At 55.6% G+C, this 57671-nt stretch carries 43 protein-coding genes (1 of these 43 running past the window's edge); 28 read left to right on the forward strand and 15 right to left on the reverse strand.

All coding sequences use genetic code 11. The annotated features are described in order from the left end of the window. The 4 genes from ACMTNU_RS12700 to ACMTNU_RS12715 all read right to left on the reverse strand — a co-directional run. The coding region (locus ACMTNU_RS12700; protein ID WP_413935626.1) for a PAS domain-containing protein at window positions 1–1355 on the reverse strand (1355 nt) is incomplete at its 3' end. Between the two features lie 270 nt (window positions 1356–1625). Further along, the gene (locus ACMTNU_RS12705; protein WP_413935628.1) at window positions 1626–2372 is read right to left on the reverse strand and encodes an alpha/beta hydrolase; all 747 of its coding nucleotides are present in this window, start codon (window positions 2370–2372) and stop codon (window positions 1626–1628) included. A gap of 4 nt (window positions 2373–2376) precedes the next feature. Then, window positions 2377–3090, reverse strand: coding sequence for an alpha/beta hydrolase (locus ACMTNU_RS12710; RefSeq protein ID WP_413935629.1), 714 nt, complete (start codon window positions 3088–3090; stop codon window positions 2377–2379). A 9-nt stretch (window positions 3091–3099) separates the two neighbouring features. Continuing rightward, the gene (locus tag ACMTNU_RS12715; protein WP_413935630.1) at window positions 3100–6321 is read right to left on the reverse strand and encodes a hypothetical protein; all 3222 of its coding nucleotides are present in this window, start codon (window positions 6319–6321) and stop codon (window positions 3100–3102) included. Between the two features lie 890 nt (window positions 6322–7211). Here ACMTNU_RS12715 and ACMTNU_RS12720 point away from each other — a divergent pair. Next, window positions 7212–8309: a hypothetical protein gene (locus ACMTNU_RS12720; protein WP_413935631.1), complete on the forward strand. Its 1098-nt coding sequence runs from the start codon at window positions 7212–7214 to the stop codon at window positions 8307–8309. Window positions 8310–8412: 103 nt separating this feature from the next. Then, a complete protein-coding gene (locus ACMTNU_RS12725) occupies window positions 8413–8685 on the forward strand; it encodes a hypothetical protein (RefSeq protein WP_413935632.1) in 273 nt (90 codons plus the stop codon). Between the two features lie 200 nt (window positions 8686–8885). Here ACMTNU_RS12725 and ACMTNU_RS12730 read toward each other — a convergent pair whose 3' ends face one another. Next, on the reverse strand, window positions 8886–10361 hold the full coding sequence (locus ACMTNU_RS12730) for a protein adenylyltransferase SelO (RefSeq protein ID WP_413935633.1): 1476 nt from the start codon (window positions 10359–10361) through the stop codon (window positions 8886–8888). A gap of 189 nt (window positions 10362–10550) precedes the next feature. Here ACMTNU_RS12730 and ACMTNU_RS12735 point away from each other — a divergent pair, with 189 nt between their 5' ends. From ACMTNU_RS12735 to ACMTNU_RS12785, 11 genes are all read left to right on the forward strand, one after another. After that, complete coding sequence (locus tag ACMTNU_RS12735; RefSeq protein ID WP_413935634.1) at window positions 10551–12539, forward strand: PAS domain S-box protein; 1989 nt, start codon at window positions 10551–10553, stop codon at window positions 12537–12539. Window position 12540: 1 nt separating this feature from the next. Further along, window positions 12541–13947, forward strand: coding sequence for a sigma-54-dependent transcriptional regulator (locus tag ACMTNU_RS12740; protein WP_413935635.1), 1407 nt, complete (start codon window positions 12541–12543; stop codon window positions 13945–13947). Window positions 13948–14198: 251 nt separating this feature from the next. Beyond that, complete coding sequence (locus tag ACMTNU_RS12745) at window positions 14199–16574, forward strand: hypothetical protein (RefSeq protein WP_413935636.1); 2376 nt, start codon at window positions 14199–14201, stop codon at window positions 16572–16574. A 655-nt stretch (window positions 16575–17229) separates the two neighbouring features. Continuing rightward, window positions 17230–17469, forward strand: coding sequence for a hypothetical protein (locus ACMTNU_RS12750; protein ID WP_413935637.1), 240 nt, complete (start codon window positions 17230–17232; stop codon window positions 17467–17469). A gap of 185 nt (window positions 17470–17654) precedes the next feature. Then, window positions 17655–18452, forward strand: a complete 798-nt coding sequence (cysD, locus tag ACMTNU_RS12755) for a sulfate adenylyltransferase subunit CysD (RefSeq protein ID WP_413935638.1) — start codon at window positions 17655–17657, stop codon at window positions 18450–18452. 574 nt (window positions 18453–19026) lie between these two features. Further along, a complete protein-coding gene (locus ACMTNU_RS12760) occupies window positions 19027–20397 on the forward strand; it encodes a SulP family inorganic anion transporter (protein WP_413935639.1) in 1371 nt (456 codons plus the stop codon). Between the two features lie 63 nt (window positions 20398–20460). Next, window positions 20461–20862, forward strand: coding sequence for a universal stress protein (locus ACMTNU_RS12765; RefSeq protein WP_413935640.1), 402 nt, complete (start codon window positions 20461–20463; stop codon window positions 20860–20862). Between the two features lie 319 nt (window positions 20863–21181). Further along, the gene (locus ACMTNU_RS12770; protein WP_413935641.1) at window positions 21182–22198 is read left to right on the forward strand and encodes an isocitrate/isopropylmalate dehydrogenase family protein; all 1017 of its coding nucleotides are present in this window, start codon (window positions 21182–21184) and stop codon (window positions 22196–22198) included. Between the two features lie 34 nt (window positions 22199–22232). After that, window positions 22233–22583, forward strand: coding sequence for an isocitrate dehydrogenase (locus ACMTNU_RS12775; protein ID WP_413935642.1), 351 nt, complete (start codon window positions 22233–22235; stop codon window positions 22581–22583). Between the two features lie 82 nt (window positions 22584–22665). After that, window positions 22666–22881: a hypothetical protein gene (locus ACMTNU_RS12780; RefSeq protein WP_413935643.1), complete on the forward strand. Its 216-nt coding sequence runs from the start codon at window positions 22666–22668 to the stop codon at window positions 22879–22881. Window positions 22882–22884: 3 nt separating this feature from the next. Beyond that, window positions 22885–23265 (forward strand): Na-translocating system protein MpsC family protein, encoded by a 381-nt coding sequence (locus ACMTNU_RS12785; RefSeq protein WP_413935644.1) that lies wholly within the window; start codon window positions 22885–22887, stop codon window positions 23263–23265. A 378-nt stretch (window positions 23266–23643) separates the two neighbouring features. Here the strand turns inward: ACMTNU_RS12785 and ACMTNU_RS12790 are convergent, their stop codons facing one another. The 5 genes from ACMTNU_RS12790 to ACMTNU_RS12810 all read right to left on the reverse strand — a co-directional run bounded on the left by ACMTNU_RS12790 (window position 23644) and on the right by ACMTNU_RS12810 (window position 32532). Continuing rightward, the gene (locus ACMTNU_RS12790) at window positions 23644–23973 is read right to left on the reverse strand and encodes a P-II family nitrogen regulator (RefSeq protein WP_413935645.1); all 330 of its coding nucleotides are present in this window, start codon (window positions 23971–23973) and stop codon (window positions 23644–23646) included. Further along, window positions 23897–27187 carry a DUF2309 domain-containing protein gene (locus tag ACMTNU_RS12795; protein WP_413935677.1) on the reverse strand — a complete coding sequence of 1097 codons (3291 nt, stop codon included), beginning with the start codon at window positions 27185–27187 and terminating at the stop codon, window positions 23897–23899. Before ACMTNU_RS12795 ends, ACMTNU_RS12790 begins: the two co-directional genes overlap by 77 nt. 22 nt (window positions 27188–27209) lie before the next feature. Beyond that, window positions 27210–28898 (reverse strand): NADH-quinone oxidoreductase subunit L, encoded by a 1689-nt coding sequence (locus ACMTNU_RS12800; RefSeq protein ID WP_413935647.1) that lies wholly within the window; start codon window positions 28896–28898, stop codon window positions 27210–27212. Between the two features lie 548 nt (window positions 28899–29446). After that, on the reverse strand, window positions 29447–31432 hold the full coding sequence (locus tag ACMTNU_RS12805) for a hypothetical protein (protein WP_413935648.1): 1986 nt from the start codon (window positions 31430–31432) through the stop codon (window positions 29447–29449). A gap of 215 nt (window positions 31433–31647) precedes the next feature. Continuing rightward, on the reverse strand, window positions 31648–32532 hold the full coding sequence (locus tag ACMTNU_RS12810; protein ID WP_413935649.1) for a DUF72 domain-containing protein: 885 nt from the start codon (window positions 32530–32532) through the stop codon (window positions 31648–31650). Window positions 32533–32922: 390 nt separating this feature from the next. Between ACMTNU_RS12810 and ACMTNU_RS12815 the strand changes: the two genes are divergently transcribed. The 11 genes from ACMTNU_RS12815 to ACMTNU_RS12865 all read left to right on the forward strand — a co-directional run bounded on the left by ACMTNU_RS12815 (window position 32923) and on the right by ACMTNU_RS12865 (window position 44134). Beyond that, window positions 32923–34278, forward strand: a complete 1356-nt coding sequence (locus tag ACMTNU_RS12815; RefSeq protein WP_413935678.1) for a Na(+)-translocating NADH-quinone reductase subunit A — start codon at window positions 32923–32925, stop codon at window positions 34276–34278. Next, the gene (locus ACMTNU_RS12820; protein ID WP_413935650.1) at window positions 34278–35492 is read left to right on the forward strand and encodes an NADH:ubiquinone reductase (Na(+)-transporting) subunit B; all 1215 of its coding nucleotides are present in this window, start codon (window positions 34278–34280) and stop codon (window positions 35490–35492) included. The genes ACMTNU_RS12815 and ACMTNU_RS12820 overlap by 1 nt, the downstream gene beginning before the upstream one ends. After that, window positions 35479–36288: a Na(+)-translocating NADH-quinone reductase subunit C gene (locus ACMTNU_RS12825; RefSeq protein ID WP_413935651.1), complete on the forward strand. Its 810-nt coding sequence runs from the start codon at window positions 35479–35481 to the stop codon at window positions 36286–36288. Before ACMTNU_RS12820 ends, ACMTNU_RS12825 begins: the two co-directional genes overlap by 14 nt. A 5-nt stretch (window positions 36289–36293) precedes the next feature. Next, window positions 36294–36959: an NADH:ubiquinone reductase (Na(+)-transporting) subunit D gene (locus ACMTNU_RS12830; protein WP_413935653.1), complete on the forward strand. Its 666-nt coding sequence runs from the start codon at window positions 36294–36296 to the stop codon at window positions 36957–36959. Beyond that, a complete protein-coding gene (gene nqrE, locus ACMTNU_RS12835; protein ID WP_413935654.1) occupies window positions 36959–37564 on the forward strand; it encodes an NADH:ubiquinone reductase (Na(+)-transporting) subunit E in 606 nt (201 codons plus the stop codon). Before ACMTNU_RS12830 ends, nqrE begins: the two co-directional genes overlap by 1 nt. Window positions 37565–37586: 22 nt before the next feature. Then, window positions 37587–38807 carry an NADH:ubiquinone reductase (Na(+)-transporting) subunit F gene (nqrF, locus tag ACMTNU_RS12840; RefSeq protein WP_413935655.1) on the forward strand — a complete coding sequence of 407 codons (1221 nt, stop codon included), beginning with the start codon at window positions 37587–37589 and terminating at the stop codon, window positions 38805–38807. A 6-nt stretch (window positions 38808–38813) separates the two neighbouring features. Continuing rightward, window positions 38814–39869 carry an FAD:protein FMN transferase gene (locus ACMTNU_RS12845; protein WP_413935657.1) on the forward strand — a complete coding sequence of 352 codons (1056 nt, stop codon included), beginning with the start codon at window positions 38814–38816 and terminating at the stop codon, window positions 39867–39869. Next, window positions 39866–40066 carry a (Na+)-NQR maturation NqrM gene (gene nqrM / locus ACMTNU_RS12850; RefSeq protein WP_413935658.1) on the forward strand — a complete coding sequence of 67 codons (201 nt, stop codon included), beginning with the start codon at window positions 39866–39868 and terminating at the stop codon, window positions 40064–40066. The genes ACMTNU_RS12845 and nqrM overlap by 4 nt, the downstream gene beginning before the upstream one ends. A 193-nt stretch (window positions 40067–40259) precedes the next feature. After that, complete coding sequence (locus ACMTNU_RS12855; RefSeq protein ID WP_413935659.1) at window positions 40260–40691, forward strand: universal stress protein; 432 nt, start codon at window positions 40260–40262, stop codon at window positions 40689–40691. A gap of 500 nt (window positions 40692–41191) precedes the next feature. Further along, a complete protein-coding gene (locus tag ACMTNU_RS12860; protein ID WP_413935660.1) occupies window positions 41192–42580 on the forward strand; it encodes a citrate transporter in 1389 nt (462 codons plus the stop codon). Between the two features lie 324 nt (window positions 42581–42904). Next, a complete protein-coding gene (locus tag ACMTNU_RS12865; protein WP_413935661.1) occupies window positions 42905–44134 on the forward strand; it encodes an ATP-binding protein in 1230 nt (409 codons plus the stop codon). Window positions 44135–44606: 472 nt separating this feature from the next. On the opposite strand, the gene ACMTNU_RS12870 is transcribed toward ACMTNU_RS12865, so the two are convergent. Further along, window positions 44607–44951 (reverse strand): DUF2294 domain-containing protein, encoded by a 345-nt coding sequence (locus tag ACMTNU_RS12870; protein WP_413935662.1) that lies wholly within the window; start codon window positions 44949–44951, stop codon window positions 44607–44609. A 378-nt stretch (window positions 44952–45329) separates the two neighbouring features. Here ACMTNU_RS12870 and ACMTNU_RS12875 point away from each other — a divergent pair, with 378 nt between their 5' ends. The 4 genes from ACMTNU_RS12875 to ACMTNU_RS12890 are packed head-to-tail and all read left to right on the forward strand — an operon-like array spanning window position 45330 to window position 51928. Next, entirely contained in the window at window positions 45330–47036 is a 1707-nt protein-coding gene (locus tag ACMTNU_RS12875) for an NADH-quinone oxidoreductase subunit L (protein ID WP_413935663.1), read from the forward strand. Continuing rightward, on the forward strand, window positions 47033–48325 hold the full coding sequence (locus ACMTNU_RS12880) for a proton-conducting transporter membrane subunit (RefSeq protein ID WP_413935664.1): 1293 nt from the start codon (window positions 47033–47035) through the stop codon (window positions 48323–48325). Before ACMTNU_RS12875 ends, ACMTNU_RS12880 begins: the two co-directional genes overlap by 4 nt. Then, window positions 48322–51582, forward strand: a complete 3261-nt coding sequence (locus ACMTNU_RS12885) for a DUF2309 domain-containing protein (protein ID WP_413935665.1) — start codon at window positions 48322–48324, stop codon at window positions 51580–51582. Before ACMTNU_RS12880 ends, ACMTNU_RS12885 begins: the two co-directional genes overlap by 4 nt. 4 nt (window positions 51583–51586) lie before the next feature. Then, window positions 51587–51928, forward strand: coding sequence for a P-II family nitrogen regulator (locus tag ACMTNU_RS12890; RefSeq protein ID WP_413935666.1), 342 nt, complete (start codon window positions 51587–51589; stop codon window positions 51926–51928). A 211-nt stretch (window positions 51929–52139) separates the two neighbouring features. Here the strand turns inward: ACMTNU_RS12890 and ACMTNU_RS12895 are convergent, their stop codons facing one another. The 4 genes from ACMTNU_RS12895 to ACMTNU_RS12910 all read right to left on the reverse strand — a co-directional run. Next, window positions 52140–53522: a sigma-54-dependent transcriptional regulator gene (locus ACMTNU_RS12895; protein WP_413935667.1), complete on the reverse strand. Its 1383-nt coding sequence runs from the start codon at window positions 53520–53522 to the stop codon at window positions 52140–52142. A gap of 3 nt (window positions 53523–53525) precedes the next feature. Further along, a complete protein-coding gene (locus ACMTNU_RS12900) occupies window positions 53526–55451 on the reverse strand; it encodes an ATP-binding protein (protein WP_413935668.1) in 1926 nt (641 codons plus the stop codon). Window positions 55452–55561: 110 nt separating this feature from the next. Continuing rightward, entirely contained in the window at window positions 55562–56731 is a 1170-nt protein-coding gene (locus ACMTNU_RS12905) for a sigma-54-dependent transcriptional regulator (protein ID WP_413935669.1), read from the reverse strand. A 237-nt stretch (window positions 56732–56968) separates the two neighbouring features. Continuing rightward, on the reverse strand, window positions 56969–57671 hold the 3' portion of the coding sequence (locus ACMTNU_RS12910; protein ID WP_413935670.1) for a SulP family inorganic anion transporter. It continues 1058 nt past the right edge of the window; 703 of the gene's 1761 nt are visible here — the last part of the coding sequence; its start codon lies off the right edge, out of view — the gene reads right to left on this strand; it ends in the stop codon at window positions 56969–56971.

Consider the following 57671-nt stretch of genomic DNA (forward strand, 5'->3'; position numbering starts at 1 on the left):
TGCAAGTGATCCATAAAAGAAGCGAACCGGCGCTCGCTGATTTTCAGCGCCTCCTCGGCCTGTTTGCGTTTCGTAATGTCGATCATCGCGCCGAGTGTCCTAGCCGGACGACGATCCGGACCGTCCAGATCGAACAAGGTCCAGGCTCGAAAGCTGATCCACCGCATCTGGCCGTTCGGCAGCACCAGACGGTGTTCGATCGAATAGAGATCATCGCCCACGGGATCGGAAGCCCGCGCAATCGTCGCAACCACTCTGGCGCGGTCTTCCGGATGGATCAGCCGAATGAACCCATCAACCGAAGCAGGGACATGGGGTCCGACACCGTAGATTTCCCGCATGACCGGAGACCAATAGACATTCCCCGTGCGATGGTCCTGATCAATGATCCCAAAGTTGGCTAATCGAACGACCTGATCGGACCGTTCCTCCCGTTCATGGAGCGCTTTCTTGGCTTTGACCCGCGCCGTCACATCTTCCGTGGCAATGATAATCCCACCCACTTGATCACCGCGATACCACGGGCGAACATCCCACGTGATCCATTGGCTGGAGCCATCGCTCCGAGAGAACTGGTCTTCATCGGCACTGAGCACCTCCCCTGTCAACCCTCGCTGATGGACATCCCTCCACCGCGAAGGACAGTGCGGGAAGACATCATAGTGCGATCGACCGAGAATCTTGTCCGTCAAGCGGTAGTCTTCAATCCATCGTCGGCTGGCCGCCAGATACCGCATGTCTCGATCAAACATTGCGATGGCGGCCGGCGCATGCTCGACGAACAAACGAAACCGCTCATCACTCTCTCGCATCGCCGCATTGGTTCGCTTGAGATCCGCCGTTCGTTCCCGAACACGTTGTTCCAACTCCTCAGAAGTCCGATGCAAGGCCTCCTCGGCCTTCTTCCGATCGGTAATGTCATTGCCGATCGTCAACAGGCAGAGCTTCCCTCTGAGCGTCATTAAGTTTGCAGAGATCAGAAACTGTCGCAGTGCGCCATGCCTGGTCCGCATCGACACTTCGAGATTGGTGACGGCCCCTTGCGATCGAAGACGATCGACGAGTCTGGCCCGATCTTGCGCATCCGGCCAAATCCCCAACGTCAAAGTCGTCTGCCCGATGACTTCCTCACGACGAAACCCGAATGTATTGAGGCAGGCGTCGTTGATTTCCAGGCAAATCCCGGTGTCAAGTTCGGTAATACCGATCGGATGGGGACTGAGGCGGAAGGCTTCGGCAAAAAAATCGTCTCGTGCTGGGTCGACCGCATTTCCTTGTCGATCGCCTGGTTGGTGGACCGCTGCACGCGGGCGCGCTCTGACCCAACGCTTCTTCTTCGTCGCTTTTGGTGTCATAGCCAGAAATGAATTCTAGTCCACTTACGTACCTCCCGCAAGATCCAATTCCTGAGGTGATCACCGGTTTCAAGTTTGAAGTTTCATGTTTCAGGTTGTCCGGAAACTTGGAGCCTGAGACTTGGACCTTGAAACTATCCCAAGCGATTTCGCCACGAATCGCCATGAATAATGCATGGCAGGAGGCTGCTACATCGATGATGTCGATACGGGATCTGTAGGTTCCTGTGGTATTCAACCACCGGGTTCTCTGGTGGATTCAGATCAACGTCACTCTTGCTTCGTCACCAGTCTCCGGAACAGATCGAGATGGTCTGGGCCGCTGAGCCGATGATCACCAGGAATCAGGCGCAGGTCGAGTGGAAAACCGGGATGTCGTCGTACGAGTTCGTTGGCGAACCGCCGACTCCCGTCCGGAGCAATGACTTGATCGTCCTGACCATGGAGAATCGTGGTCTTCACATGGCGAACGACTTCAAGTGTCTTCGTCCAATACTGTTCGCTTTCTTCGACCCATTTCCAGGACAACGGCCATTCTCGATGCACCGGGTCCTCGTCCCACAGCATCCATCCCGCAGTGTGCCAGTCATGGAGCCGTTCCCTCGAGATGGTTTTGGCGCGCTCGCCCATCATGTTAAACGCCGGTGCGATCAAGATGAGCTCGTCGACAATCTCGAATTCCTGCGCGACGAGCCAGCCGATCCAGCCGCCGAGCGAATTTCCGACGATCGTGACCGGCGGACCAGTCTTGATGGAATCCAAGACAACGCGCGCATCGGCGATCCAATCGGAGAACGTATAGTCGGTAAACTGCCCTTCGGAATCGCCAAAGCCACGCACGTCGTAACAACAGAACCCCCATCCCTTCTCCTGGCACCATTGCGCCAACGATTTGCTTTTGTTGCCCCAACGTTTGGAGAGAAACCCGGTGATAAAGAGCATCTGCCGAACGGCTCCATCGATTCGATCGCCTTTGATCCGTTTGCCGTCCGCGCCAATGAGTTCGAACGACGTCATAGTCTTATCCCAACCGCTTCGTGATAAAGGACCCCAGTTGCCGCAACACTTCTCCTGGAATTTCGTGCCCGCCGCGGAAGCTGTGCCACTCTACGGCAAGACCAGCTCGATGCAGGGCATCTCGCAGACGTTCGGCTCCAACAGTGGGGAGAATGTCGTCTTGCACGCCGTGGCTTTGAAAAACCGGTAGGCCTCGGCGATTCGGCATCAGCGGACTCCAGACGTCCTTGGCCAGCAGATTGCCTGACAGCTGTACCAACCCCGCGAATAGATAGTCCGTGTGGAGCACAGCATCACAGGTGAGCATCGCCCCTTGTGAAAATCCACCGATGACCGTGTTCTTGTAGTCGACGGAAAACTGTCGGGGAAGCTCCTTAAGAAATGTGAGTAGTCGTTCACGCGCGAGCGCCAGTCCCTGTGGAACCTCCACGGACAGATCACGAATACGACCTGCCTCTCGATCAGCTTGGATACGCGCAAAGTCGATGATCCACCAGGCGCGCGAATCACCGAACCCCATAGTGAGCGAGAGGGGAGCTTCCGGAAAGAGCCAGCGGGTCCCACTGGGGGCTTGAATGACATCAGCGAGTGGAACCAGATCGTCTCCCGGTGCCCCAAATCCATGAAGCAAGATGACGACAGGACCATCACCTCCACCCATTCCATCTGAACCACCCGTGAGTCTGACCTTTAATCCACCGAACGAGAGTACTCGCATACCATCCTACTAACTGAGATACAGATATTGCAGTAACGCCACCAGCCCATACAGCGACGATTCGACAACCGGCTGTTGATAGAGCGGTACAAAAGCACCCTGCTCATTGTCTTCCACTTCACTGATCACATACTGAATCTGCTTCACACGAATATCGTGATCCTTCCCGATCCCGAGAGTCTGAACAATTTGCCGATTGAGCCCGGCCAGCATGGCCGCTTTCGCCTGACTCGCTGATTGATACAAGAGAAAAGCTCCCAGCAGCGCAATCAGAACATTGACCGACCAAGACAGCAACAGCAAGAGCGGATAATTCCAGATGTCGAAATATTCATTGCGCGCGGCGATCATGATCAAGAGCGTGATAAACGGATAACGGATCAGCCGGTTGACCACTTCCGTCCGTTGCGCGATGAGGTCGATCACGGCAAGATACTTCAACTTCTCGAACTCGGTCTTCTGCGCTTCTCCCAATCCGTAGTTGCGGAGATACTCTTCCTGTACGTGCAGGGACCATCCTCCCGTTGAGCTCACCACCCACCCGATCCATCGCCGACACAACATCACGGCATCGAAGACCGCCAGGTTCAGCAGTACGACGATGGCGACGCTGGCAAGCGTCATGATTGAGTCGACTTGGCAACTCAGGTATCCGCGGCAGGGATGAATATATTCTTCGTCCAATACGAAATGCCCGATGGCCCACATCGCCCCCATGTACAGGATGAACAAGAGGAGCATCCGGGCCATTCCCTGGCTCAGCTGACTCGCTTCACGATACTGCCTCCACGCCTGGTCGACTTTCATGGAAGCACCCGTGGCGAGGGGGTGATAGGCCCGCCGGAGATTCGTCCAAAAGGTTTTGGGTGAAAGCCGCTGACACCTCGACGTGTCCTCGAACTGAAACTTTTCGTCGATCTGTTCGCTATTCTTCTTGAGGTCGCGAGCACCCTTGATAAACAAGAGCACGGACAGCACGACAACCAGGAATCGCAATAACTCACTCGGCCAGATACTGACACCGGCCGTCCACGAAAACGGCTCTCCTTCGTCGTGCCCGGCCAGCAGCGCGTCGGCGCCTCCGGCCACGATAAAGACTGCAAACAGCGCGACGAGCACGACCGCCGTGATACTCAGCAGACGCGGATGGCGCACAATGGCAGACCAGAGGCGTTGGTTACTCCAGGCCACCACGACGAAGAGCGCAAACCCCACCACGGCTCCCGCCGCCACAGCGGTATTGTCGAATCCGACGCCTTGTCGTAGCTGACCATATTCTTCCGTATAATCCAGATCGGATCGCAACGGATGAATCGTACGGAGTCCTTCTTTGGTGACGAGGCTCAAGTCGACCGCACCGCTCCGCCCCACCTCAAACAATCTGGGATGCAGTCCGGCATCGTACACACGATCTTCCGGCGTCAGTGCGGCATGGTATGTCGTCCCGCAGGGGCCGCTCATCCCATCAGACGGTTCACGGCGACAGCCGACATGACCGACCGCCTGCAATGTCGCGAAATAGGTCGACGTTTGATAACTGCTCCGGAAGGGCGGGACATCGCGCTGCAACCCGCCGTCCAACTGCAACCCAAACGGCGAAGTGATGACCATGTTGCGGGTCCATTTGTACTCGCTCGAATGGAGATGTCGGGCATCGAGACCAACGGTAAAGAAAATGGCATGCGGAAACGCAGGGCGAAGGGCTTTGATGATCAGGAGCGAATCATACGGATCGGTGCCGAAGATCCCGATGGCTCGAGCTCCTTCACCCTCATCCTGGATTCGATTGACCAACGCCCGCACATAGTCCACCTGACTGGTCCCCTCCGGACGCTCACGCGGGCTGTCCTTCGCGCTATCGGTCCGTACGACTTTGGTTTTGTCTTCCCCCGGCACCTCACCATCCAGCCCGCTCAGGTAGCTGTACCGCTGAACGTTCAGGCGCAACGATTCATAGTCGGCTTGCCGCCGAATCTGAAGATCGACGGCATGCGGAATATCGGAGCACCACTCCTTGATCGTCACCGGAACCTCGATCGCCTCCAAGTCCCGCTCGGGAAAGGTTGCGATTTTCTTGCACGCAGCGGCTCGAAACTCGATCGGGAGCGTCCGTCCGTAGAACGAATCCCATTCCCCGATCAGGATCACCGCATCCCACCCGAGGCGAACCTGCCGGCGCTCCAATTCCTCCACCAATGATTCGAACAAACGGTCATCAGAACCGATCTCGTATGCCAACCGAATATTTGCGCCCGTCAGCCGCCGGGCGAACTCTTGCTCGCAAGACGTGTAGGAGTCGCAGGCGACCCCTTTTCCGCCGGTCGACGTGAGTCCGTAGGCGAGGAGCCCTTTCATCGCGCTATTCCACGGGGAATACAGATCGATCCACCCGTCCGCATTCGGCCAAACGCCGATTTCCCCATGCGGCTCGCCGTAGGATTCTCCCGCCTCGGCCAAGAGCGCTCGAAATGCTGAGGAGCTACGAGGGCCGAGAATTTTAAATGTGACCGCCCGCTGGAGCTGTGAATTCAAGCGAACGAGCTTGCGCCGATCGTCGGTGAGGAGACACTCGCTCCTTTTCTCGGCTTCTCGACAGACAAGCGCCTGAGAGAAGGATGTCAGACCGGCAAAAAACCCGCGGCTGAGCGCTTCATCCGGAAACCAGACGACCAGCACACTATGGGAGCGTGGCGATTCCTCGTCACACAGTCTGGTTCGTCTGAGCCGGTACCACTCATACGGCAGTGCCGGCAGAGGGCTCAGGGTATCCCATTCCACAAACGAGAGCTGCCCCTCCTGTTCCGGCACATAACAGGACACTCCAAGGGCTGTTCCGACCGCATACCGATCTCGGATCCGCGACTCAGTGCTTTCCACATATGGACCTCCACTGGTCGTCACCAGAAGGACCGTGACATGCTGGCCCTCCTTGACACGTTCAGTAATAGCCTGCCGAAGGGATCGAAGTCGTTGCGTAAGCGGCGGGACCGGAGTCGCGACGGGTCGGTTCGACTTGATTTCCCGCAGGCCCCGTTGTACGGCTGCGACAGGATCTTCCCACAAACGTGCGCGTACCACTTGCTCTTCAATCGTGGCCTTCATGTCCAGTCCCGTGCCGACCGGACGTGAACTGCGCAGTGGTTCCTTGACCAGCATGGCTCCCGCTAGCGCCAGCACGAGGGTCAGGGCGCCTGCCACGGCGATTTTGGAGTCGCTCTGTTTCTTGGCCATTCGCTTCTTAGGAGGTGCGGAACATCACTCTGACACTCGCATAGCACCCGAGCGTGACACTCTACAACAGACAGTTAACAGAGTGAAACAGCAGCTCTTCACGAGTAAAGAACCCCGCGCTTCCTGGCGGGGCATCCAAATGCGAGTTTTCGTGATGCTTGAGCCGAGACAGGGCTTTCCACTCGACCATTGGCATGGATCGACGGCAGATGTATGGCTTCACCCCGACGTCTGCGGCTGACGACTCCAACAAATAACTAGGCCGCATGAGTCATGACCGTTCGGAACGAAACCGAGAGGATGTCAGGTGCGACAGACACGTGGGGCCTCGCGTGGCCGATGCGTACTTGAAATGTTAACGTGAAGTCGCGACGGGTTCAGCCGTTGAGCCGGTCATGAGAAAGCCGTGGACAGGCTCACCTCAGCAGCGTCTCGGCGGTGACAGTGGAAAGGCTCATGGGGCATGTGAACTGGACACAAAAACCTAGCGAGTCACTGTTTGCTGAATACACAGGCGTCGACCATCGGTCCGATAGACTTAAGATCTCACCAGCTCTCTCACCTCAATGGAGCAACGACTCCTTCTCCAGCAGCGCACGCCTATATTCGCATACACCGCTCAGTGTGATTTCGCACACACAAGACCGTCTCGCTAAAAAACGCTATCCAGTTCTACCTTTCGATTACCAGGTCCTGCATCGCTCTGTATGATATTTCTCCTTTCTGTTTTCGCACACCTCGCTCACCGCTGGATCAGGCAAAACCGTAGAGACTGTAGGGAGGACCTTGATGAGGTATCTATTTTGCTCCCTCGAGTCGGTCAGGAACAGGAAACAAATTGGAGGCAACCTCCAATCTCTCAGTTCTCTCAGCCTCGGAGACGCACCCTGATGAGTAATTCGTCCTTGTCTCAACCAGGTCCGGACAGCATCGCGATTCGCAACCTCCCCATACAGCAACGGATTGACTGGCTGATGGAACATGCCCGTCGGTATGCTCAGGTCTACCAAAGCCCGGAATCCTTTCTCGCGCGTGAACGTTATAGTGCGAAACACGACACTGCGATCATTGCGCTCAAATGCATGGATGGGCGCCTCAATCTTTCCGTGGCCACCAACACCCCGTCCGGGATCATCCAGCCGATCCGTAACATCGGCGGACGCTTTGACATGGGGTGGCCGCATTTCGGTGAGGTGATGACGGAACAGATCCAGCACATGGTTCGACACGGCCGACGTACGCTGGTACTGATCAATTACCACTACTCAAAGGGCGACCAACATCGTGGCTGCGCCGGCTGGGGATATAACACCGATGCCGCCCGGGACCACGCGCTGCGGACCAAACGGCAGGTGGAGGAGGTCTTCGGCTCGGCACACAGCACGGTGTACCCTCTGGTCTGCGGGTTCGAAACCGACGAGGATGCGCTCGTTCTTCACGGAAGTAATCATCGCGATGTTTTGAACCTCTCGACCGTTTCCGCGCAAGACCTTGCCTCCTTACCTGCCTCACTGTCGAGACTGTATCCTGACATGCCCGAAGAGATGCAGGAGGATCTCTTGCCTCTCGTACAGGGCAACCTCGCCCATATCGAGGAAGTCCGGAAAAGCGACCGTACCCTGGAGATCGTCCATCACGAATGGATGATCGGCATCGGGCGCGGGTTCCACTGGCTCCACATGCCGAACCTGGCGTTGATTATCGGCCCCTACAGCCCCGAACTTGCTGACCCTCTCAGTAAGGCCGGTGGCATCATCGCCGCTAACATGCGAGACGACCGCATCCCCGATGACGGTTTTCTTCTATTGTCTGTCGCGCCCTACCAAGAAGTCGGTGTCGATCGTGCACGTGCCACGCTCAAAAGCCGGTTCATGGCCGATTTCGCCGCTCATATCATCCGTTCAGACCATGCGAAAATTGCGGACAAAATCAATATCCGTAAAGCCGTCCTATCCTGGCATACACGGGCGCTGGAGTTGATTGTGTGAGCCCATGGTTTCCTAAGTAGGGAGCGTGACCAATGACGCGGACACTTGGTAGAAGCGAACTGGGCTTAAGACAGATAACAAGTCACCAGCATTGGAGTGATCAATGATTCGCAAAACTTCCTGGTCTTTGACACGCCGGACATTTATGAAATCCTCCCTCGCCGGTGCCATGCTCGCAGGCTACAAGTTGCTATGGCCTTCTGTCGCGCAGGCAGGCGGCCTCCCCACCACAGGCCCACGCTCAGACCTCAAAGTCATTCACAATTTCGAGACGGACCCGTTTGGGGTGGCGGGATTGAGAGAGGGTGGCAGGAGAAAATCACGCCTCGGGTTCGAACTCTGCCCTGGCCGTAGTAATCCCAGCAACGAAGGCTGACCTCGAAAAGTCTACCCCGAGCTCCTTATCGACGCTTGCTCAGCCGCTTCTCTCAAGGGATCCCTTTGAGCGTCCTGTATTGCCACTGAATGCCGTCTCACACATCGGAGTCCGTGCTTGCTTGAGGAATTCAATGAGGGTTTTCCGCATCCTCGGAGGACTTTGCGCCATCCCTCCCCTCGGTTGTTTCTCAAGCTGATTCAGGATGAGCAACTGACGGCCAGATGCTTGCCCCAGTTCGGCGGCGGCAACGCGTAAGACTCCATGCCCGGCTGCTCGGCGAAGGGGGTCTGGAGTGCGGTAAAAAGACGTTCGATTTCTGAGAAGTCCTTGTTCTGAGCTTTTTCAATAGCGATCTGCGCGAGATAATTCCTCAGGACGTACTTGGGATTCACACGATTCATTCGATCACGCCGTTCGTCGTCGCGACCGTCTTCACCCCGCAACCGATCACGATAACGCAGGGCCCAGTCGTCAAACCGCTCGCGGTTGAGAAAGTGCTCCCGCAACTTCTCATTCACCGCGCCATTCTGCGAAGAAAACGCGCCCAACTCTCGAAACACGATCGTGTAGTCCGCATGGCTGCCTTGAAGTAGCCCGAGGAAGTCTCGAATGAGTTGATCGTCCTCTGCTTGCACATCCAGCAACCCGAATTTGGCCCTCATGCGCTTCTGGTATTCCTGATCAAACAGAGATTGGTAGGTCCCAAGGCCCGCTTTGAGCGCTTCCTTCTCGACCAACGGCAACAGCGCCTGAGCCAAGCAACTCAGATTCCAGAGTCCGATGTAGGGCTGTTGATCGAAAGCATAGCGGCCGTTGTGATCGGAGTGGTTGCAGATAAATCCTGCATCGTAGTCATCCATAAACCCATAGGGACCATAATCCATCGTCAGACCGAGAATCGACATATTGTCGGTGTTCATCACTCCATGGGCCCAACCGACCGCTTGCCATTGCGCGATCAACCGTGCAGTGCGCTCAACGACTTCGTTGAAGAACCGCGAGTACTTTCCGTCGACATCGCTGAGATGGGGAAAGTGTTGGTCGACCACATAGTCGGCTAACGTTTTCAGGTGCTCGTACTGCTTTCGGTAGTAGAACACTTCGAACATTCCGAAACGCACGTGAGACGGCGCCATACGGACCAGCATCGCCCCGGTTTCCACCTGCTCACGGTACACCTTGTCGTCGCTCCCGACGAGACAGAGCGCCTGCGTGGTGGGAATTCCGAGTCCTTGCATCGCCGCGCAACAGAGATACTCACGGATCGTCGAACGCAGCACCGCCCGTCCGTCTCCATCCCGGGAGAACGGTGTCATCCCCGCTCCCTTGAGATGAAGATCCCACCGCTGGCCCTGTTCGTTTTTCGCCTCTCCGAGAAGGATTGCGCGTCCATCGCCGAGTTGCGGGACATACACCCCGAATTGATGACCGGAATACAGCATCGCGAGCGGCTCCATACCTGATGCGAGCGCATGCCCACCGAAAACCTCCGCGAACTCCGGCCTGGTGAATTGCGCAGGATCAAGATCGATCAACTCAGCGGCAGACCGATTGGCATGGATCAAACAGGGAGGCGCGCTGAACGGAGTGGGATTCAATCGGGCGTAAAAGGCCTGAGGAAGCCGGGCATAGCTATTGTCGAAGGAAAGCGTTTCAAGAGTTCGCCGGGACATATCTCTGTGTATCACGAGCCTTGAGGCCTTTACCATGGCTTGAGCATGTCGAGCAGAGCACTCTGCCCACTGAACTGGCCATCAAGCAGCACTCCCGCGTTCCCTCTTGGAGCTCTCTCGACGGTGTCTCCGTCACCTCGGTATACTATCCGTTCCCGACGTGACGTATTCACACAACAGAGGCTCTGCGTGAAACGCCGTACGACCCCTGCAGCTCAATCCAAAGATGCCGTCCGTGCCAAACCGGAAGTCGCGGCGGCGGAGGTGTTGGCCTGGGTCAGCGATTGCCTCGAGGGTGGGCTTTGCTTCATCGCCAAGGGAATTCTCATATTTGAAAATTCACAATTTGCGGAACTGGTCGAAACACCGACTTCGAAGCCTACTGACTCTCCCGCTCAGGACCTGACGCTCCGATCGCAACTCTTTGCCGATGCAATGGCCTGGAACAAGGACACTCTGGGAGCGCGAGGCAGCAAAACCTATCGTCTCCTGGATCGCCAAGGCCAGGCACTCGTCTACGAATGCCGATATCACGTGGTCCCCTACCATGGGGAGACCGGCGTGCTGTTGGTTCTGCAGGACGTCACCCAACATACGGAGTTGGTTCAGGAGGCCTCACAGATTGCCCGATTTCAGTCGGTACTCGCCCGTATCGGGACGCTGGCGGTCAGCGATGCACCGGCACAGGAGTTGATGAATGAAGCCGTCACCCATACGGCTGAGGCACTCCAGGTCGAGCTCTGTAAGATTCTCGTTCAACGGGAATCAGACGACCATCTCGCCGTCGTCGCGGGAATCGGTCTTGCCCCTGAGTTGATCGGGAAGTTGACCATTGAAGGCGGCACCCATTCGCAGGCCGGCTACGCCATTCGTGAACGACTCCCCGTCGTCGTCAGAGACTTGCGTCAGGAAACACGATTCACTCCTTCCAAGTTATTAACCGAGCATGGCGGCATTGCAGGCATGTGCGTCCCGATGTTGGTCGAGGACCGCGTCTATGGCGCCATGACCGCCCATTCCAAATCGGTTCGCGACTACACCGTCACGGAACTCGAGTTCCTCTGTACCGTCGCCAACACCGTGGCGACGGTGCTGGAGCGACGGCGGCGAGCCGATACGCAACGGGACCTCTATCATCGGTTATTCACGGCAGCCCAAGACGGGATCATGTTGACCGACACAGACGGCTGCATTTTGGAGTGGAACCCCGCACTCGAACGCATGACCGGCTGGACGAGCCTGGAAGCACTGGGACAACGTCCGTCCATCTTAAAGTCCGGAAAACATGACCAAGCATTTTACGACCGACTCTGGCAGGCACTGCGAGCAGGCCACGCTTTTGTCGATCGGTTTGTGAATCGACGGAAGGATGGTTCGGAATTCCTTGTCTGGGAAAGCGTGAGTCCGGTGAAAGATCGTGACGGCACAACACAGTACTACATGGCCATCCTCACGGACTTGACCGAACGAGAGCAGATGCTGGAAGCCTTACGACATGCGGAGCAAATCAAACTGGTGGGACAATTGACCGGTGGTATTTTGCACGAGGTCCGCAATCCGTTGATTGGGCTCGGTAGCCTCGCCACGCATTTAGCCGATCAGGAACACTTGCCGCAGACGGCCAGAGATCGCTGCCGGCTCATCGCGCGGGAAGCCACTCGCATCGACGAGCTGTTGGAGTCCCACTTAAGCCAACTCCGACCACGTCCGTTCGATCTGCACCCCTGCGATCTTCCCTCGCTCATCGACGACACCATGACCTTGCTCAAACCAAATTTAACCAAACAGAACGTCCATGTGCGGAAGGTGATGACTCCGGATATCCCGTTGGTGGAAGCCTCTCGTGCACACCTTCAACAGGTCTGCCTCAACATCACGATGAATGCGATCGACGCCATGCCGAACGGTGGAGAGCTTACAATCGCGATACGGATGGAACCTCGGCGAGGTCCTGGTGTGCTTCTTGCTTTCTCCGATACGGGAAAAGGGATTGACCCGGACAATCTCAAACGGATTTTTGAACCGTTCTTCACCAGCGGGAAAGCCAAGGGTGTTGGGCTTGGACTCACCATCACGCACGACATTGTCGAACGGCATGGCGGGCAACTGGTGATCACCAGCCCGCCCGGCAACGGAGCCATCGTGGAAGTGTGGCTTCCCCTAAAACCCGAGCGATGACATGACCTGGCAACTACTTCTGGTCGAAGATGAAGCGTCTGTTCGCGAAGCCTTCGCGCTGCGCCTCAGCGATCACGGCTATATGGTTCAGACCGCGAGTTCCGGCGAAGAAGCGCTTGGGCTGCTCCGCACCGCTGAACCGGATATTCTCGTGCTTGATCTGGTCATGCCGAATCTCACGGGCCTGGACGTGCTCGCCCGTGTCAAACAGACCTCGCCAAACTTACTGGTTATCTTGGTCACCGCGAGGGGCACAGTCAAAGATGCCGTCGAGGCGACGAAACTGGGAGCCTTCGACTTCGTCGCCAAATCCATCGACATGGAAGACCTCCTGCACGCGTTGAGCAGAGCGACGCAGCTGCTGACGTTGCAGCGCCAGGTTCATGTGCAGAGCGGGCAAGACGTTGACCGATACGCGCTCGACCGCGTCATCGCCAAGAGCCCTGCCACTCAGACCTTTATGAATCAGGTCCGTGAGCTCGCGAAGAATGACCGCGTCACTGTGCTACTCCAAGGCGAGACCGGCACTGGGAAACAGTACATGGGTCGAGTCATCCACCATAACAGCCCCAGAGCCCGGAAACCTTGCATCGAAGTCGACTGTCCCTCGATCCCGCGGGAATTGTTTGAAAGTGAACTATTTGGGCACGAGAAAGGGTCTTTCACCGGAGCCGTTGGCCGCAAGACCGGATTAATCGAACTGGCAGAGGGAGGAACCCTCATGTTCGACGAAATCGGCGATCTCCCCCTCCCGTTACAAGCCAAGCTTCTGCGAGTCATCGAGGAGCGGACGTTCCGGCGTGTCGGAGGATCGGCCACGATCCCGGTGGATGTGCGTTTCATGGCGGCGACAAATCGCAATCTGAAGGAAGCGGTCACCAAAGGCGAGTTTCGTGAAGATCTCTATTTTCGACTGAATGTGGTGACTCTGGTGATCCCACCCCTGCGCGAACGGCAGGACGATATCATCGTCTTGGCAGAGCAGTTCTTGATGCGTTCAGCTCTTTCACTGAGAAAGCCGGTTCGTCACCTCGGTGAGAGTGCACGAACCGTGCTGTTGCGGTATCATTTCCCCGGCAATGTGCGTGAGTTGAGTAATCTGATAGAACGGGCGGTGCTCTTCTGTCCCGGTGAGACACTTGAAGCGCTGCATTTTCCCTCTGATGTGCGAGAGAGTCCCATGCAGCCGGTCGGTGAGCCGTTTTCTCCTGAGTCAACGATCTCCGATACCACGAATGCCGCTCGGATCCATCTCTCATTCCGCCTTGGTGAATCCTTAACTGACCTTGAGGACCGCATCATCACTGAAGTATTACAGCGGTCTGATGGAAACAAGTCTCTGGCCGCCAAGCATCTTGGTATCACCCGCTGGATGCTGGATCGACGTCGAAAACCCCATGCTGAGTGAGCATAGACGCACATTCGCACGGTTGATTGTGCATTGACACACAGCCTGCCTCAGATTCCACACAAACATCTCTGCCTGTACCCGTCCATTTCCTCCTGTTTCCGATGACATTCGAATAACCGTCCCCCCCGTCTTCTTCTGTAAAACCTGGGACCGACGATTGCATCAAATCATGGCGCCAGCATAATCACAGCGGGAATCACCAGGCCGGTGATCCTTCCTGATCTTCTGACTGTTTCGGAGCACACACCATGTTATTACGCCCTATTAGACTTGCCATTCTCCTCATCGGCGCATTCTTTCTTGCCTGTCCCTCATGGAGCAACGCCAGACCCGCCCAAATGAAGCCTAGCGAGGATGCAAGCCGCTTTGTCCTCCACTACGTCGACGCCTTGTCTCATTCTCAGATCGCGACGTGGGCTTCAGCCGATCTAGGCTGCTTGAGCCGCGCACGGGAAACCACGACGACTACACGATCATCTAAATTGACTCCAGAAATCGCCCGACGTTGCTGGGACGATACATTACACGGCCATATCCAGATGGTGAGTCAACAAGCAGAGTCCGGCGTCTTCAACGCGATCGGACGAGGAGTCGGGCTTGGGCTCATGGCCGACCGACACCGCGCTACGGAGAATTGGAAAGACTATCCTCCGGCGGTGTTCCTCTCTCCACCGATCATGTTGAACGACCACGCTCTGATTCCTCAGACAACGGTCAAGCGAACCGGTCCTGTGCAATCATTTGCTCTGTCGAATATTAAGAAAGATTCGCTCGTCTCCGTATCCGGTCAGGCTGTTGATATTCAGATCGCCTACCCTGATCCATTTACGGCCCCGCTCGCTCTGAGACCGGAAGAAATCTGGTGGGTGAATGGATCTCAGCGCCAATTTGGACCAGTGCGCGAGGTGACCGCTCGGTTTATCGTGGTCACCGGCCTGCGCAAGTTCGGCTTCAGCGCAGATCGAGCCGTGATGAACGAGGTGTTACCTGACACGCCACTCATTGCGACAACCCACTATGGTCTTCGCCCGGATAACGGGCGAAAGTTTGACCGAACGAACCCAACTCGACCGTTTGTGAAGGGAGAACTCGTACCAGGATCGACGCAATGGTGGACACGAGCTGAGGCTGAATCGAGCATACAGGTCGCCTTAGGGCGAGCCTCTCATCTCCCATCAACCGAACGGGTGGAACTATTGACGAGACTCCTCCTGATTGATCCCAACCATATGGAAGCCCACCGTCTGTTTGGTGAAGACGCGTATCAGGCCTTCCTGAGGCAAGGCGTGGAGAAGGGTGGCTTGGCAGCCAATGACAGGGAAGCGTTACAGCGAATCGCGGAACTGTACTGGACCATCCAAGCTCAAACCTGGCGACAGGAGTTAACTGCGGTGGCGGAAGGGTATGAACCGGCGGCAGACGCCCTCTATCGATCCCTCGCCTCCTACGAGGCCTTGGGACAACTTCAGCAGGCCACATCGGAACAGCGCAGACGCCTTGGCGCGTTGACCCGCTGGAACAATGATCCAACCGGTGCCCTTGGTATCCATGAGGCGTTGCTTCGCGATACGGCTCCCGGCACTGCCGAATATGCGAAGATCTTGACGGAGATAGCCTGGGATCGCATTCAGTTTGTATCGTGGAACCGACGCTACGACCATCCTTGGCTGCAACAGGCCCATGTCGAAGCGGAACAGGCTGTTGAGCTGATGACGCAGCCCTACGATACGCTCCATGCGCACTATGCGCTGGTGGCGGTGGAATCACTCTCGGTGCCGCGCAACCTGGATCGGTTTCAGCAGCGGATGCGACAGATCAAGCAGGATCTGGATCAGATTCCCGGAGTGAAGGGTCTACAAGGGCAACTGGTCGCGAACGATCTCGTCAAGTCGCTGACCGCGGATGCCACGACCATTGTACTGCCAAGCCCACCGCGTTCGCGTGAAGTCCTCGATGTGGCCGTCCACGCCAACCCACCCAGGCAGGATATCATCTGGCAATGGAACTTCGATCAAGACCAACTGGGGTACCTTCCTACCGGATTCGTCACTCTGGACCGACAGGGCGAACCATCTGATGGATGGCAAGTACAAGTCGATGAGACCATGCCAAATGGATCACAACGGTTTGTCCGCACCGCCCCCTGCCTGGTACAGGACTGTACCCGGCTCCTTATTGCCACGGACGTCAGAACCACGTACCCAGATGTGACTGTTCAGGTACGCACCCCTAGTTCCACTGATCAAGGCGAACTTGGGCTCGCGATCGCCGTCACAGACCCGTCGAATTATTATGCCATCACGCTTCAGCCTGGAACCGGCCAGGTCACCACCAGACGCGTTGCGAACGGCACAGTGACTATCCTCGGGCAAGTCGCCGCGAAGCTTGCACCAAAGTCCTGGCATACAATACGAGTCCAACGAATCAATTTCCTGCATCTCGATAAGGGGAGGCTTGCGGTCTACATTGATGGCGTCCAAGTCGCCGCTGTCGAGGATGCCGTGCTGCCTCAGGACGGGCAGGTAGGATTCATTGCCCTGGGACCGAGTGAGGCACAGTTCGACGGACTCCACGTATTGGATCTGGTCTCGAACCGCACCTTCTCAAAACCGGCAGCCTATTGAGCTCAGTCACGTATTCACATCGCTCCGATTCGTCGTTGACCAGTATCACCTTCACGATCACCCCGTGTGGGAATGTCAGGAATATCCGTTTTTCACTGAGCACATCTTGACCCGGTCGGCTTGTTCACCGGTATACCCCCTTGCCAGTTGTAAAACTGTGCACAATCGCTTTACTCCGGTACCATTTCCCTCCGAATATGCTTGAATTGAGCCATCCCATAACAAGGCGCGACGCGTCTCATTCGCGGCGATACGCTTGAGACCGTGCAGTTTCTGATCGGCTGGCAAGGCGCTCCACATCGGCTGTTTCTGACGCACAACCTTCTCACCTTTTGTTGAGAGACCATACCTCTTTCTGAAGCTCACCTGAGGCCCGAATCATCAACGATGATACTACGGGGTACAGTCGAAGGCCCCTTGCTCTCCCCAACTCCCATCCATCGTGCTTCCCCGCACAACCTGCACTTCTTCAGTGCACCAGCACACGCGTCGGAGATTCTGTGCCGCCGCTGCAAAGCCTCACCCAACAGAAATGGATACATTTTCTTGCTGGTATTACTGCTTCTCCTCCCCCGGTACCACACATTAGATGGCACGAGACGTGAAAGGGCACCATACCAAGGAAGTTGTTGGCATGATTAGGAGGGAGGACAATATGAAATTGTTAGGCGCAGCGCTCGTCGGAATCATCGCAGCGATTTCTGGATTAGCTCTGAACTTGGACCGGCCATTTCTGACCAATCATGCTCATATCTCCCAAGCAGTGGCTGCTGAGTCCCTTCAGATGAACCCCGCCCCTGGATTCACTCAGAAGGACGTCTCCAAGAAACCCTTCCGATTGCTCTTGAATATGTTCAAGAGCGAACCCTGGCGTCTGTCTCGGCATAGCAAATGAATATTTTTGGCTTGATCGACCAGCCCTGGACGGCCACACATCGATGCATGTGTGGTGCCGATGATTCTGCAGGACCTGAAGGTGACTCAGCGGCATAGTTCCACTCGCTGCACGTGCTCAACTTAGCATTGAACCAACTGAGACCTAAACCATCAACCTACTTGCAATACGCTCTAAGTGAAACAATGAAACATTTACGGGCACTAGAAGATCAAAGTGTGTACATCCTTCGTGAAGCCTATAAGCACTTCGACGATCTGGCGATGTTGTGGTCCATGGGAAAGGACTCGACCGTGCTGCTATGGCTGGCACGCAAGGCTTTCTTTGGCCATGTGCCGTTTCCGCTGGTCCACATCGATACCGGGTATGAGATGCCAGAACTCATCGAGTATCGGGATCGACTCTGCCGCGAATGGCACCTCGATCTCGTCGTAGGCCAGAATACGGAGGCACTGGCCGCAGGGATGAGCCCCCAACAAGGACGTGTGGCTTGCTGTACGGCCATGAAGATCGATGCCTTGAAACAGACCATCGCCAAACACAAGTGGACCGCCGTCATCCTCGGCATTCGCGCCGACGAAGAAGGAACCCGCGCCAAAGAACGGTACTTTTCACTGCGCGACAAGCATGGTGAATGGGATTTCCGGGACCAGCCGCCGGAGTTGTGGGACCAATTCAATACGACGTTCCCTGCGGGATCCCATATCCGTGTCCATCCCCTGTTGGATTGGACCGAGCTGAATATCTGGGAATATTTGGAGCTCGAACGAGTTCCCCTCCCCACACTCTACTTTGATCAAGGTAATGGGTTGCGATATCGAAGCCTGGGGTGCGTGCCTTGTACCGGTACGGTGGCGTCCTGCGCCTCAACCATTCCTCAGATCATTTCCGAGCTCCGCGTGACGACGATCGCGGAGCGGAGCGGGCGAGCGCAGGACGAGGGGCGGGGCATGGAGACGTTGCGCAAGTTGGGACATATGTGAGCCAACCTCTCGAGCAGTAGCCACGCGATTTGCCCGGGATCACTGATTTTCAATCCTGTACCGTCGTAATCTCCACCCCAGTGCACAAGCTCGTCAATTAGTGCGCAAACGCACAGGCCTGTGCGCAGGCACACGATCTCCTGCCTGTTCACCGCTCATGAGCGGTACCTACCTTATGCCATTCGTCATTTCCCCTTTAATTTTGGTGTACTCCCTGACAGAGCCACTTGTAAGATGTGGGTCCTTTTCTTGCTGTATGTAGAGGCAAGCGAAGTGAATCACTAAGAAGGATAGCGCGGGGGACGAGGCATCGAGACCACCGTTAGCCTGCATTATTCATGACAGTTCGTGGCAAAATTGCCTGAGGTAGTTTCACGTTCTAAGTTTCGAGGGCCAAGTTTCCGGACAACCTGAAACATGAAACCTCAAACTTGGAACCGCTCACCCAGATGCGTCACGGACAACGGTTCACGAAGGGCTCATATTGTCGCAACAGCGAATCGTCGATTGCAGCGGAAGCGTCGTGAATACTGAGGGCTAGAACATACCCTTAGACCGAATAGAGAGACTACCGATGACAGCGTATGAAGCAGAGCACGAGATAGAGTCACAAGAGCCGGGACTGAATGCAACGGACAGTGATCAGCCTGCCGTAACAGAGTCGAGTACTCCACCTGGATCAGCCGCATTCCAAGCACAATATGCAGGACGTGATATGGCCGCCGGTCTGATCGCGGGATCGATGGCGATCCCATTGACGGTCGGCATCGCCATGATGTCCGAGTATCCCATCAAGGTGGGGCTTGCTACCGTTGCGTTTGCCTGTTTAATCGGCTGGGTCAATGCCTGGTTCAAGCCCGGCAACTACATTGGCTGTCCTGGAATCGCAGCGGGTTTGGCCCCGGTGTTGGCCGTCGGCGTCGCCACCTTTGGGTTAGAGAATATGGCCTTCGCGATTTTCCTGACCGCAACTATCCAGGCCATCATTTGGCGATTCAACTGGCAGCGCTATATTTTGGTGGCCGTACCCGTGTATTTGGTGGAAGGGCTGTTGGCAGGCGTCGGTCTGAAGATCGCCCTGAAGTTCTTGGCGTTCACCTATGAGCTCCCTCCCGGCATGGAAGCCGCCGATGCGTTCCTGAATTTCGCGCGCCTTCAGATGATTTTCATTTCCATGGTGGGATATGGGCTTTTCGTCTATCTGTTTTTGAAGTTCAAGAATACGCAGCCTGCCGTTCCATATTTTGTCATTATCGCCGCAGGGACCATCCTGGCTCAGTTTGTCTCGGTCCCCATGTTGTCCATGGAAGATACGGAACTCAAGCTCGCCCTACCGATCCCGCACTTTGATAGCCCCCTGATCATTGCCTATATGTTCGGGTTCGCGGTGATGCTGGCCATGATTGACGTCATCGAACAGGTGATGAGCAATGCAGCGATCGAGAAAATTGACCCGCTCAAACGCAAGTGCAATAGTAACAATAGCCTGTTGGCGATCTGGATCGCCAACATGGGATCGAGCTTCTTCGGCGGTATGACCAATCTGGACGGGTTGGCCAAGAGCACGACGAATCGCTTGGCCGGCGCCTATACCAAGTTTTCCGTCCTCATCATCGGCTGTGTGGTGACCTTCTTTACTTTCAACACCTATGCGCTTGAATATCTCCCGAAGTTTGCCTTGGCGATCATCATGATCTTCTCCGGTTGGAAGATGATCGAGGGGCTTGTGCATGTGACCCACCACGGTCCCTATGCCATGATCCTTGCCATCTTATGCGGCGTGCTGGTCTTTAAAGTGGGGATTTTTGAGGGATTATTGATTGCGATGGCCGTGCACGGGATCGTACACTACATGGTGTATGTCAACATAGAAAAAATGCCCGGAAGTGTGATCATCAAACGATACATTGATGACCTCAAAAGGCATGGGAGTGACGTGAGCTAAGAGCTTCACTCCGCTATTTACCTCCTTCACCCAGCCATCACAGACCAAGAGGGGCGTCTCTCGATGTTCACAAAAATCCTGGTAGCAATCGACGGCAAGGATACTTCCATGAAGGCCTTGATGGAAGCGCAGCGCATGGCCCTCTCCAACCACGGGGCACTCCGCATTGTCTATGTTGCCACCGAGGAGACCGACCCCAAAGCCGGTGTAAAGTTGTTGGCACAAGCCAAGTCCGCCGTTGGTGACGGCGTTACCGTAGACACCCGTGTCTTATACACAGAAGCCGTATATGGTGTGACAGGAATCGTCGACGCCCTCGCCAACGGTACCCGAGAGTGGGGCGCTGATCTTGTGGTATTGGGGAGTTCGCATCGCCGAGCGCTGGAACGATGGGTCATCGGTTCGGTCGCGGAACAATTGTTCTCCAAAATTGATGCCTCTGTGCTTGTCGTTCGTTCGCAGTAATAGTCACTCGTCCGCACTTCCTTCACGTCCTATCTCCACGCCACTCTTTCAGAAATCCCTCTCGTCGCATGCCCCTTCGCTGAGCATCGACGCACAGATCACCGTGCAACTCGTGCATCGATGCACGGGCCCTGCGCCTCCTGGAGAATCCTATCTTCTTCGGCAAATCACCGAATCTTCATTTTCCAGGATTTCGTTCACGTTTTGAGCTGCACGCGTGCGGGACCGACGTCAAACGGTCTGGACTCCAATTTGCATTTACCAGTAATCAAAGGGTGCGGATGGTCCGATTGCCCTTGCTGCTTAAGGGAGGTTCTCAATGGGGAAACAGCATATCATCACGATGTTACCGGGAGAAGGCACCGGCCCGGAAATTTGCGAAGCGGTGCGGCTCGTCATCGATGCGAGCGGGGTCGACATCAAGTGGGAATATGAGGACATTGGGCTCGACTGTCTCGAGAAGTATGGCACCCTCCTGCCCGACAAGACTATTCAAAACATCGCGAAGAACAAGGTCGCTCTGAAAGGGCCCACGACCACACCCATCGGAACAGGACACAAAAGCGCCAATGTGACCCTCCGGAAAGTGTTTGATCTTTACGCAAATGTCCGACCGGCCAAACTCATCCCCGTACTCAAGCGACCCTGGGACAAGATCGACATCATCAATTTCCGCGAGAACACTGAAGACTGTTATGCCGCCATCGAGCACATGGTTTCCGATGAGGTGGCACAATGTCTGAAAGTCATTACCTGGCCTGGTTCCTATCGGATCGCCGATTTCGCCTTTAAGTGGGCCAAAGCCAACGGACGTAAGAAGATCTTCTGCGTACACAAGGCCAACATTATGAAGATGACCGACGGCCTCTTCCTCGATGCCTTCCGGGAGGTCGCTAAAAAGTATCCGGACATCGAATCCGGTGACATTATCGTGGACAACTGCTGCATGCAGCTGGTGAGAAATCCGGCTCAGTTTGATTGCTTAGTACTTCCTAATCTCTACGGCGACATTCTGACTGACCTCTGTGCTGGACTAGTCGGAGGCTTGGGATTTGCGCCCGGCGCCAACGTCGGCGACGGCTGCGCGATCTTCGAAGCCGTGCATGGCTCCGCACCAAAGTATGCCGGCATGAAGAAGGTCAATCCTTCGGCCGTGCTGGTCTCCGGTATCATGATGCTTCGTTGGCTCGGTGAAGAAGCTGCTGCTGCTCGAATCGAGAAGGCCATGTTTGCCGTGCTCGACGAGCGAAAGCATGTGACATACGACGTCGGCGGAACCGCCAAAACGGACGAGTATGCGCAAGCCATCGTGGATAAGATGCACGCGAAGGCCTAGGCCTGAGCGCACAGACTCAACAAGGAGATATCCCATGCCAACATTTACTGAAACCGCCAAGGCGACAAAGAAGAAGAGAGACATCAAGCTCGTCGGAATCGATATGTACATCATCACGGATAAAGGCATCCCGAAATTCGAGGACATAGGCCCATTCAAATGTGAATTCATTTCGAACCGAGGGACGAAGGTCTGGCCTGGCTTCGTGAGTCCCGATCTCCTTCAAGTGAACTGGTACCGATGCCGGTTCATGGCCACCAAGGATGTGCAGGATGCGGATGTGAATACGTTTTTGGACGCCCTAACCAAGAAGGGTTGGTGGTGGTCCGCCGCGCAGAAGCTGTGGAACTACGACGGCGAAGCCGGATTCAGCAAAGCCTATTGATGCGTCTCACGAGGCGACGGCGCTCAGCTGAGCGCCGTCGCCTCAGCCAGGGATCGGCGCAGATTTTACCGGAGGGTGAGGCATGAAAGTCTTGACGGCTGAAGATCTTGGAGTCGCAGCGTGGGAGGGCATAAAGGCTCCGCTTCAGGAGTCGGCACCACCATCCTCTCGTCCTCAAAATGGACCATTGTTACTGAACGAACAACAAGAAACCTTTCTTCAGGATCGCTTCAACACAAAACTCGAAGACCCAGAAACTGGACAGTGGATTCGTTCCTGGCGTGCGGATGGGGAATAGAGAATGGCCGGAGTCCTCACCAATAAGGCTGAAATCGAATATGCGGTCATGCTCGCGGTCCTCGATTTTCAAACCGAGTTCGTGAAGTCCAACTATTTGCACGTGCGGGTTAACGTGTTCGATGATCTCATCTATGTGACATCAACAAGAAGTGTGTCTATTCCTGCGGAGAAGGAGCTCGCACGCTCACCGGAGGGTCTGGAGCTGTTGCGTCGATTTTACCGCGCCATGTTTGATTCTTGTCAGCACGTACTTCGAGCACGCATTGAACAGGCCATCGGCGAAAAAGTTCAAAACATTGTGACAGACCTCGATCCGAAAGCTGGTCTGAGCACTGTCGTTATTAAATTGTTCGCACCTATGAATCTATCGTCTCCACACTGATTCGTCTCATCATGGCAGATGGTATCTGAGTCGCAACGATTGAGTACATAGTTGTTCTCTCGTGTTTTGAGCCCCTTCTCAATTCAAAAATATTGCGCGTCAGACGTCACCTCCTGATGGGGAATGTCCTACTCTTGGCCACAGGGACTTCTCAGATTGGCCCGGCCAGTTTAGCTACGTCTGCAGGCGTTTTGGATCGGAGTCCAAGGCCTCTACGAAATCTTCGACCGTCTTTGAGACTTATCCATAATCTGAGTTTGGAAAGAATATCAGGGTCTGGTGGATTCTGCTGAACCTGGAGAAGACCTCGGATTGGCAAGCCCTCCGTTACATGCGGCATGAGAAAACTAATGTGGAATCAGTGGGCCCGATCACTCCCTATTTGGGAATAAAGTGCTCTCGTCGGCTGACTGCCACATCGCTCACAAACATGGCACCGGAATGCCGATGGAAAAGTGGACCCAGCCCGGCCAAGATAGGCTCAACCTTGCTGTCAGGCACAACGGTAAACACTATCACTTGGCTGCTGGTGTCATCAAAGACCAGATGCCCCTCGTGAAAGCCATCATGGCCCTTACCGGATACGTTGTTGATGATGGTATAGCCGGTGGCGCCGGTTCGATCTAAGAGCTCAGTGACAAATTTCAAATGTTCGCCCTGCACCACGATCTTGATTTCCTTCATCGGGTGTAATGTCAGTCCAGTCATGCCTGCTACCTCCTTGCTGCTGATTTTCCTTCGTCCATCCCCTGACACGATCCGACCGATAGCATTGCCGATCGGTCGGATCGAACGCGACCAGGGTAATCCACCCCAAGCTGATTAATTGCTCTAAGAGTGGATGCTTCTTGATCACACGATCAATTCGATCCCGTGGCCCTTCGATCACAGCCAATAACCTCATCGGCTCATGATAGGGAACAGCCCCGTTCAGGACGGTTTGAGCTGGAAGCCCAAGCCTGAGATCGCTCCACACTCCGGTCATGACTCCGATACGACCCACAACATTGTGGTAGATCTTACTACCGCTTCCATAGACCTCGTTATCGACCGACGAGAAGTAGTGCTCCATATTAATCCACTGGGCGACTACCAAAGGAGCGGTCATGATTGATTCAAGGATTTTTCCCGACGCATCTTGTCGATAGTCATACGAATGGAGAAATGAGCGCCCTTCAAGATTCAGCTGTTGCGTCCAGATCCGACGTCCGATCACCATCAAACTATTTTTCGACAGTCCCCACTCAGGTCTCACCTCAGCCCAATCCTCACTCCTCCGTTTGGCTGATTGCCGCGCCGAACGAGGATCATGTGACATATCCGGTGTCAGGGCTTGGGCCCGTTCCAGCGATGCCTGTTCTCCGGTTCGATGGAGATCAAGCACTAATCGGTCAAGATCTTTGCGGTGAGTGGCAGGAACATCTTCCAGATCGACAATGCGTACACTATCCGTCGTCGTGTCGTGCTCCGCGGCGAAAAAGTGTGTATCCGCAGGAATTGTGATGCCGCGATTGTTCAGTAGCTGGCGAACAGTCAGTTTGTTGGCCATCGCCGCGATCGCACGCGCATTCGGCAATCCGTGATTCCCCCCACAGGCACCACAATCTAGCGCTGCTTCATAGGGATTATTTTGGGATGTACTCCCATGCGCACAGAACAACACAACACGCGCGAAACTGGAGGTGAGTCCCATGAGACGTAAGGCGGCCTCAACAAGGTAGGCTTGTTCTCCCACAGAAAATCCAGTGTGTGTGAGACGATCTAAGGAAGCGGAGACTCCCCTTGGACTGATACGATAGCGATTTCGTAATTCCTGGTAGAATGCAGCCTCGGTTTCAGCTGTCAGGTTGAGACCCTCGGCAATCTCCCTATGATTACTTTCAGTATCGCCCATCGCCGCTTGCCTAATCTTCTCAAGTAAGGTCGTCGAAAGCGCAGTGCCGCTTACAGAAAAGTGTTGGCGAACTACCTCCCGGATAATGGCTCGCTGTTCCGTTGCAACCATTTCCTCGGCCTCCTCCCGTTGCAGGGCCTCTACCGTCAGAGTGGTGGCTAGGGATGGCATGACGATTCGTTGCAACCAACGTTTGACCTTGGCATACCAGGTTGGGAAGAGCGTCTTTCCCAGGAGAGGGACAGCAAAAAACCAGCCAATCGCTTCCACCATGACATAGGGTGTCACCACATTTCCCTTGAGATCATGTAGTAATTCCGTGGCAGTGCGGCCCAGCTCTTCAGCGTGCTTGCGCTCCTCCACCCTAAGGCCCTGGTAACTGCGTGGAACCTCACGGACTCGATTTTTCGGCTTAAGCAGGACAGGGCAATGTGTCACCAGTTGGCTGGAGCCAAAGGGCTGATAGTCCAATGGAACACCAAAGAATCCCGCAAGACCAAATGTTTCATATCCACCCAAGTGCTCCAGGTTCCGACGAAAGACTTCCGCCCGCACATCGATGCAAAACACGACCTGGGCCAAGGCTCGCAATGGATGAGCAACAGATTCCGGCTCCTCCTGACCGAGGTTGAGCGTCAACTTGTAGAGAACACGTCTTCTATACCCCCGCTCAAACGCACTCAACCATGTCGAAGCCTGAAAAGCCGACGAGCAGCCTTCCAGCCATTCCCATAAGGTCTGAAGATCTGCGTTCGTAGTCGTGTCGATCGCCGCTGGATCGGAGTCAAGAGCCTTCGCCAGGTGTACGAGTTGTAAGGCTAGACTTTGGGGGCGTTGCTTCCGCTGGAATGTCTGCCGATGGGCCTCATGTTGAAGGCCGAGTTCTTCCCAACTGGAATGCGCATGCCGAGTCTTCGATTGCAACTGCTCACGAACTCGTTGCCGAAATGGGGCACAAACCTGCCCATCAACATAAGCACGACGGAGAGAATAGGCATGTGGGTGTGTTTCGACAAAGCGACGGATCGCCTCATCATGTCCCTCTATCCCCAACACGTCCCGACAGGTCCCCTCCACAAGTTCTCGTTCGTAAAACAACCGGACAGCCAGGTATTTAACAAGATCAGCTGGATAGACCTCCTGATAGGGATGGTCTGTTTGCTGAGATCGCCACTTAAGATAACCGGTCCATCCCGGTAGGGCGGTTAAATGCGACGAAAGATAGGACTCCCACGCATGTTTGGGAATACGCATCTGTGCGAGATGTTCCAGGAGGGCATCCTCAGGACGATCAGGTAACGCAGCGATCTTGACGGCTGCGTCCTGAATGCCGAGTAGACGAAGAGAGAAATCATGGATCGCCAGCGACTTCCACGCCCGGTAAAAGGTCTGTTCCCGCCCCGGCATGCGCCAACTCGCCTCACCCTCATCCAGAAAGGCGCTGCACCACTTCACCATTTCTTGGTTCATGCGCGTCACGAGGTCGGTACCCAGCGTTCCGTCGCACCAAACGCTTAGTGGTTCCCTTGTTTCGGGATCGACATTGTCGGCTAACGCAGGCGTATGACCGAGATCGATGCCCGAGCATACTAAGGATTCGAGCCAGGTGTGCACACGTTCAGAGCTGAATGGATCACTGGATTGATCAACTGACGTACTCGCCTCGGTAAGACCAGAAATCATGATGGCGGTGAGAATATCTTGATGGTTAAATCGCCGGCCGGCAAACGTGATAAATTGGTCGACTACCAACGGCTGTAAGACATCCTGAAGATCATCTCGCGAAATCCTTCCGTTTCGAAAGTGGCGACGGTACTCCTCATGCTTCAGATAACCTCTTCCTCCAAACAAACGTTCCCCACGCTGAACGGCCTGCTCAAATGGTAAGGTCTCAAGTCCATGAAGTGGGTTGTGGTGGATAAACGTCCGCATGGGCCAGTACTGAGCAAGTACGTCGCCCGCCAATTGGACGTACGAGCGAAGCTCCATTCGCTGCGCATCATTGAATCGATCTGTTCCACACTGCATCGTCACAGGATCCGCTCCTCGTTCAGATTCGATAGGACTTCGTGGATCGCGTACGACCCGCAAACGGGTTCAGTGCGCGAAAGAGATCTTCCACATACAGCGCATTGAGGAAGGCCACATACAGTTTCCGATGAAGGTGTTCCAGCCATCTGGGGAACGGCATCTTCATGCCGTGAGCACTGGCGTACAGCACTGCCCAGACAGCCACGATGGCCATTGCGGCAATGACGACGAAGGTCTCGAACAACCCTTGATGCCATGCAGCAGTCTGAAAATACGAGACTGCTTGCCCGGGGACTGGATATAAAAAGTGGGTGAACGATTCTCCAGCCCAGAGATAGGTGAACCCAACAAACACCACCGTCACGACCATCGTGGCGGACACTTTCCATGAAGCCCGGGAACCCAACCGGTACAAGCTGAAAATCGCTTGAGCAGAAGTGACCCATGCGAAGAAAAGGAAAATCATAGTGCCCTGTGTTTCAAAGAGCGGGATATGAATGACACCATGGGCAAGTAACAAAATCACCAGCGGCATCACCAGCGTCAGGAATAACCCGACAACCCACGTTTCACGCGCAAATCCAGCTGTCGTACGTACCGCGTGCAGTGTTGGCATGATGAACTCCGCTCTTGCCTTATGAATATTGGTTCCAGAATTGAGAAACAAAGTTGCCTTGAAGAGCCCATGAGCGCAGAGATGAAAGACGGCTAAGGCAAATGCGCCTAAGCCGCATTCCATGACCATGTACCCCATCTGTCCCATCGTGCTGTAGACTAAGATTCGTTTAATGCTGGACTGTGTCAGCATGGATAAGGCCCCGATCAAAGCCGTGAAGGCACCGATGGCGAAGAGGATATGCAGGGTGGTGGGCGACGACCCATAGAGCGGAGCTAGTCGATTTACGAGAAACCCACCGGCATTGACGATTCCAGCATGCAGCATAGCGGAGACCGGCGTCGGAGCCTCGATTGTGCCTGACAGCCAAATGTGAAACGGAAACTGAGCTGACTTTGTCAGCAGGGAGAGGACAATGATCAGTGTGATAACCGTATTGGCTGAAATCTCCCACCAAGTTCCCACGCCGAGGACTGAGCCAGTCGCACCGCTGTTCCACATCTCATAGAGAATCGTCAAGTCGAGTGAGCCAAATGTCGTGTATATCAATCCAATGCCCACTAGCAATGCCACATCCCCCAACATCTGTACACGTACCGTTGTGTGTCCCGCTTCTTGGGCTGCACGGCTATCTTTGTGAAATGCGAGCAGCGTTTGGAGAAGCCAGGTGACGGCATGCCAAGCGGCGAACAGCCAGAGAAGGTGCCCGCTGGTGACCAGCATCAACAAGACAAAGGTTAAAAGGCTCAAGAGACTGAAGAACCGGACGTAGCCTTGATCGCCCTGCATATATCGACTGGAATAGACGTGGATCACCAGACTGACCCCGGTTACGAGCACCATCATCACACCCGAGAGCCGATCGATGAACAACTGTGGTGCAATAAGATCAGGCAATCCTGTGAGAACGAAATGAAGAGGGGAACCTTGGACTAACGCATAAAGCGAGAATAGTGCCGCTCCTGTTGAAAGACCCATGCTGGCTATTCCGATCCTGGCCACACGCTCCCCAAGGGAAGCCCCCAAAAGCATGATCAGAAAACTTCCCATCAGCGGTGATAAGATCGTGATGAGCGCCGTGGCCAACTGCATAGATCCTCGATTTTTATTTCTAGCAAAATTCTCAGCAAGAACGGTACCCGCAGAAATGTGATGTCCATTGCAATTGAGTCAGGGAAAACTAGAAGCTACTGTGTGTAGGCACACCATACTGTGTATGGATACACATCACGTGCGCAGGCACACTTATAGAGCAACCCGGCAGAAGTACCTTAGTCTGCAGGAGACAGTTATTTTATGAAGAAGCCACGGGAATGCGTGGGCTGTGACATCAAAAAGGCCTGTTGCGTTTCAATTTGGATGAGTTAGGAGACAGAATAGTAGGAGACCAAAGAACTCTATATGAACCCGTGAAATGATGCAGAGTACTCTACTACTCGCCCCCTCTTTGAAAAACCCATCGGCGGTGTAACGATCCGTCACATCATGACAAGCCTTGCCCCAGAAACTGGCCTCAGTACCGTCGTCATTAAATCGCGTACGCCCTTCCCTGAAGCAACGCTCCGCTGAGACGGCATGCCGGAGCCGCCGCCATCTGGATAGACAAAGCTTTCGGGTGTTTGGTGGTGCAACAGTCTAGTTCAGAGCGGTCTTCTCCCAGGATTGGGGGGCACAAACCACCTCGACTCCATACCACCGTAGGACCTATCGACTGAGAAGTGTAGTTTATGCGCCCCTTCAACAACATCCAAAATAATCGTACGTCCGTCTTGCCTCACCCCCTCTTGCGGCAAGAGTATCCAGCCGACCGGGACTTCGAGTGTCATACCGGAGATACGACGGGGTGCATTGATGGATACCGTCCTTCGATCAGCTTTGCCGGCCACGTCTACGTGCAACAAGTTGCGAGCTGACCACCAGTCCCCAAATTCACGCATGGATCCGAACCAGGCCCAGTCTTTGACCGCTTCGTAAAATTGCTTCTCGAACTCCAATTTATGACCGAGTATGTTCGGGTGAATCAGCACCACGACCGTGCCGCCATATCGGGCAATCTGCTTCGCCAACACCAGAGCTTGCGGGATACGTTCTCCCATCGGCGGCAATTCCTCGTCTTCAATGGTGACGGGAAATTCGAAGATCTCGACTTCTGACTCCGACAACCGGTCATAGGTCAGCTGGTACGGCAAGTGCGTCAATGAATTGTTCGCCGTCGCCGCGGAACTATAGCGAAACCCTGTTGCCACCAAAGCTTGCGGCAGGCCGAACGGATTCGAGAGCTCGCCGGGCCGGAATGACACCATCGCACGGCCGCCGCCCAGCCGATCGATGAGAAATTTGCTGACGCGCAGTTCACCAAGAATCGTCGCGCCATAGGCCTTCGAGCGAGTTTTGACGAACGGCCGGTACCCGGGATACTGCTCCTCTCCTGTCCCCATTGGAAAGCTGTTGAACGAGGCGGAGTGTGCAACGGTGTGGCTGGCTAACTCCATACCGAGCTCGGTCAATCTGGCAAGATATCGTACCCCTTGTTCATTGAAAAAGATGTCGTCGTTATAATCCCGAATGTATTTCGCCTGAGTAAAGTAGGTTCCGGTCAGGCCCTTGCTTCGTTCAAACTCCGCATAGCCCACCGCATTCGCCATGGACTGCGTAAAATCGACATCGTGCGTGAACATGACGGAGAGCGACTTCCCGAACGGCACCGTGCCGATCGTTACCGCGTTGGGCTCACCGGCCTGGTACATTCCTTTCAGCAGGCGGAGCCAGACATCCAACGTTGGATCGAATCGATTGTCAAAACTGGTCGTGAACCCATCGGCACGGTTGTTATAGCCTTTCAACAACAAGGCACCGAGATCGATGCCGATGGCATAGGCATGCCCCCTGTCATAGTCCTTTGCTGTCACAGCCACCGACCCGTCAGGATAACTGCCGAGCGCTCCCCTGGCCTGCCTATAGCTGTAGGTCCCGACGGAATTTTCCTGCTTGCCGTTTAGTTGGGTCGCCCATTCAGCTGGGTCGGTCATCCGTTCCATAAGAGGATGCGCACGATTCCAACGGATCTCTTTATTGTGCAATGCCTCCGCCACCTCCGAATAGCCAAAGACTTCCTCGAGTCCCCCACCCAATACCTGAGTGGCAATCAAGGTACCGCCATCACGCGGAACGGCGGCCAACGCGCGAATGGCCTCACGCGAAAATGATGTTCCCGTAATCGTTGGATAGACCAGAATGACCCGATGTTTGAGTGCCTCCTGATAGTCCTGCGTCACAACAAACGGCACTCCGATTGATTTTAGCCCATGCGCCAAGCCCAACCAGTTTGATCGCTCCTCTGTCAGTAACAGGGCTAATCGACTCGGGCCACCGATGACATAGGCCTGAGGGGATGAGAGACTGGAGGGCACGACAACCGTCTTCTCCATCGGTCCCGTGAGCCCTGGGAAGACAAACACGTCTTTTGAATCCAGTGTCGGCGGCTCAACCTCAGTGAACTGGACATGAAACCATCCCACGAGACCCAAGAGGGAGCAGGTAATCGCTCCAAATACCATTGGGCCATAGAGTGGCTTTGTCATTGGTTTGATCAAGAAGAGATGCGGATAGATGATCAACCAAGGCATGTCCTTGGTCGCATTGTCCATCCGGCCATACGAATCACGGACGGATCCTCTGTCTATTTCGGCACGGCCAGGGGAATCTTGAGCCGGAGTTCACCAGGAACGGACAAGCACAGATCACGTAACGTCAGTGCGATGGCAATGAGACGGAGAAACACCACTCATGGAGAAAACAGCGCCAACTGAACAGGCCTCTCACACCCGACTGACCCTGCAACTTACAACATCTCCACGAGCGCTTGAATCGTTTTGGGCGCGTTACCCTCACTCCGATTGTTCACCAACACATAGGTCGGTTTGGCTTGGCTGGTCGATTGCTGAATAAGCGCCACAGTGTCTCTACGCATCTCCGGGAGTTCCGAGACAATTTTGGTATAGGGCGCTGCCCGTTTCTTGGCGTCCGCGTAACTCATTTTGAGCGGCGTGAGCAGGCGGAGAACGGTGAATGGCGCTGTGAACGTCCCCTGCATCCGTTTGTGCTGTTCCGCTAATGCAGGCATGTAGGACCAATGGTTGTACACGTGCGCCACACCGTGCGCTTCCAACACCTTCCGATACTCAGGTCCAAGGAGGCCGGCGTTACGGATTTCGACCGCGTACTTGAACTCGGTCGGAAGCTGGCCAAAGAACGTGTCGAGTCGAGAGGTAAACTCTCCCACGGATAGATCATGACGTTGAAACTCAAATAGAAACGGGCCGGTACCATCCTGGAACTGGGCTTCTCGAAAGGGAGCCAGCACCAGATCTATTAAGAGCTGTGCGTCAAGGAAACGAGGATTCGGCTTGCCGGCCTTCACTCCATACCGTGGATGCTGGGCGAACACCGGCACCGTGATGTCTTCCCAGACCTTGAAACACATCTCCCTGTGCTCAGGCATCTGATCCCGGTAGGCACGAAGCTGCTGGCTCGTCGGTGGCCGGTAGAACGTGGAATCATTGCCGACGGTGCGGAAAAGCGGTGAGCCGTTGCGCAGAAACTGCCAGTACTCGGTCAAACAGTGCTTGGTAAACGTCCCCTTGGGGTAGTCCTTGAGATAGACCTGTCCTTTCCACCCCTCATAGGTCCAAGTCGAGGTACCGAATCTGACGAGTGGGGAAACCATGTCCGGAAGGCAGTGTAGTACTGGGAGGTCAGAGGATCAATGTGAAGTCCTAGCCCTCATCATTCACGACGGTTCGCCACCTAACTGCCGAGGATAGTTTCAAGTTTCAGGTTCCAAGTTTGAGGATCCAAGTTTCTGGACAACCTAAAACATGAACCCTCAAACCCGAAACCGTCGATCCAGACGACCCCAATTGAAGACTTGACAGCACGGTGTCCAAACGGTTGTACTAGGCCCTTTCACTCTGATCATGTACTGCCTCTTTTACGTATGGCCGGGCTCATGATTGACGAAAAGAACAGACTCATCCAGCAGCGAGCACAATACATCAACTCCTAACCATCGCAGTTGATCCATTAGGACAGCGTAACTGTCATCGCATCTGCCATGATGATCAGAATAAAAAAAGGGTTGGATGTGCCGATCAGTGGGAAACCGGAGCAGCTGGTCCAGCTTGCCACACCCGTCCGCCATGTCGGCGTGTTCGGCGTAGATCATGTCGATCTCAAGCCCGCGATGTTGGTCGCTGAGGGGAACAAGGTCAAGCTCGGTCAAGCGCTGTTCGAACACAAGAAGTTACCCGGTGTATGCATCACGGCCCCGGGTGCCGGTACGGTGCGTGCGATCCATCGTGGAGCGCAACGCCTCCTTCAGTCAGTCGTCATCCGGCTTGACGACACCGAAGACGAGGAGACCTTTGCATCCTACCCTGCCGACCAGCTGGCCGGCTTGACCGACACGCAGGTGGTGGAGAATCTCTTGGCATCAGGCCTGTGGGTAGCGTTACGCACGCGTCCCTACAGCAAGATCGCCGACCCGACTACTCGTCCGGCTGCCATCTTCGTGACCGCAATGGACAGCAACCCGCTGGCCGCCAATCCTATTGCCATTATCACCGCAGAGGCTGAAGCATTCGGTCACGGCCTGACAGTGCTGTCGTGCCTTGGCACCATGCCGCTGTGGGTGTGCAAGTCACCTGCGGCTGAACTGCCGGTGCCACAAGGTCTTACCCGCGTACGTCAGGCGAGTTTCGAAGGCCCGCACCCAGCCGGTCTACCGGGGACCCACATCCATTTTCTCGAACCCGTAGACGTCAATAAGGTGGTCTGGCACCTCAACTATCAAGAGGTCATTGCGATCGGCAAGCTGTTTACCAGCGGCCGGTTATGGACCGGTCGTATCGTCGCGCTCGGCGGACCTCAGGTGAAACAGCCACGCCTGTTGCAGACCAGGCTCGGCGTCTGTATCGAAGAGTTGATCGAGGATGAGCTTCATGCCGGTGAGAACCGTGTTATTTCCGGCTCCATCTTGTCGGGGCGTCACGCAGCCGGCTGGTCGTCCTATCTGGGGCGCCATCACCTTCAGATATCCGTGATTCCGGAAGGGGTTGAACGAACGTTCATGGGTTGGTTCACGCCCGGACGGAGAACCTTCTCTCAGAGTAACGTCATGCTGTCGAGCCTCTTTCGTTACCGCAAGGAAGAGTTTGGGATGACCACCGGGCTGAACGGAGGTCATCGCGCCATGGTGCCCTTCGGGAACTTCGAAGATATCATGCCGCTGGACATCCTCCCGACGCAATTACTGCGCTACCTGATGGTGGGCGACACCGACATGGCGCAACAACTGGGCTGCATGGAATTGGACGAAGAAGACCTCGCCCTCTGCTCCTTCGTGTGCGTCGGCAAGAACGACTATGGCCCGGTGCTGCGGAACGTGCTGAACCAGATTGAGAAAGAAGGCTGATGGCAGATATGAAACGCTATCTCGATCATCTCCGGCCTCTGTTTGCCAAGGGCGGCAAGTATGAGAAGTACTATCCCGTGTTCGAGATGGTCGATGGGTTTTTCTATTCCTCTCCCGAAACCACGCACCACGCGCCGCATGTGCGGGACGGCATCGATCTGAAACGATTGATGGTGTACGTGGTGGTGGCGCTGATTCCTTGTATCCTGTGGAGCTGGTTCAACACCGGCTATCAGGCCAATCTGGCACTCGCAAAAATGGGGGTGGCCAAGACCGGCTGGCGGTACGATCTCCTGGCGGCTCTCCATATCGGGTTTGATGCCGGCAGTATTCTGGCCAATATGGTCCATGGCTTCCTGTATTTTCTGCCGATCTATCTGGTGACTTTAATCGTCGGTGGTGTCTGGGAAACGGTCTTCTCCACGGTGCGTCAGAAAGAGATCAATGAAGGCTTTCTGGTCACCTCTATGCTCTTCACGCTGACGCTGCCCCCCGATATGCCGCTCTGGATGGTGGCCATCGGAATTACCTTCGGTGTGGTCCTGGGCAAAGAGATTTTCGGCGGGACCGGTAAGAACTTTCTCAATCCCGCCCTGACCGCGCGGGCCTGTCTGTTTTTCTCCTATCCCGCCGAAATGTCCGGTGACCGCGTGTGGGTAGCCGTCGATGGCTATTCCGGTGCGACCGCGCTCAGCCTTGGGAAAGTGGGCGGCGTCGACGAGATCATCAAGGGAGGCTTGACCTGGTGGGATGCCTTTATCGGTTTGATGCCGGGTTCCATGGGGGAGACGTCCACCCTCGCCTGTCTGCTTGGTGCAGCGTTCCTGATCTATACGGGGGTCGGGTCCTGGCGCATTATTGTCGGGTGCTTTGTCGGAATGGTCGGTGCCTCGCTCCTCTTCAATATGATCGGCAGCGAGACCAATCCGATGGTGGCGATGCCCTGGTACTGGCATCTGGTGCTGGGCGGATTTGCCTTCGGCGCAGTCTTCATGGCCACCGACCCGGTGTCCGCCGCCATGACGAGTGCCGGGCGCTGGGTGTTCGGCATTCTGATCGGGGCCATGAGCGTGCTGATCCGCGTGGCGAATCCCGCGTTTCCGGAAGGTGTGATGCTCACGATTTTGTTCGCCAACGTGTTTGCGCCCCTCATCGATTATGCGGTCGTCCAGCTCAATATCCGACGGAGGCTCCGCCGCCATGTCCGCGCCTGAATCAGATTCCACTGTATCCGCTGCGCCGGTTGAGAGTGCGCGCAGGACGCTACTGGTGACGCTGGTCCTCTGTCTGGTCTGCTCCGTGGTGGTGGCCGGTGCGGCGGTGCTCCTTCGACCGATTCAGGAAACGAATCAGAAGGCCGACCTCATACGGAATGTGATTGCGGTCTCCGGCCTCCTCAAGGAGGGGCTGACGGAAGAACAGGCGCTCAAGCGAATTGACGCCCACATGATTGAGCTGGCGACCGGTGACGAGGTGAAGGGGATCGATCCTGACACCTTTAATATCGTCAAGGCCGGAAAGGATCCCGAGATCTCCACCGAACTCACCCGCCGAGAGGATGTGGCGGGGATCAGGCGGGAACCACGCTATCTGCCGGTCTATCGGATCGTCGACGCCAACGGTGAGTTCAAGAAACTGATTCTGCCGGTCTACGGCTACGGGCTCTGGTCCACGATGTACGGATTTCTCGCATTGGAGGAGGATCTGCGAACGGTGCAGGGCCTCCGCTTCTATCAGCATGCCGAAACCCCGGGGCTCGGAGGAGAGATCGACAATCCCAAGTGGCGCGCCCAATGGACGGGCAAAGTCCTCTTCGACGAGAACTGGAAGGTTCAGATTGAGGTGACGAAGGTCGCGGTTGACAGTTCCTCTCCCGAAGGTCACCATCAGGTTGACGCCCTTGCCGGCGCCACCATCACCTCGCGAGGGGTGGAGAATACGCTGAAGTTCTGGCTGAGCGACAAAGGGTACGGGCCGTATCTGTCCCGTTTGCGACAGGAAAGGAGCTAACGCTCATGTCGTACCAACACAAAAAGATCATTTTCGAACCGATTGTCGATAATAACCCGGTCATCCTCCAGGTCCTCGGGATTTGCTCGGCACTAGCCGTGACATCGAAACTCTCGACGACCATCACGATGTGCATCGCGCTGACCGTCGTCACCGCCTTCTCCAATGCCGCCATCAGTCTGGTCCGCAATCATACCCCGAGCAGCATCCGCATCATCGTTCAAATGACCATTATTTCGTCGCTGGTCATCGTCACCGATCAGTTCATCAAAGCCTATGCGTTCAGCATCAGCAAGGACCTGTCGGTCTTTGTCGGATTGATTATCACCAATTGTATCGTCATGGGGCGCGCGGAAGCCTATGCGATGAAACACCCCCCGTTCCCCAGCTTCCTCGATGGCCTTGGCAACGGCCTCGGCTATAGCGCGCTCTTGATGGTCGTCGGAGTCATACGCGAGCTCTTTGGCTCGGGTTCCTTGTTCGGATATCCGATCCTCCCGCTTGATCGAGACGGCGGATGGTATGTGCCGAACGGCTTGTTGCTCCTGCCTCCGAGTGCGTTCTTTTTGATCGGCATGATCATTTGGGTGGTGCGCTCCTGGAAACCGGCACAAGTGGAGCAACCTGAATACAAGATCTATCACGCGCCTCGACCGGAGGTGGCCTCATAATGGACCTCGTCAATCTGTTCATCAAAGCAGTCTTCGTCGAGAATCTGGCGCTGACGTTTTTCCTCGGCATGTGCACGTTCCTCGCCGTCTCGAAAAAAATCGGCACCGCGCTCGGACTCGGTATCGCGGTGATCGTCGTCCAAAGCCTGACCATCCCGATCAATAATCTGATCTACCAATTTCTGATAAAGGATCGCGCGCTGGCATGGGCGGGGCTCCCTGAGATCAGTCTGGATTTCCTTGGGCTCATCACCTACATCAGCGTCATTGCGGCGGTCGTCCAGGTCCTGGAAATGTTTCTCGATCGATATGTCCCGTCACTGTACAACTCGCTGGGGATCTTTTTGCCGCTGATTACCGTCAACTGTGCCATTCTTGGAGGCTGCCTGTTTATGGTCGAACGGGACTATAACTTCAGCGAGAGCGTCACTTACGGGGTGGCCTCAGGTGTCGGGTGGGCGCTCGCGATCGTCGCGATGGCGGGCGTGCGAGAGAAGCTCAAGTATTCCGACATCCCCGAAGGGTTGCAGGGACTGGGCGTCACGTTCATCACTGCGGGATTGATGGCCCTGGGGTTCATGGCCTTTTCAGGAATCCAACTCTAGAGTCTGAGATAAGAGACTGCATATGATCGAGATCCTCCTAGGAGTCGGTGTCTTCACCGGGTTCGTCCTCCTTCTGGCCGTCTTCATTCTGAGTGCGCGCTCGAAACTCGTGGCCAGCGGCAATGTCACGATCACAATCAACGACAAGAAATCCATCGAGACGCCGATCGGAGGAAAACTGCTCGGTGCGCTGGGCGACGCCAAGATTTTTATCAGTTCGGCCTGCGGTGGCGGCGGGACGTGCGGCGTGTGCCGGGTCAAGGTCTTCGAAGGAGGTGGGGTCATTCTGCCGACCGAAACCTCGCATATCAACAAGCGTGAGGCGCGCGAGGGCTACCGTCTCTCCTGTCAGGTGGCGGTCAAGCAGAACATGAAGATCGAAGTTCCGGATGAGGTCTTCGGGGTCAAGAAATGGGAATGTACCGTGCGCTCCAACCACAATGTGGCCACCTTCATCAAAGAACTGGTCCTGGAGCTTCCACAGGATGAATATGTCGATTTCCGTGCCGGAGGATACATCCAGATTTTTTGCCCTCCCTATGAGCATTCGTTTAAGAATTTTGACATCGAAGAACGGTTTCGCAGCGACTGGGACCGGCTGAATCTCTGGGACCTTGTGTCCAAGGTCAATGAGCCCCTCGAGCGTGCCTACTCCATGGCCAATTACCCGGAAGAACGTGGCATCATTATGCTCAATATCCGCATCGCCACGCCTCCCCCGCGCACACAAAACCTGCCTCCGGGTAAAATGTCGTCCTACCTGTTTGGACTGAAACCGGGTGACAAGGTCACCATCTCCGGGCCGTTCGGCGAGTTCTTCGCGCGTGACACCAACAACGAAATGGTGTTCATCGGCGGTGGCGCAGGAATGGCGCCCATGCGGTCGCACATTTTCGATCAGCTGGGTCGCCTCAAGACCACACGCAAGATGTCCTTTTGGTATGGGGCTCGATCGAAGCGCGAGATGTTCTATGTCGACGATTTCAACAAGCTGGCCGCCGAGCACGACAACTTCACATGGCATGTTGCCCTGTCCGACGCGCTCCCGGAAGACGCCTGGACCGGCTACACCGGATTTATCCATAACGTGCTCCATAATGAATATCTCAAGACTCATCCGGCGCCCGAAGACTGTGAGTACTATCTCTGCGGACCGCCGATGATGAATGCCGCCGTGATCAAGATGCTGTTGGACCTGGGCGTCGAGCGGGACAATATCATGCTCGATGACTTCGGAGGATGACCATCCATGCCTCCCGCCATTGCGCGACCCCGTGCGTTGGTTGCCTTGATCGTTCTGCTGGCGGCCGGTACCGGCTTCAGCCTGCTACGCTCTGAGCCGCCTCCCGCAGAACTGCACATGAGTGGTCACACCATGGGGACCACCTATAACGTCAAATACCGCCCCACCCCGAATACTCCGACAGTGAAGAACCTCCAGATCGAAGTGGACACCTTGCTGGCCGAGATTAATCACACCATGTCTACCTATGACCCGGAGTCGGAACTGTCACGCTTTAACCGTCTGCAGACTACCGAATGGGTTCCTGCATCCGCGTCGCTCCGTGACGTGCTCAAAGCCGCGATCGAGATCGGCGCCCAGAGTGACGGGGCGTTCGACATCACGGTCGGCCCCTTGGTCAATCTCTGGGGCTTCGGCCCGGACGTTCATCCGGACCGCATCCCGCCAGAGAGCGACATTGCCGCCGCCCGTGCGCGCAGCGGACTTGATAAAATTGCACTCAGTGATAGCCAACCAGCGATACGCAAACACCGCTCTGATGTCTTCCTGGATCTTTCCGGAATCGCCAAGGGCTACGGGGTGGACCGGGTGGCTGAACTCATGACCGCGCACGGTATTGAACATTATATGGTAGAGATCGGTGGTGAGATTCGCGTCCGTGGGCTCAAGGAGCAGGATACACCGTGGAGGATCGCGATTGAGAAACCGTTGTCGAGTGAACGCTCTGTGCACACAATGCTGGCGCTCAGCGACATCGCCCTCGCGACCTCAGGCAATTATCGAAACTTTTTTGAAATCGCCGGGCGACGCTATTCCCATACCATCGATCCGAACACCGGCTGGCCGATCGACAATCATCTGGTATCGGTGACGGTGCTGGCAGAGACCAGCATGCGAGCGGATGGCTGGGCCACGGCATTTCAGGTGTTGGGGCCTGAGCGTGGTATGGCCATCGCTGAACAGCTCAACCTTCCCGTCCTGTTTGTGATCGAACGTGATGGACAGTTTGAAGAGCGCGTCTGCTGTGCATTCCAACAGTACCGGAAACAGGAGCTGTCATGACCATTTTCCTGGTCTCGTTCCTTGTCATGGTTGTTGCAATCCTGGCTATGGCAGTGGGTGTCCTGGTCGGGCGTCGTCCGATCGGCGGCAGTTGCGGTGGTCTTGAACGCCTTGGTCTAGAGTGCGACGCCGGCTGCGACAAGCCCTGCCCTGAACGTCTTGCCCGTATGCAGTCTTCCAGTAAGGAAGCGTTGTAAGAACGCCTAGACACGCAAACTTCTTTCATCTTCAGACCCCATTCTTTGCATCCTTGCCTGATTCCCGTTCTGATCTGTCGGGGGTTCATGGAGCCGCGTCATCGGTGAATTTATGCGCTGGCTACTTGAGTCTGCGAGAGATAAGATGCGTTGAGCCTGTAGAAGTAGTCCAACCGGTCTGATAGAGGATGTTATGTCTCACACCATATTGGTTCCAGTCGACGGTTCGGAGAGCGCGATGCGTGCACTCCATCTTGCCGTTGAGCGAGCACGCGAAAAACCACAAGGTCGTGTGCATCTCGTGACGGTGCACTCCCCGCTCCGCGTGTACGGTGAAATCCAGGTCTATGTGGGCGAGAAGAAAGCAGCGGACATGGCCGCGCAGTATAACCGCGAGATTCTCGAACCGGCGGAGCACGTGCTGCGCTCCTCGGGTGTAGCGTTCGCAAGCAGTACGGCGGAAGGCGATGCCGCTGAACAGATTGTGGAGTGCGCCAAGACGGTTGGGGCCGGCGAAATTATCATGGGATCGCGTGGACTCGGACGTATTGCTGGGCTCGTGATGGGATCGGTTACCACCAAGGTCATCCATTTGACCCAGATTCCCGTCACGCTGGTCAAATGACTCCTGGTTTTGACTCAACATCTCAAGCCAACCGCGCTCATTGAATCGCCAGCCTACTTATGGCCATACTCCTTCTTGCATCACCAGTGAAGCGCAGGCATAAACCTCACCGAGTTGCCTTCGACTCATGCTCCGTAGAAAGTTTGCCTTGCTTTTCACTCAGCTCCCTGTGTAGCTTCTGGCTTCGTTCGGGTTTCCGGTGGATCTAGATCTACCTGTTGTCACTCCGAACCATGACCTCTAGTCCATATTATCCAAGACGATTTGTGACGAAACCGTCTTGGATAGTTTCTGGTTCAAAGTTTCAGGTTTCAAGTCTCAAGTTTGAGGCTCCAAGTTTCCGGACAACCTGAAACATGAAACCTCAAACTCGAAACGGTCGATCGAGACGCTTCACAACCGACGAACGACGGATATTGTCCCAGCGGCATATCGTCGGCTGCAGCAGTTGCGTTCATTAAGAGTGTGGGCTCGGATCAACGCGAAGCAGAGGGAGCGTCATGCGGCTTGAGGAGCAGAAGAGTCCATCGTCCCGCAACGACATCGGTCTGTGGCTAAGCATCGCCGTAGCCGCGTTCGCGTTATGGCTCATCCCCTCATTTGCGCTCGCGGCGACTGACCCACCCACCGCATTCGGCATCCCGTTCGACTTCATCTTGTTCGCCCTCACGCTGCTCGGTGTGGCACTGTTCCACCACCACACGCTGCAGGTGGCACTCACCGGACTCGCCACAATTGCCTTCTACAAATTGGCGTTCACCGGGTTCAGGGCCGGCGATGGTCTGCCAGGCTTGGTCGGCCACCTGGCCCATGAGTGGGTGATTCTGTCCAATCTGCTGTGTCTCTTGTTGGGCTTTGCGCTGTTGTCCAAGCATTTCGAGGAGAGCCATGTCCCTGCCGTCCTGCCCAAGTACCTGCCTGGGCAAGCGAAGGGGGCGTTTACGCTGCTCGCGATGGTGTTCGTGCTGTCCTCGTTTCTCGACAACATCGCCGCAGCGCTCATCGGGGGCACCATGGCACACACCGTTTTTCGCGGTAAGGTCCACATCGGATACCTCGCCGCAATCGTTGCCGCCTCCAATGCGGGTGGGTCTGGCAGCGTAGTGGGTGACACCACGACCACGATGATGTGGATCGACGGCGTAAGCCCGGCTGACGTCTTCCACGCCTACGTTGCCGCGGTGGTCGCACTGGTCCTGTTCGGCATTCCGGCCGCGTTGCAGCAGAACAAATATTCGCCGTTGAGGGCCTATGAGCCTGGTGGCGCGCATGTGGACTGGGGCCGTGTCGGTATCGTGGCGTTCATTTTGGTGACGGCGATTTCCACCAACGTGTACATCAATTTGGTCCACGCCGAGATCGCTGATCATTTCCCATTCATCGGGGTTGCTGTTGCACTGTCGATCCTGGTCTCGGCGCCGTTACGCAAACCCGATTGGGGTTTGTTACCCGACGCGACCAAAGGGACGATTTTTCTGCTCGCTCTGGTCACCTGCGCCTCAATGATGCCGGTGGAAAAGTTGCCGCTTGCATCCTGGCAGTCAGCCATGGGACTCGGGTTCATCTCCGCGGTATTCGACAACATTCCGCTCACCGCTCTCGCGCTCAAACAAGGCGGCTATGACTGGGGCATGCTCGCGTACACCGTTGGGTTCGGCGGCTCGATGATCTGGTTCGGCTCGTCCGCCGGCGTGGCACTGTCTAACATGTATCCGGATGCGAAGAACGTCGGTCGCTGGGTGTATCACGGATGGCATGTCGCGGTGGCGTACGTTATCAGCTTCTTGGTGCTGCTCGCGGTCATGGGCTGGCACCCTACTCCCAAACGTGGCGATCCGCCGGTCACCACGCCTTCTGTTTCACAACCAGCCGAGACGCCAGCACACTAGCCCGCTTGATTCATGGTGGTTTAGGGCGAAACCATCTGGACGAGCATCTCGTGAAACGTCGCACGTGAAGCGTATCTCGTTCGGGATTAAGGCGCTTCACACTTCACGAACGACGAGTGACGCATATTGTCTTAACAGCGGATCGGCGATTGCAGCAGAAGCGTAATGGATACTGCGGCTAGCTGTATCATTCAACGGTTTTTGCACCCGATCAGGACCTCCACCACCGGCATCCAACTATAGAATTAGATGCAGATGCCCGCTGAATCCTGTTTTCGCGATGGTTTGCTTGCAAATTCACCACAAAGAGGTGAATATATCTCCATGATCAAGCGAACTATTGAGCATGCGGTCCACTCGGCCATGGCCGACACGCCGGTTGTGCTCCTGAACGGCGCTCGGCAAACAGGGAAAACCACGCTGGCCAGAGTGATGGCTGAGAAAACCGGGGCAGAATACTTCACCCTGGATGATGCGGCCACGCTCGCCTTGGCTGCGAGTGATCCGGTGGGGTTCATCCGCAACCTGCAAGGCCCGGTCGTCCTCGACGAAATCCAGAAGGCCCCGGATCTCTTCCCGGCGATCAAAGTCACCGTGGACAAGAACCGCACACCCGGTCGCTTTCTGCTGACGGGATCGGCTAACGTCTTGACCTTGCCACGGTTATCCGAATCACTGGCCGGACGGATGGAGATCATTCCGCTCTTCCCGTTTTCATCGGGTGAGCTTGCCGGCACACGGGAGCGATTCGTGACCCGTCTGTTTGACGGCACCATCGCCAAAACCAAGTTCACCGCAACAACACAGGATCTTGCAGCCAGATTAACGCGAGGCGGATACCCGGAAGCCGTCGAGCGTACCGACGACGATCGCCGGTCGGCGTGGTTTGCGTCCTACATTTCCACCATTCTCCAACGGGACGTGCGCGATCTGGCCCGGGTGGATGCGCTGCACCAGCTACCCAACCTGCTCAAACTGCTTGCTGCTCGCACAGCCGGGTTGGCGAATCTCGCCGATATCGGCAGGGATGCCGGACTCCCGCACACAACCTTGACCCGCTATCTCACCCTGCTGGAAACAGTGTTTCTCGTGCATCGCCTCCCGGCCTGGTCAACAAACATGGGCAAGCGCCTGGTCAAGGCCCCCAAACTGCATCTGGTCGACACCGGCCTGGCCTGCCATCTGATCGGTGCACAGGCGCGACGACTCCACGACGATCGTGCGTTATTGGGACGGATGCTGGAAACCTTCGTCGTGGGTGAACTGCGCAAACAGCTGTCTTGGATTGCTCCACACGCCTCGCTCTACCATTTCCGCTCCGTCGGCGGGTCGGAGGTGGATGTGGTGCTGGAACAAACCGACGGCTCAGTGGCCGGTGTCGAAGTCAAAGCGAGCGCGACCGTGACAGCCTCTGACTTTGTCGCCTTACAAGCGCTACGCGATCAACTCGGTAAACGGTTCCGCACCGGTCTCGTGCTCTACCTGGGTGATCGCGTCATCCCATTCGGCGAGAAACTCTGGCTCGTGCCGGTCCCCGCCCTATGGGCGCCCTAACCGGGTAGGAGTAGCATACTCACCTACATCTGCATGACGCACCTTTACAAGCCCTCCCGTAGCCTCTGCGCTTCTTCGACATCCTCCGTCATCAAATCGGGCTGATGCCGCATCATTCTCCCGGACTCACGTGAGTCCCCATCATGGAGGCACACTAACCAGCTTGATTCATGACGGTTCGTGGTGAACTCGCCCGGAGTAGTTTTAAGTTCCACGTTTCAGGTACCAAGTTTTCGGACAACCTAAAACATGAAACCTCGAACTTGAAACCGCTGACCGAGATGCTTCACCGTTCGGCAAGCTCACGGCCCTGAGTCTATTGAAGGGCGAACGACGATCGACGCACATTGTCGCAACAGCGGATCGGCGATTGCAGCAGAAGCGTGATGGATACTGCGACCTAGAACTACTAATCCTTCGTTAACGAAGGGATCATGCAATGGAGCCGAAGCTGCCGCCATCCGGCGGCCTGCTACCTCGTCCCATATTGGATCTCCCGATCCGTCGTAAAGACCAGGACCCGCTCGCCGAGCTGCACGTCGATATCGGTAAAGAGCCCGAGCACCTTCGCCCCGGTGATTTCACCGACTTGCTCACAGAGCTTGTCCCTGCCCTGTGCGATCAAGTTCTGTCGAAGTTGCTTGACCATCTCAACCCCCTCCACCGTTTTGGCAAGCTGACGTTCGGCCGGTGTCAAGACGCCTTTCAGTCGGACGACCACAAGATCGCGGGCGACGAGTGCTCGTACTTCATCCGGCCCACGGCCCATGAATTCTTGCTCAAACCTGATGACGGCATTGCGTATTGAGTTTTCCATAGCCCCCTCTCCCGTGATTATAAGAGCGCAAGTAGCAGGCGAACAAGTACCGACGTAGGACTTTCGCCTCTATCACGGGGCTCGCGTGGAGTCTTTCGGTCCCGCAGGGACGAAGTGAAGACCTGCGCGACCATTTCGAGCTTGACGCTATACGTTGCCCCATATTATTCATGAAGCCGCATTATCGGTGGCACGCAGTGTTGCCTCTCCACAAGATTGCTTGCGGACGGGCAAGACGGCTGTTTTTCAGTCGCAGGCCGTAGGGCGACTCGCTCTTCATGCTGAGAGGCCGGTCGCAGTACAAGCCAATTGCTTGGGTTGACCATGGGTCGACACGAGGCAGTTGGCTTTTGTGTTTTTTGAGGTCATACCGAACCGATGTGGGCTGCACTGTTCATCCCGTTGCTTCCTCTGGTCGCCGCACTGGTCGTAGTCTGTGCAGAGGACTCAACCCGCTATGCCCATGCCAAGATTGCCGCGCTTCTGATGGGAGCGGCCTGTGTGGGAGCTGCGGGAACTCTATATGCTGTGACGATCTCGGGGCCGATCACCCTGCAATTCTATAACCCTGCCACGGTTGCGTCTCTCACGATTCCTGTCGGGTTTTACATCGACCGACTCAGTGGCGTCATGATGACACTGATTTCGGCCGTCAGTCTGATCATCTACACCTACTCCGTGAACTATATGTATCAGGACCGCCACTACCGACGGTATCTGACGCTGATTTGCCTCACAGATTTCGTATTGCTCTGCATGGTGTCTAGTGCGAATCTCATGATGCTGTTTTTGTTCTGGCAACTGCTCAGTTACCTGCTCTACATGCTCGCGCACAACCATAGTCATCGTCAGACTCTCGACGGAGCCTACAAAACGTTCACGGTCCTGCGTGTGGCTGATATGGCCCTCCTGATGGGGATCATCCTCACCTACCAGGTGTACGGAACGCTTGAAATTCCCGAGCTGTTCGCCCGCGCGAGGGCCTCCGCCCATACCGTGGCACTGTGGCCGGGCATGGAGATCGACGCCGCCACCGCCATTACTTTACTGATGTTCATTGGGGCGATGGGAAAGTCCGCACAGTTTCCCCTTCACCTCTGGTTACCGAGTTCGCTTTTTGCGCCGACACCCGTACACGGCTTGCTCCATGCCGGCATCATCAACGCCGGTGGGTTCCTGATCAATCGCATGGCGCCGCTCTTCGGCTTGAGTTCGGTCACGTTGCACGTCGCCTTGGTGGTCGGCACAGTGACTGCGGTGCTGGGAGCCTCCATGATGCTGGTGCAGAGCGACATCAAGAAGACGTTGGGACTGTCGACGATCGGCCAGATGGGGTACATGATTATGGAGTGCGGGCTCGGCGCATTTTCACTGGCGGTCTTCCATCTGATCGCACATGGTCTTTTTAAGGCCACGGTCTTTCTCAATTGTGGAAACGTGATTCAAAAGGCCAGAGTCGAGCCGCATTTCCCCCATACAGACCGTACCCATCATCAGGAGGAAGAACTGTCCAACCTCACCTGGTCGACGGGGGTTCTAACGAGCCTGGTCATCCCGCTGCTCATTCTCTTGGTGACCCACGGAGTGTTGCACATTCCCTTGTTGGAGTCGCATGGGACCGTCATCATCCTCTTCTTCATATGGATCACCTCATCACAAGCGATCCTGACACTCACGCGATTGCGCGCGGTCGCATCCTGGAAAGTATCGTCCACCATGCTGTTGACCTTGCTCTTCGTGATCTTCATCTACCTGTTTGCGGTGGAATCGTTCACCGCGTTCCTCTACCCCAATCCCAATGAAGTCGCCGCTTACTACAAGGCTGCCGACCTACCCGACTGGCTGTTCGACCTGCTTCTCGTAGGCGCGACAGGCCTGACCATCCTCGGCTGGATTTATCTGTATTTGAAGGCCCATGGGCGAAGTGTTTGGATACCGGCTTGGGTCGAGAAAATCCGACATCGAGTGTATGTGGCGCTCATCAATAGATTGTATGCCGACGAATGTTATGGCCGTCTCGGACAAGTCCTCCTGCGGTTTGTCCACTGGGTCGACAAACAAGAAGAGGGATGGTCGCGGCGATGACGAGCGCGGTTCTTTTTTCTTGGCTCGCCACCTGCATTCCGCTCATCGGCGCCGCGACCGGTCGGATACTTTGGGAAGACGTGCCGCAGCTGAAGAAATCGTGCGTCATCTGGTGCCTCATCACTGTCGTCCCGATTCTGAAACTTCCGACACACCTCCCGGAAGGCGCCTTGCTCCTCGATCTGCTTCCGATCGTGGCCATGATCTCCATCTTGGGACAGCCGGTTCAGAAGGATCACCGTCTTTCCTGGCTCATGACCTTAGTCAATCTCGGACTGGGGATCGGGGTCATCGCCCATCCGGCTCCATTGAGTCAGCTGTTCCTCTTGACACTATTGGTGAGCATAAGCGGCTTGTTGATACGTCACCATACGAGCTTGTGGCCGATTTCATGGTGGGGGATCAGCCAATTTTGTCTCGCTGCCCTTGGAGTGGTCGTCGCCGCACTGACCACGCCTCCGCTTTCGTCGTTAGGGATCCTGGTTACTGCGGCGGTGCTGATCCCGCTCCTGCCGTTCCATACCAGCTATGTGATTGCGCTCACACGACTGCCCGGCAATCTGCCCTCATTCTCGGCATTTCTTCTTCCCGCCGTCGGCCTGCACGTCATGGCCTCGGCCCTAAACATTATTCCCGCGGCGCTCTCCGGTATCGTCGGCCTCCTCGCGCTCATCGGAGCGTTGTATGGTGCGGTCAAAGCCCTGGCACAGACTCGGATTCGACTCATGCTGTCGTATGCGAGTCTCTCCTTCTTTTCCATGCTCTGGTGGCATACCTCGGCATCGAGCCTGGCGACGTCTCGCGCCGCCGTCTTCGTCGCCTCCATCGGTGTTGCGACCTGCGGACTGCTCATTGCCTGGCAAATCATTCGGACACGCTATGGTGATGACGTCGACCCATCTTCGATCAGTGGATTGGCCTCATCAATGCCGCGCTATGCCGTGCTGTTGTCTCTTTTGGCATTGGCAGCGATGGGGCTTCCCCCCTTCGGCGTGTTCGCCGGACTGATGGGGTTGCTGCTCCACTCACCGATTCCGTCACTCATTGGTCTGATGATCATGTCGTCGGCCTGGCTGGCAGCGTCCTGGTATCTCATGAGCGCGGTACAACGATTGTTGTTCGGAATCAGGCGAGGGGACCTTCGCTATCGTGATGTCGTGCAGCAAGAGTGGGCGGCACTGACCATCACGGTTGTCATCCTTACGATGTTGGGACTGGCCCCTATTGAGTGGTGGTCGTCGACGGCCGCGCAGTCGATGGCCGGAACGTTCTTGCGAGCGATTCCATGACACCAGTGAATGAATCGATGGATCTCGAGTCGAAACGGATGGAACTCCGCGGCATCGTCCGCCTTGCCGGCGAAATCATCGCGCAATACTGGCCGATGCGGACGTTCGTCCACCACAATCCATTACATAGCCTGGAATACCTCCCCTTTGAGGAAACGGTCCGGCGCGGCAAGCAATTCTTGAATGGAGACGGCTATCTCCCGAACGACTTGTATCGTGCCTACGTCGCATCCGGCCGCATTCGCGTGGAGCACCTGGAGACGGCCTTACAAGCGCTGGCAAGCGATCGAACGATCGCCCTTGGACCTCGGTCAGTAACCCACGGAGAAGTCTTGCGGGCGTGCCTGACGGAAGGGCTGTGCTCCCCCGTGCGAGAACCGCTCGACGATCAGCTGAATGATCCCGACCGAGATCTGATTGAGCGGATCGCGAGGAAGCTGGAGCAGGTCCTGGAGACGCCTTCCCTTGACGAGCGTGTAAAAAAAGTCCTGGAGACCAACCACTCCGCGCTCTGCCGGTGGCTCACCCTGTCTCACTGGTGTGACGACACCCTCGGCACCTCAATCGTCCAAACCATCAATGACCAGATGATCAAGTGGTGCTCGGCCTTTCTCGATGAGGGACATGCCGCGTGGGCCATGTCCGACCGTGACGAGGGGCTGTACCAATCCTGGAAGCGCCTCGCCGCACAAGAATGGTCACTCATCGGGATTCCCGACAGTCGCCGTAAAATTGCCGCGCTCCCCGATCATCCGGAAGACACGCTGCTGGAAAGTTTGGACCTGTTGGGCATTCCAATAGCATTGCGGCAAGATTACTTGTCGCTCCAGCTGACCGCCCTCCCGGGGTGGGGAGGCTTTATCAAATGGCGAGGAGAAGAACGAGACTATCCCTGGCAACAAGCCCATCCTGTCGGCCTGGTGAAATTCCTCGCCATTCGCCTGTGGTACGCCCGTGAGCTCGTGCAGGCGGCATGTCGAGAGTATCTGGATATTCAAGGGCGATTCGACGAGATCGTCGCCTATATGCGTGACTATTCGGAGGAGTACTATTTGCGACGACAGCGGATCGCCGGCCATCTCCCCGCACTCTACGCTGAAGAAGTCGATCGGCTTGCCCATCGGAAAGGACAAGGCTGGAACACGGTGCTCGCGCGCTATCGTACGGAGGTGGTTCCCCGGCACCAGGCCGCGCGTCGGCGTGGAAATGCCCGACGACTCCTCGCGCTCAGCCGATCACTCGAGATTCGCGATGAACAGCTGGTCGAGAGCGAGGCCCAGGCGTTGAAACAGGTTATCGATTGGATCGAGGCCTTTCCGGAATCGGACCATGGCATCGTGTGGCTGAAGGCCTTTGAAGCCGGTTATCATGAGCCACTGATCGGACAACTCATCTCTGCGTCAAAACAAGAGCGCACGGAGAAGCCGACAACTCTTCCCGTTCGCCCCTATTCACAGTCCGTGTATTGTATCGACGTCCGATCCGAGCCATTTCGTCGCCACCTCGAATCGATCGGTCCGCATGAGACCTATGGCTTCGCCGGCTTCTTTGCCGCCTTCATTCGGTACCGCGCCTGGGGAAAAGAGCACGACACGGAACAGTTCCCCGTCATCATGCGGGCCAAGAACGAAGTCCGGGAAATCCCACGAAGCTATCTGGATCACAAGGTCTCGCAACATCAGGTGTGGACGAAGTGGGTCCATGCAGGCCACACGTTGCTGCACGATCTGAAAGAAAACGTTATTACCCCTTACGTCATGGTCGAGTCTATCGGCTGGTTTTATAGCCTGCCGATTTTTGGAAAGACGCTGCTTCCGTCGCTCTATCGGCGCGTCGCGACGTGGCTGCAACGACAGTTTGTTCCGCCCCTCCCCACGACCCTGACAGTGAACAAATTGTCCCCGATGGATACCTCGGAAATGCTGACGGTCGAGCAGCAGAAGCTGGTGCGGATGGCACTCCAGGAGCGTCTTGGACTACGCAGTACTCATATCACCCCGTCGCTCATCGATGGACTGCGACAGCGGGCCCTTCACGGTGAGGAGCAGCCCGACACCGGATTCCTGGCCGAGGCGCAGGCCGTCGGCTTGAAGGAAGACGCGCTTGATGCGTTTATCCTGCTGCTCCAACGAGAATACGACGTCAACCCTCGTGCGGCTTCACGATTTAAGGAACGACTGACCAGAACCGGCTTCACGCTTGAGGAACAGACCTTGACCGTTGAGACCGCTCTGCGGATGATGGGACTGACGAAGAAGTTCGCCCGGCTCATCTTGTTTTGTGCGCACGGCAGCACATCTGACAATAATCCCTACGAGTCGGCGCTCGACTGTGGCGCGTGCGGAGGGAATGAAGGCCAACCCAATGCCCGAGTTCTCGCCATGATGGCGAATTATGGCAAGGTCCGTGAGCGCCTACGGAAAGCGGGGATTGATATTCCTTCCGATACGCACTTCCTTGCCGGCCAGATGGATACCACCACCGACGCGGTCCGCTTGTTCGACCTCGAAGATGTGCCACCGACCCATCGTGCCGACCTCGCGCGACTCCAAGCTGACCTACGGGAAGCCGCGGAACTGGCGAGCCAGGAGCGATGCGGACGGTTCCCAGAGCTGCAGCAGCCGCTGGACGAATCGCAAGCCACAGCCCATGTGCGTCGGCGTAGTGTGGACTGGAGTCAAGTTCGCCCCGAATGGGGGCTCTCCGGCAATACCACGTTCCTGATCGGTCGTCGCGAACTCACGAAGGGGCTGGATCTCAATGGTCGGATGTTCCTGCACTCCTATGACTATCGAGAGGACCCGACGACCCGTTTCCTGGAGGTCTTACTGACCGCTCCTCAGGTTGTTGCGCAATGGATCAACATGGAACATTATTTTTCTGCCGTCGACAACGAAGTATATGGCAGCGGCAGCAAGATCTACCACAACGTGGTTGGACGGTTCGGCATCATGTCCGGCCCCTGGAGTGATCTTCGACTTGGATTGGCACGGCAAACGGTGATGAATGGGGAGATGCCGTACCATGAGCCGATGCGGTTGCTGACGATCGTCGAAGCTCCTCGCCGCGGAATCGAGAAACTCATTGCCCGACATGAGGTTCTTCAGCATTATTATCATAACGAATGGGTACACCTGGTCGTCTTGGACCCGGAGTATGGCCAGTGGTACCGCTATCGGCCAAATGGGGAATGGGCTCGGATCTTGCACGATTCCGGTGATGATGTCGTAATCTCATTGGACGCAGGAAAGGAGTAGATCGATGGGTGGCTTACGGTTGCATCCGATGAAAGAAGTTCGTGTAATCGTCGCAGGCGAACACCGGGCGTTCGTGACCGAACTGCTGGATCGCGTGCATGCCAGCGGGTATACGATTATCGGTAACATCTCCGGCAAAGGGCACCATGGAGTGAGAGAGGCCCATTTCATGTTCAGCGAGCAAGAAAGCCTCGAAATGATCCTCACGGTCGTTCCGGAGGAAAAGGTGGAACCGATCCTGGCTGGTCTCAAGCCTCTCTTCGAACGCCACTCAGGCTTTATGTATGTCGCGGATGTCGCTGTCGGTAGGGAAGAGTACTTTGGGAAGAAAGGCGGCAAACCATGACTGCCGTCTGGGAAACGACTAGCAGGGGCTGGACGGAGCCGGCTCGTTCCAACCTTTCAAACGTAACGCCCGTTGTCGATATTGAAAAGGTCAGGCCGGCTCTCTCCTAGTCTCCATTCCTTCTGACAGCCGCATTCTGGGCCTCCAGTCTCTCGATTCGTTCGCGCGTAACATTGACAGAGAGGGGATCCGATACGGCCAGACGACCCGTTCAATTGTGCTTTTTCAATCGTCGATCTAAAGAAAATCTCGTGAGCCCCAACTGTTTAGCCGCGAGGCTCTTATTGTAGTCGGCAAGCCGTAATGTTTCGTCGATAATCGACTCCTCGATTTGCTCAAGCGTTTGTTTCCCGACATGCATTTCAATACGGATCAGCCGTTCTTCTCCGACGGATACGGAGGTGGTGATCTGTTTAACCGTTTCACGCAATTCACGAGGCAGGTAATCAGGGGTCAACAGTTGCCCGGAACAAAAGATCATGGCCCGTTCGATGATATTTTCAAGCTCCCGAATATTCCCCGGGTAATGATAGCGTTCCAAAATCACGCGCGTCCCGGCATCAAGCTCCGGAACCGACTTGCCGAACTCGTGGGCAAATCGCATCATGCTTCGCTGACACAACGGGATAATGTCCTCCACCCGTTTGCGAAGAGGAGGGATCTCGAAGGTGACGACATTGAGCCGAAAATAGAGATCTTCTCGAAAGACTCCTCGCTCCACATCTTTTTTGATTTCCCGATTCGTCGCCGTGATGAGACGGAAATCAACACCGAGATCGTCGGTGCTTCCCAGCCGCCTGAACGAACGTTCTTGAATCACACGCAGCAACTTGGCCTGCATCGACATATCCAAGTCGCCAATTTCATCAAGAAACAGTGTGCCTCCTTCGGCCTTTTCGAGGAGACCTAACTTTCGTTGATTTGCCCCGGTAAAAGCCCCTCGCTCGTATCCGAATAGCTCGCTTTCAAATAGATCCTTGGGGATGGCGGTACAATTGACGCCCACGAAAGGTCCGGCGGATCGAGGACCGTTATGATGGATGACTCTGGCAAGAAATTCTTTTCCTGTGCCCGTTTCTCCGAGGAGCATAACGGAGGACTTTGGATTCTCGGCGACGCCTTGGACCTGCTCCAGCAAGTGTTTCATCGCTGGGCTGTGCGCTTGGAGATTGCTCAGGTGAAATTGATTTTCTTGACCACTGAGCTCTGCTTCCAGGCGACGCCGAAGCTTCAGCATATCGATCGCACGACCAGTTACAACATCGAGTCCTTCAAGATCGACGGTCTTGATCAAGAAGTCATAGGCTCCCAATTTCATTGCTTCTACGGCATCCTGCACCGAGCCATAGGCCGTCAGCATGATCACCAGGGCGGTGGGAGCTAAATGCCGAATATGCCTGAGTGCATCCAGGCCGCTCATGCCCGGCATCTTGAGATCGAGCAGCACAAGATCAGGGTGCGTGTGTTGAAGCGCATCCATCAAGGCCTCACCGGACTCATACCCGACGGCGGCATGTCCTTGTCGAGCTAGACGCTTGACGATCGCCGTGCGAATCACATGCTCGTCGTCTGTGACAAATATCGTTGCACGCATGAATTAACCTCTCATTGAGACCGGTTCTTGCTCGAGCGGCATCCAAATACCGAGGATCGTGCCTTTGCCGACCTCGCTACTGGCATAAATGTCTCCCCCGTGGGCTTCTATGATGTTCTTGCAAATTGCGAGCCCCAATCCGGTCCCGCTTCGTTTCCCGGATGTGACAAAGGGCTGAAATATCTGGCCGATCAGTTCCTGAGAAATTCCATGCCCCGCGTCTTTTACTTGAATCATGATCCCCGGGCGTTCCTCGCGAAACAACTCATCCGTGGTGATTTGAATCGGAGACCCTCCATTGGGTGTCGCCTCTAAGGCATTGTGCACCACGTTCAGAAGCACTTGTCTCAGTTGATCACGGTCGGCGTGAACTTCGTTGATCATTGGCGACAGGTTGGTCTTGAGAGCGAGGTGTTTTTGTTCGAGCTGAGGGTGCAGCAATTTTGCCACTTCATTGACCAATTGAGTGAGATCAACGCGAGTCGGTGCAAGACGGCGAACACGTGCAAAGTCAACGATTTCATTGACGATGCGGTCCAACCGCCGAGTTTCCGCCAGGATGACTTCAACTTCCTTTCGTTTCGCGTCGGCAGGCTCAAAGTCATCCAACAGCACTTTGGCCGTCGACCCAATTCCAACCAACGGGTTCCTGAGCTCATGCGCAATACCTGCCGCAACCTGCCCCAGCGTCGCCAAGTTTTCTGCCCGACTCAGTCGAACCTGCAGGCTTTCGAGAGCCGTAATGTCGATATTGAAACCCACATAGACGATATCCGATGATTCCAAATCCATGATGGGGACATGTCGGCTTAAGATCTTTCGAACAACCCCGTCCTCATGGACAAACTGGAAGATTGTTTCACACGGTCGGCCTTCGGCCACTGCTTGAGCCAAGGTCGTAAGGACGCGGCTACGATCGGCAGGATGAATGCATTGGAGGAACGTGGCGGGCGCGACGTCCTTGTCCGGATCAAGCCCGGCTAACTGCTGATTGTATCGATTGCTGAATGTGACCTTCACGCCTTTCGTCATCACGATGCCGACGGGAGCATGGTCTACCAATCCCCGATACTTGGCTTCGGAAGCAGACAGGGACGCGTTCAATTTCTTGAGTGAATACTCCGAATGCTGGAGCTCCTCCACGTCTTGTCGGATTCGTGCGCTCATCGCGCCCATCACTCTTGTCAATTCTCCGATCTCGTCCTTGCGATCAAGCTCCGGAATCTTGGGAACCGAATCGGCTGTCTCTGTATCCATAGCCTTCGAGAGATCGACGAGCGGAGCCACGATTGATCGAGCGATAACCGCGAGGCCCAGAGTGATGAGGGCAAGGGTCACAACCCCGCCAGCCAAGATAATAAAGATGGTTCGGATCTGATCATAGTTCAACGCCGACAGTTCCTGTTGCGTCGTTTGCTGTTCCATTTCCTCAAAACGCCTCATCCAGGTGCGTATCTCAACCATGATTTCTCGGCTTTTCCCCTCGTGAATGTATCGAACAGCCTCTGTCTGCGAACCTGCCTTGACCGCGTCAACCAATCGCTCCTTCTCTTCGACTGATTTGGTGACGGCTTTTTGCAGTTCTCTGAATTGCTGATCCTCCTCTTTTGGAAGTCTGCCGACCAATTCCCGCTCGAATGTACGCAGCGTCTCTCGCCGTTGCTTAAACCCTTCGAAGTACTGGTCGTTTCTCGTGATCGAGTATCCCAGAAATGCCGTTTCCAGGTCGGCTACTGATCGCATGTATTGAGCCACCGTTTTCTGAAGGAGATAGCGCTCGTTCAGGCGTTCCTCGTCGTGGAAAAACGTGAGGACGTCCATCGAAAGCATCGCGCCTAACAGAAGCAGGAAGAGCAGAGGAACGGCAGGGATGAGCAGGAGCTTCGGAAGAATCGGAAGGCTGTCCAGAAACTTGTACAGAGCTTGCATGTGTTACGCCCATTCCGTCGGCACGGATCATCCACTCCGACCCTGCGCCCAGTCTTATCGCAGACAATTTTCCAGCAAGGGCTCGACGATCACTCCGCAGCCACGACAACCTAAAAAGCCCCGGGCAGATCTCCCGGAGTCAGGGTTCGGCCCACACACAACATCATCGCCCGTTCAATCATGTTTTGAAGTTCACGCACATTCCCGGGAAATGGATACTGCTGAAGCGTCTTCACGGCTCTCGGATCGATGTCCGTGACCTCCTTTCCAAGCTCCAACCCGTACTTCGTCATAAACAGTTTGGCGAGGGGTATGACGTCCTCGGTACGATTTCTGAGCGGCGGTACCACCAAGGGCACGACATTGAGACGATAAAAGAGGTCCTCTCGAAATCGGCCGGCCGCTGCTTCTGCCTTGAGATCACGATAGGACGAGGCGATCACACGAAAATCTCCGACAATATCCTCGGTTCCACCCAGTCTCCGATAGGATTGATCCTGCACAATACCGACGACTTTCCCTTGCATGGATAAGTCAAGATCGCCGATTTCGTCGACAAAGAGAGTACCGGTATCCACCTGGTCCAGCAGACCCAACTTCCTCCGCTCCGCCCCAGCGAAGGCCCCGCGCTCATATCCGAATAAGTCGCGCTCAAACCGCTGGGGTGAGAGCGTCGTACAACTGATCTTGACGAACGGACCTTTCCCCCGTGTGCTGCTGTGATGAATGACTTTGGCTAAATACTCTTTCCCGGTTCCGGTCTCCCCCATGAGCAGAACGGGCACATTGGCCAGTTGCATCAGATGCTGTAGCTGCCCGACCAGCGCCTTCATGGCAGGACTGTCCGCAATGAGATCGTCTAAGTGATATTGTTCAGCTTGATGTTGCTGGTCGTGGAACACCCGTCGTCGCAATTGAATATGTTCTACCGCCCGAGTGACCACGCGTTCCACATCGTCCAAATCAATGGTCTTAATAAGAAAATCAAAGGCGCCGAGCTTCATGGCTTCGACGGCATCCTCGACCGTTCCATACGCGGTCAATAGCACGACGAGCGATTCCCTCGTCTTGGCTCGCAACGCTTCCAGAACTTGTATGCCGTCTAATCCGGGCATCTTAAGATCCAGGAGAATCAAGTCCGGGGGGTCTTGCTCAACGACGGCAAGAAGTTCTTCTCCGGATTGGAAGGTCCGTACTCGATGTTGCATGCGACAGAGCAGTTTCTCCAGTGCAGCCCGAAAGGCAGCCTGATCATCAACGATGAAAATGCTGGCCTGCATCAGGTGATGCTCCTTCTCACTGGCACGTGGCTGGTCGGTCGGAAGACTGCGCCTCTTGCTCTTTCCCAGGACTGCGGGTTGCGAGCGCGAGGAGGGGCCTCACTCTGCTCAGGAAAATCCTGTCTCGTCATCCGAATGGGCATCCGGTGAGCCGGAGGCACTCCCGTAGTCACCACAGATGTTTCGACGATCATCGTCGCACTTCGGATGGGCCCTGAACATTTCACCGTCGCCGTGTCACACATATGCCATGCTGTCACGCATCTGATTCACCCGATAGGCCAGTGCATGCTTCGAATGAGCGACAAACCGTTCATTGCCCAGGATGACGCACCGATGACCTGCTTCGTGGCAACGCTCCTTGAAATAATACACATACTCCATCGCCGTATGGTCAACGACATATCCTCTGAAAATGAGCAGAAACGTGTGTTGGGCCTGGGATTCTGCCAAGAGAAGATTGAGTCGCTCCTCGAGTTTCATGACGTTCATGCAACTGACGGAGGAGAGGTAAATCTTATATGGGTGTTTCATGTGCCCCCCTGACTCCGTCACTACAGGTACGCTTTCCGGCCCAGTACGACCATCCCCGATTCGAATAATTGGATCACGAAACAGCTCCTTAAAGGATGCCAGGATGGCGGATTGAAGGGTTTCGTTCTGTGCGGCTCGGAATTGTGGGGTGAAGGTCAAACCCATCAGCACGTCGCGGCACAACAGCACAATCTTTGCCACAACTCCCAGGAGCACCCCCACCAGGAGACTGGACGTGAGGATCGTCCCGATCACGCAAGCCCCGGCAATCAGAATCTGCTCCCTCCCGATCGCCCATAATCGGAAAAACACGACCGGAGCGCACAGCCGCCAGCCGATAAAAATAAGCAGGGCCGCCAAAACCGTGATGGGAATCCGGTTAATCAGTGCGGTCCCAAACCAGAGA

This window comes from Nitrospira sp. BLG_1 (genome assembly GCF_047338595.1).
Taxonomy (GTDB): Bacteria; Nitrospirota; Nitrospiria; order Nitrospirales; family Nitrospiraceae; genus Nitrospira_D.

What these genes read in the sequence shown, in the direction of transcription:
- ACMTNU_RS12705 (WP_413935628.1), bottom strand. Translation starts at nt 2,372, where the DNA reads ATGACGTCGTTCGAACTCATTGGCGCGGACGGCAAACGGATCAAAGGC.
- ACMTNU_RS12710 (WP_413935629.1), bottom strand. Translation starts at nt 3,090, where the DNA reads ATGCGAGTACTCTCGTTCGGTGGATTAAAGGTCAGACTCACGGGTGGT.
- ACMTNU_RS12715 (WP_413935630.1), bottom strand. Translation starts at nt 6,321, where the DNA reads ATGGCCAAGAAACAGAGCGACTCCAAAATCGCCGTGGCAGGCGCCCTG.
- ACMTNU_RS12720 (WP_413935631.1), top strand. Translation starts at nt 7,212, where the DNA reads ATGAGTAATTCGTCCTTGTCTCAACCAGGTCCGGACAGCATCGCGATT.
- ACMTNU_RS12725 (WP_413935632.1), top strand. Translation starts at nt 8,413, where the DNA reads ATGATTCGCAAAACTTCCTGGTCTTTGACACGCCGGACATTTATGAAA.
- ACMTNU_RS12730 (WP_413935633.1), bottom strand. Translation starts at nt 10,361, where the DNA reads ATGTCCCGGCGAACTCTTGAAACGCTTTCCTTCGACAATAGCTATGCC.
- ACMTNU_RS12740 (WP_413935635.1), top strand. Translation starts at nt 12,541, where the DNA reads ATGACCTGGCAACTACTTCTGGTCGAAGATGAAGCGTCTGTTCGCGAA.
- ACMTNU_RS12745 (WP_413935636.1), top strand. Translation starts at nt 14,199, where the DNA reads ATGTTATTACGCCCTATTAGACTTGCCATTCTCCTCATCGGCGCATTC.
- ACMTNU_RS12750 (WP_413935637.1), top strand. Translation starts at nt 17,230, where the DNA reads ATGAAATTGTTAGGCGCAGCGCTCGTCGGAATCATCGCAGCGATTTCT.
- cysD (WP_413935638.1), top strand. Translation starts at nt 17,655, where the DNA reads ATGAAACATTTACGGGCACTAGAAGATCAAAGTGTGTACATCCTTCGT.
- ACMTNU_RS12760 (WP_413935639.1), top strand. Translation starts at nt 19,027, where the DNA reads ATGACAGCGTATGAAGCAGAGCACGAGATAGAGTCACAAGAGCCGGGA.
- ACMTNU_RS12765 (WP_413935640.1), top strand. Translation starts at nt 20,461, where the DNA reads ATGTTCACAAAAATCCTGGTAGCAATCGACGGCAAGGATACTTCCATG.
- ACMTNU_RS12770 (WP_413935641.1), top strand. Translation starts at nt 21,182, where the DNA reads ATGGGGAAACAGCATATCATCACGATGTTACCGGGAGAAGGCACCGGC.
- ACMTNU_RS12775 (WP_413935642.1), top strand. Translation starts at nt 22,233, where the DNA reads ATGCCAACATTTACTGAAACCGCCAAGGCGACAAAGAAGAAGAGAGAC.
- ACMTNU_RS12780 (WP_413935643.1), top strand. Translation starts at nt 22,666, where the DNA reads ATGAAAGTCTTGACGGCTGAAGATCTTGGAGTCGCAGCGTGGGAGGGC.
- ACMTNU_RS12785 (WP_413935644.1), top strand. Translation starts at nt 22,885, where the DNA reads ATGGCCGGAGTCCTCACCAATAAGGCTGAAATCGAATATGCGGTCATG.
- ACMTNU_RS12790 (WP_413935645.1), bottom strand. Translation starts at nt 23,973, where the DNA reads ATGACTGGACTGACATTACACCCGATGAAGGAAATCAAGATCGTGGTG.
- ACMTNU_RS12795 (WP_413935677.1), bottom strand. Translation starts at nt 27,187, where the DNA reads ATGCAGTGTGGAACAGATCGATTCAATGATGCGCAGCGAATGGAGCTT.
- ACMTNU_RS12800 (WP_413935647.1), bottom strand. Translation starts at nt 28,898, where the DNA reads ATGCAGTTGGCCACGGCGCTCATCACGATCTTATCACCGCTGATGGGA.
- ACMTNU_RS12805 (WP_413935648.1), bottom strand. Translation starts at nt 31,432, where the DNA reads ATGCCTTGGTTGATCATCTATCCGCATCTCTTCTTGATCAAACCAATG.
- ACMTNU_RS12810 (WP_413935649.1), bottom strand. Translation starts at nt 32,532, where the DNA reads ATGGTTTCCCCACTCGTCAGATTCGGTACCTCGACTTGGACCTATGAG.
- ACMTNU_RS12815 (WP_413935678.1), top strand. Translation starts at nt 32,923, where the DNA reads ATGATCAGAATAAAAAAAGGGTTGGATGTGCCGATCAGTGGGAAACCG.
- ACMTNU_RS12820 (WP_413935650.1), top strand. Translation starts at nt 34,278, where the DNA reads ATGGCAGATATGAAACGCTATCTCGATCATCTCCGGCCTCTGTTTGCC.
- ACMTNU_RS12825 (WP_413935651.1), top strand. Translation starts at nt 35,479, where the DNA reads ATGTCCGCGCCTGAATCAGATTCCACTGTATCCGCTGCGCCGGTTGAG.
- ACMTNU_RS12830 (WP_413935653.1), top strand. Translation starts at nt 36,294, where the DNA reads ATGTCGTACCAACACAAAAAGATCATTTTCGAACCGATTGTCGATAAT.
- nqrE (WP_413935654.1), top strand. Translation starts at nt 36,959, where the DNA reads ATGGACCTCGTCAATCTGTTCATCAAAGCAGTCTTCGTCGAGAATCTG.
- nqrF (WP_413935655.1), top strand. Translation starts at nt 37,587, where the DNA reads ATGATCGAGATCCTCCTAGGAGTCGGTGTCTTCACCGGGTTCGTCCTC.
- ACMTNU_RS12845 (WP_413935657.1), top strand. Translation starts at nt 38,814, where the DNA reads ATGCCTCCCGCCATTGCGCGACCCCGTGCGTTGGTTGCCTTGATCGTT.
- nqrM (WP_413935658.1), top strand. Translation starts at nt 39,866, where the DNA reads ATGACCATTTTCCTGGTCTCGTTCCTTGTCATGGTTGTTGCAATCCTG.
- ACMTNU_RS12855 (WP_413935659.1), top strand. Translation starts at nt 40,260, where the DNA reads ATGTCTCACACCATATTGGTTCCAGTCGACGGTTCGGAGAGCGCGATG.
- ACMTNU_RS12860 (WP_413935660.1), top strand. Translation starts at nt 41,192, where the DNA reads ATGCGGCTTGAGGAGCAGAAGAGTCCATCGTCCCGCAACGACATCGGT.
- ACMTNU_RS12865 (WP_413935661.1), top strand. Translation starts at nt 42,905, where the DNA reads ATGATCAAGCGAACTATTGAGCATGCGGTCCACTCGGCCATGGCCGAC.
- ACMTNU_RS12870 (WP_413935662.1), bottom strand. Translation starts at nt 44,951, where the DNA reads ATGGAAAACTCAATACGCAATGCCGTCATCAGGTTTGAGCAAGAATTC.
- ACMTNU_RS12875 (WP_413935663.1), top strand. Translation starts at nt 45,330, where the DNA reads ATGTGGGCTGCACTGTTCATCCCGTTGCTTCCTCTGGTCGCCGCACTG.
- ACMTNU_RS12880 (WP_413935664.1), top strand. Translation starts at nt 47,033, where the DNA reads ATGACGAGCGCGGTTCTTTTTTCTTGGCTCGCCACCTGCATTCCGCTC.
- ACMTNU_RS12885 (WP_413935665.1), top strand. Translation starts at nt 48,322, where the DNA reads ATGACACCAGTGAATGAATCGATGGATCTCGAGTCGAAACGGATGGAA.
- ACMTNU_RS12890 (WP_413935666.1), top strand. Translation starts at nt 51,587, where the DNA reads ATGGGTGGCTTACGGTTGCATCCGATGAAAGAAGTTCGTGTAATCGTC.
- ACMTNU_RS12895 (WP_413935667.1), bottom strand. Translation starts at nt 53,522, where the DNA reads ATGCGTGCAACGATATTTGTCACAGACGACGAGCATGTGATTCGCACG.
- ACMTNU_RS12900 (WP_413935668.1), bottom strand. Translation starts at nt 55,451, where the DNA reads ATGCAAGCTCTGTACAAGTTTCTGGACAGCCTTCCGATTCTTCCGAAG.
- ACMTNU_RS12905 (WP_413935669.1), bottom strand. Translation starts at nt 56,731, where the DNA reads ATGCAGGCCAGCATTTTCATCGTTGATGATCAGGCTGCCTTTCGGGCT.